We start from the raw sequence: 55,349 nt of genomic DNA, 5'->3' as shown, positions 1-55,349 counted from the left end.
AGGACCTGGCCCCGAACCGGCCGGGGGAGACCCTGATCGGCGAACTCGCCTACGGCGCCCCGGGCGGCCGGGCCCGCCACCGGATCCGCCAGGACCTCCTGGCGCGGCAACGGGTGGGGGCCGAACTCGACGCCCTGGAACGGGAGTCCCCCGACTGGCGGGCCCTGCACGACGTCCCGCTGCCCGGGCTCGGACTCCTGGACCACCTGCTCGTCGGCCCGTCCGGGGTGCTCGCCGTCCGCACCGTCCCGGGTCGCCGCCGGCGCGCCCACGTCGGAGACCTGCTGCTCACGGTGGGCCGCGCCGACCCGAGCCCGGACCCCCGCTGGATCCGCCGCGCCGCCGCCTGCGCGGCCCGGCTGTTGACCGCCCCGGTGACCCCCGTCCTGGCCCTGACCGACGCCTCCCGGGTGGAGGTGGCCCCGACCGTCCGGGACATCCTGATCCTCCAGCCGCCGACCGCCGCGACCACCCTGAGGGCGATCCCGCGCTCCCTCAAACTCCCGGACGTCGACGCCCTGTTCACGCTGGCCCGCACCCGCCCGACCTGGACCTGACCCGGACCCGGCCCGACCCGGGCCTGACCCGACCCGGACCCGGGCCTGACCCGGCATCGGAAGGCGCCAGGCTCAGGCCGAACTGCGCTTGCGGGGCGCCGCCTTCTTCGCCGCCGCGGCCGTCGTCTTCTTCGCGGAGGTCGCCGCCGACCTCGACGTCGCTTTCGAAGTCGACCCGGAGGCCGTCGACTTCGCGCCGGCGGACCCGCGGGAGGAGGCCTTGGCCGCGGTCGACTTCGAGGTCCCCGCCCCGGCGGAGCCGGCCCTGGTGCCCGCGCTCTTCGCGGCCGTCGTCTTCGTCGTCTTCGTGGCCGTCGTCTTCGCCGGAGTCGTCTTCGAGGCCGCCGACCGGCTGGTGCTCTTCTTCGGCGCGCCGGCCGCAGCCCCGGCCGTCCCGCGCGCGCCCGACGCCGTCGTCTTCTTGCCGCCCACCGCCTTGGGCGTCGAGGTCGAGGCCGTCTTCCTCGCCCCGCGGCGGATCGGCGTCACCTCCGCCTCGCGCTCCTCCCCGTCGTCCGGGGTCGGCTCGCCCCGCGAGGCCCGCGCCGCCCGCACGCTGCTCTCCAGCGCCGCCATCAGGTCGATCACCTTGCCGCCGGCCGGCTCCACCACCGCCTCCGCCGGCTCGAACGCCCCGCTCGACTTCGCCTCGATCATGGACTCCACGGCCTCGCGGTAGTCGTCGTGCAGCGAGGCCATCTCCACCTCGCCGAGCGTGGCCATCAGGGCGTCCGCCAGGTCCAGTTCGGCGTCCCGCACCGACACCGTCGCCTCCGGCGCCACCCCCTCCGGCTCGCGGATCTCGTCCGGCCACAGCAGTCCGTGCATCGCGATCACGTCACCGACGACCCGCAGCATCCCCAGCCGCTCCCGCCCGCGCAGCGCGAACTTCGCGATGGCCACCTTCCGGCTCCGCTTCAGCGCCTCCCGCAGCAGCGTGTACGGCTTCGCCGCCGTCGCCCCGTTCGCCGCGAGGTAGTACGCCGCGTCCATCTGGAGCGGATCGATCTCGTCCGCCGGGACGAAGGACACGATCTCGATCGTCTTCGCCGTGGCGATCGGCAGCCGCGCCAGGTCCTCGTCCGTGATCGGGATGATCGACCCGTCCGCCTCCTCGTACCCCTTGCCGATCTCGGCGCCGGGCACCTCCTCGCCGTCCAGCTCGCACACCTTGCGGTACCGGACGCGGCCCCCGTCCGTCACGTGGATCTGACGGAAGGAGATCGAGTGGCTCTCGGTGGCGTTCACGAGCTTGATCGGAATGCTGACCAAGCCGAAGGAGATCGCCCCGTTCCAAATGGATCGCACGGTTCCTCCTGATTCGTGGCAATCTCATCGTATGACGCCGATCACCACGGTGGAGGGGCGTCGCCTCGCCCTCAGCAACCTGGACAAGGTCCTGTACCCCCGGACCGGCTTCACCAAGGGCGAGGTCCTGCACTACTACGCGACCGTCGCGGACGCCCTCCTCGCCCACGTCCGCGACCGCCCGGTCTCCTTCCTGCGCTACCCGGACGGCCCGGACGGACAGCTGTTCTTCACCAAGAACCCGCCGCCCGGTACGCCCGACTGGGTGAGGCGGACCCCGGTGCCACGCTCCGACGACCCCCGGGCCGAACAGGTGGTCGTCGACGACCTCCCGAGCCTGATGTGGGCCGCGAACCTCGTCGTGGAGTTCCACACCCCCCAGTGGCGGGCCTCCGCCCCCGCCGTCGCCGACCGCATCGTCTTCGACCTCGATCCCGGCGAGCCCGCCGGCGTCGTCGAATGCCGCGACGCGGCCCTCTGGCTGCGCGAGCGCCTCGCCGCCGACGGCCTGGAGGCCCACGCCAAGACCTCCGGCTCCAAGGGACTCCACCTGGCCGTCGCCATCGAGCCGACCCCCTCCGAGCGGGTGTCGGCGTACGCGAAGGACCTCGCCCAGGAGGCCGAACGGGTGATGCCCGAGCTCGTCACGCACCGGATGGCCAAGGCGCTGCGCCCCGGCAAGGTCTTCGTCGACCACAGCCAGAACGCCGCCGCCAAGACCACCGCCGCCCCCTACACCCTGCGGGCCCGTGCCCTGCCGACCGTCTCCGCACCCGTCTCCTGGGCGGAGGTCACCGCCTGCCGGACCCCCTCCGACCTGGTGTTCCTCGCCGAGGACATTCCGCCCCGGCTCGCCGCCGACGGGGACCTCCTCGCCCCGCTGAACGACCCCGACCGGGCCGGGAGGCTGCCGTGACCACCACCGGCCCGGCGATCCGCGTCGCCCTCGCGGTCGCCGTGCGGAGCCTGCCGCGCGAGGCGGGTCTGGCGTACGAGCCCAAGTTCGACGGCCACCGCCTCGTCATCCGGCGCACCGCCGAGGACGTCGTCCTCCAGGCCCGCTCCGGGCGGATCGTCACCGGCGCCTTCCCCGACCTGGCCGCGGCCGCCCGCAGGCTGCCCGCCGGGACCGTGCTGGACGGCGAGGTGGTCGTCTGGCACGCCGGGCGCACCGACTTCGCCCTGGTCCAGCGCCGGGCCGCCGCGGCGACCACCACCCGGGCGGCCGTGCTCGCGCAGAGCCTGCCCGCCTCGTACGCGGCCTTCGACGTGCTCGAACTGGCCGGGGTGGACGTCCGCGGGCGCCCGTACGAACGCCGCCGGGCCCTCCTCGTCGACCTGCTGCTCCCGCTCGGCCCGCCGCTCCAGCCCGTCCCGATGACCACCGACCCCGAACTCGCCGAGACCTGGTACGAGACCCTGCCCGCCAGCGGCATCGAGGGCCTGGTCGTGAAGCGGCTCGACCAGGCGTACCCGACCGGGCGTCGCGTCTGGCGCAAGCTGCGCCACACCGACGTCCGCGACGCGGCGGTGGTCGGCTACACCGGGACCCCGCGCCGCCCGCTGGCGCTCGTCCTGGTGCCGGCCGGGACGGAGGACGACACCCCGCTGGTGTCGAGCCCGCTGTCGGCCGGGCTGCGGGCGGAGCTGGTGGCGGCTCTGGCGGCGCGCGAGTCCGCCGGCGATGAGGCGGGCGGGGAAGCGGCGGGCGGCCCCGCGGGCGGTTCCGCCCCGACGGCCACGATCGTCGCGATCGGCTTCGGGGAGCTGCCCTTCCGGCCGCTGGACCCGCCCCTGGCCGCCGAGATCCGCCAGGCCTCGACCCGCCACCCGCCGCCGGAGGTGCTCCGGCTTCGGACGGACCTCTGACGGATCTCTGACGGACCTCTGACACGCCCGCGGCCCGCGCCGGGGGCGCGGGCCGCGGGACGGCTTCGGTCGGGGTCCGTCAGGAGTGGGCGCCGCGTCCCGCGTCCGGGGGAGCGCCGGGCTGGGGGTGGGGGCCGGGGCCCTGGGGGTGCTCGTAGCCCGATTCGCGCTCGGCGCGGGCCTCGTCCTGGTGGCTGTGCGTGCGGGACCCGAAGTTCCCGTAACCCTGCATCTCGTGCGGCCGCAGTCCGCCCTCGGGGATCTCGACGTGCTCGCGCTCCTCGCGCACCTCGTACACCGCACCGCCTTCCGGCAGGTGCGGCTGGCTCTCGGCGGTGGGGGGCGGCGGCTCCTTCGCCCGCACGCGCTGGCCCAGCTTGAACCCCCCGAGGAGGAATCCGGCCACGATGATTCCGACCACCAGGAACCACGCGATGTCGGTCAGGATCCTGTCCAGCGCGATGTAGGTCAGGGTCGTGTTCATACGCCCCATTTTCCCGCACTTTGATGAGATATGCGCCACTCGGCCACCCCGAACCCCGCCCCGGCGGGCCGCCCCCGAACGGCCTCGGCCCCGCCCCCGCGGCGCACGACGGGCCGCGGACGCGGGGCCGACACCACCCCGAACGGAGCAACTACCTCAGCGGACCGTCCGAATCCCGCAGCCCCGGACCCTCCTTGCCACCGAGCACCCCGAGGATCTCCGCACAGATCGCGAGCGCCGTCTCCGCAGGCGTCTTCGCCCCCAGGTCCAGCCCGATCGGGCCGTGCACCCGGGCCAGCTCCGAACCCGTCACACCGGCCGCCACCAGCCCGTCGGTGCGCCGCGCCGTGGTCCGCCGCGAGCCGAGCGCCCCCACGTACGGCACCTCCAGCGCGAGCGCCGTCCGCAAGGTCGGCACGTCGAAGTCCTCCTCGTGGCTCAACATCACCAGGCAGGCCGCGTCCCGGTGCGCCCCGAGTACCTTCTCGGCCTCGACGGCGTCCTCCACGGCCACCGCCTCCCACCCCAGCAGCTCCGCCTGCCGCGCGATCACCCGCGCCAGCTCACCGCCGCCGCCGATGACCACGTACGGGGCCGACGGATACGCCTCCACGAGCACCAGCCCGGAACCCCCGTACAGCGCGTCCCGACCGGGCCGCCGCGTCCCGAGCAGCTCCCCGGCCCGCCGCGCGGCGTCGTCCGCCGCCGGCTCCCCGGCCCGTACGACCTCGCTCACGGCGGTGTCCGCACCCTCCCCGAGCCGGGTCACGAGCGCCACCCCGGCCCCCGAGCCGAGCAGCTCCCACCACTCCGCCGGAACCGCCGACAGCGGCTGGAGCAACACCTCCGCCTGACCCCCGCACGTCAGCCGCGCCTCCTCGGCCTCGGCCCGCCCCACGGACACCTCGCACACCCGCGCCCCGTCCCGGCCGGCCCCCTCCAAGGCCCCGGCCTCGGCGACGAGTTCGGCGTCGAAGACACCCCGGTACAGGGCCCCGACACACTCCCCGCCCGCGTCCACGAGCACGGCCCCGGCGGGATCCCGCGGCCCGAACCCCGACTCGGTCACCGGCCGCGCCAGGAACGCCACCCGCCCCTCGGCCACCCAACGCCGTGCCGTCTCCGCCAGCTCACGCATCCTCGTCGCCCCATCCCGGTCACGCTGTCTCCCCGCAAAGCGCCTGGTCAACGGCACGATGCGGCCTGACCTTCCACCCTACGCACGCCCCCGCCCCCCACCCACCCCCCAATCCCACAGACCCCGCCCCACCCCCCTCGTACGGACCACCGGAACCTGAGCCGCGCGAACCCTGCGCGCGGCAGCCGGGCAGGAGGCGGTTCGAACGCCCGACGATCACCCGCCTGGCAGGATGGACGCGCAAGGGAAGAGGCGGAGGGGGAGGCCCGTTGGGAAGCGCATTGCGTGTCGGTGAGGTACTGCGATCCGGCCGGAACAGGGATCCTTCGACGGTCCTCATCGACGGCCACCCGAACATCCACCACGTGACCGCCTCCCGGTCCCTCGCGCAGATCCAGCTGAGCAAGGGCATCAATCCGCTCGCCGCGATCAAGACGGCGAACGGCCGGGAGCGCCGTCCGGCCGTCCTGATCCGCTCCAGCCCGTGGAAGGCGGGATCTGCCGAGACTCCCTGGCACGACGACTTCGACCTGGCCAACGGGCGCATGAGCTACTACGGGGACCACCGGGTCGACCACACGGTCCCCTTGGGCGCCACCCCGGGCAACAAGGTGCTCCTCGGGGAACTGGACGGGCACCGGGCGTCGACCGCCGCGATGCGCGAACTGGCCGCTCCCCTACTGGTGTTCAAGGCCGTCTCACGCAACGGGACCGACAAGGGGTACGTCGAGTTCTGCGGCGTGGCGGTCATCGAGAACTGTGAGCGGGTCGAACAGCAACTCAGGGGACGAGCCTTCCCCAACCACCGTTACGAGCTCACCCTCCTGGACCTGAGCGCGGACGGCGACCGTGGCGGCAGTTCCGCGAGGAGGTGGGAGGGCTGCTCGCCGAGTTCGGCCTGCCCGAGTCGGCCGTGACCCCCGAGTACCCGTTCTGGTACCTGCGGAAGAGTCCGCTCTGGACCGTGCACGGCGTCACGCCCGAGCAGGTGCCCACGTCCCATGCCGCCGTGTTCGACCGGCTCAACCCCGAGGGCGGGTTGACCGAGCGGGTGGCCCGACTGCTGGCCGACCCGTTCGTCCGGTCCGAGGCGGTGGCCGTCCTGCGCGAGACCTACCTCGCCGACGTCGACCAGCACCACCTGCTCGCGCGGCTGGGCCTGGCCGGCCACGCCAGCGCGAGCGGCTTCCTGGAGGACGAGGACCCGGAAGCCGAGCCGGGCCCCGCCGCACGGCGCACGACCGGCGGCTCCGGCATCGTCCGCGACCGGGTCCTGGCGGCCAGGGTGAAGCAACTGCACGAGGACCGCTGTCAGATCTGCCGCCTCCAACTGCCGACGAGGTTCGGAACGTACAGCGAGGCCGCCCACATCCGGGGCCTCGGCCGACCCCACGACGGCCCCGACGAACTGTCCAACCTCCTTGTGCTGTGCCCCAACCACCACGTCCAGTTCGACGCCCTGGCCCTCTACGTCGACCCCGACGACGTGGTGCGCCGGACCACCGACAACAGCCGCGAGGGCGAACTCCACCGACACCCCGCCCACCCGATCCGCGAAGCCCACCTCCGCTACCACCGCGCCCTGTGCGGCAGGGACACCCTCGTGCAGCGCTGAGCCCTTCTCACGGTGGCCCCGGGAACGATGCTCAAGGACGAGCTCGATTCCGAAGACCCGGGAGGGCCGCGTCGCCGGCTCGACGCGGCCCTGCGCCGGCCTACGGAGGAGGGCGCCACGTTGCTCCCTCGGCAGCACGACACGGACCACACGCACATGCACCGTCGGAGCCTTGAACCTCCGGAAGGCGGAGCAGACCGCGCCGTCGCCCGGCACGGCCTGAAGTCACCGACTGCGCATACGCGAAGACCCCGTCTCAGCGAACTCGCTGACGGCGGGGTCTTTGGGCAACCTGCGAAGTGCCCCCGGCAGGATTCGAACCTGCGCACACGGCTCCGGAGGCCCCGTGCGTCTCACCTGTTTCACCAGGTCAGATGCCCAGGATGGTCATAGAGAGCCCCAGCGGTCCATGAATAGGCCGGGCGAGTTCACTTCTTCTTCCGCAGCTTCCGCATCTTCGCTTCAGCTTCCTTCTTCTTCCGCTGGGCCACACCGTAAGAGGTCCAGGCTCCTTGATGCTTCGAGCACTGCCCGCTTCCGATGATCGCCTTGCTTCGGCAGCGGCGACCGTCCTGCGTCGCCGCCCCGCACAGAGGTTGCGTCATCTCGTCCCCCCTCTGATTACCCTCACTGTCTGCACCACGACGATGGTGCAGGCGGTGGTACGTGCAGAGGGCGCACAGCGGGCCGAACGAAGCGCAGGGGCGCACACCCGCCCGTAGCGCGGAACGCCATGAACTTGGGAATCATCGTTCCTCGACACCGGAAATGCCATGTGAACTGCGGAAACGGGCGCCGGCCCGAGCCCTCCGGCCCGTTCCGACGCCCGCCAATGTCCGTGGTTCCCCGCCCTACCTGGCACGGGTCTGGCACGGGTTAGGACTGGTCGAGTTCGATCGTGAACACTCGATCGGCTCGGACGCGGAGGACGACGGGTGCGTCATCGCCGTTGAATGGGCCGTGGAAGTCGACGAACTCGCCGACAGTCGAGAACGACTGGGCTTCGACTTCCCGAACGTCTCCGTATCCTTTGTTGACCACATACTTGGGCATGGGATCAGCCCTTCGAGCTGCGCGGATCGCGGGCCGGTGCGACGGTGTTCTGTTCGCGTACCTGTCCATTGGTGCCCCGGATACGCAGTTCGCCACCACCGTCGTTGGCGAGGATCTCCTTGGCCCGTGCGATCGCAGCGGCCTGGGTAGGCAGGACGGCGCTGGCGCGTTCGGAGCCTGGCTTCGAGATGGACCAGCCGTCGTCGTGGGGTGATATGTCCCGCACGTTGGGCTTGCCTGACATGGTAGTTCCGTTTCCGAGGTCAGGCACTCGGCACCGCAGTCTTGGACGTTCCAAGCCAGGGCTGTAGGGTCCGATGGCGCGACCAACGCATCAGGCCCCATTGCCTGTGTCCGACCTCAAGTCGGGCCCGATGGGGCCTCTTTGGGTTGACCTGATAAGTGAAGCACCTCGGATGGCCCGTCAGCAACTATGCCGGGACTACATCTAGTAGGCACGGAGTGTCAGGGCCCTAGATCTAGTGGTCGCAGCATATTTTGACAGTAGGATACCGGCCACCGCTGACAACAGGGCGCGCGCAAAACGTAGTTGCCCCGCTACCTTCGGCCCCCAACTCCCATCCCGTCTGCCGTCGACCCACACGTATGTGGAGCGGGCGCGGGTCCTGGCGTCCAGGTGGAGCGCGTCACTGTACGAACGACCTGGACGCCAGGACCCGTGTCTGCTCGGCTTGCCTGGGTCGATGGCAGATGGGATGGGAGTTCCCCGCCCCAGCTACCCACGGCCTGCACCCGCCCGCGGCGCCCCCGCCGGAGGCATATCGGTGAGCGATGAAGCGTCGGCCCGCGGAGTTCGGCTCATGCCTTTGGGTCTATCCCACTCGCAGGGGCGGGCGTCGGCGGAGCGGAGCGCAGCCGGGTGCTTGATGAGGTAGAGAAATCTGTAACAGCTCCTGCTGCTCCGGCGGTCTTGCCGATCTGCCCACCGCCTGTTGGCATATACGTGGGGACGGCACGCAGGGGGCGGCTGATGAGCGAGCTGACGGTCCATCCGTGGAAGAGGCATGGCAGGGACCGGCTCTACGTGAACCTGCCGGACGGTGTGGCTGTGGCTTGGGCGGATCGAGCGACCAAGGTCGTGACGATCAAGATTCCGAAGTACCAGGACGAAGCTCTGGCACTCCTGCGGCTTCACCTTGGCGACGGGCTCGTCGTCAGTCCCACTCCGGCGCCTACTCGTGAGACCCGCCCCGCGGCGCCTCCCGGGCAGTCAGGGCAACCTGCCTCCGCACCCCCACCGCGCCGACCCGAACGGCCGGCGTCAGTCCCACCCCTCAGCCCGAGCGAGGACTTGGCAAGGAACCGGCCCGGCTCCCGGGTCGTCGGGATGATCGCAGAACGAGGGCCGTCGACGATGCAGCGTCTGAAGGCGAAGTTACTGCGGCAACCCTCCGAGTGGGACAGCTGGTACACCGGCCTGGAAGGCGAGCGGCGGGTGGGCCGTGAGCTGGAACGCCTCGTCCCGCTGGGCTGGCGGGTGCTTCACGGGATCGAAAAGGGCAACGGCGGTGACATCGACCACCTGATCATCGGTCCCGGCGGGGTGTTCACCGTCAACACCAAGCACCATCGGGGTGCCTCGGTCTGGGTGGGCGACTCCATGGCGAAGATCAACGGTGGGCCGCCCCGACCGTACGCCGCGGCAAGCCAGTCAGAGGCTGACTTCGTGCGGAAGGTTCTGGGGCGGTACTGCGCCTTCGAGGTTCCCGTCGAACCGGTCCTGGTCTTCGTCGGCATCGCGTCCCTGGATCGGGCAGCAACGCAGTACGCCGTCCGCGTCTACCAGGAGCGGGAGGTGGCCGCGCTGGGGCCGCTCGCCGGGGCGTTCACGCCTGAGCAGGTAGAGCACGTTTACGGCGTCGCTCGTCACCGACGCATCTGGCTCCGCGCCTGACCGGCAGCGTCCCGCAGGAGGCGACTCGTGAAGCCCTGCCGGCAGAGTCGTTCGTACGCCGCGTTCACGTCGTCCGGGATGTGCTGGCTGATCATGAATCCCTGCTCGGGTAGACCGACAGCCTTTGCAATGCTCCGACCAGCATGTCGATGACCAGCCGAGCGTCGCCGATCGAGTCGACGTACTCGTCCAGCGTCATCGGGCTGGAAGCGCTGATGATCTCCACTCCGAGCCAGAGCTTTCGCACCGTGGCGTACGCCCGGCGTTCCTCGTACGGCTTGCTGATCAGCAGGATGGAGGACACGTCGACGCCGACCTCTTGCAGCAGTTCGCGAGAGAAGGTGATGTTCTCGCCCGTGTTTCGGGCTCGCGGTTCGACAAGTACGGCAGAACTGGGGACGCCAAGTTCCAACGCCCGCTCGCGGTAGTGGACGGCCTCACCGCGGGGCATCCGATGGCGCGTTGTCGGGCTGGTGGCTCCCGTGAATACGAGCAGGGGAGCCATGCCGCGCTCGTAGAGTTCGACCGCCGTCTCGGCCACGCCCAAGTCGTGCTGCCGAGGCCAATCGCTACCGAGCACGGCTTCGGAGAGTGACCCATCTGGTGGTAGTCCCAGAGAAGTCGGGTGTCTGCCCAGTCCTGCGTAGAGATCAGTCCCGGCCTTCCCTCTCCTGCGCCGAGTCCGGTACTTGGAAGTCGTATTCCCAGGCGAAGCGCGAGGCAGCGTGCACCCCGAGGGCGAATTCGACCACGGTGCCGTCGGCCGTGTAGGTCGTCCGGTGCAGTTCGACTACCGGTTCGCCTTGCGGAAGCTGCAAGAGCCTCACTTCGTCGGCTGTAGGGGTGCGGGCGAAGATGCGCTCCTGCATGTGGTCGATCTCGTAGCCGGCGTCGTACAGAACACGGAATCCGCCGCCGCGCCTGCCGGACCGGGTGTCGGATCCACCAGCCGGGTTCCTTCGACGTGCTCGGGCCGGTAGTAGCTGGTGAGCGTGTGGGTCGGCTGGTCACCCTCCTTCACCAGTCGTGCGCGTGCGTACACCTGCGCGCCGGCCGGTAGCCCGTGTGCGGCCGCAGCCTCGGGCGGTGCCTCGACGAGACTGACCGACTGGGTCTGCTCGTTGCGACGGTACGCACGTCGTGACGATCCTCCGCGAACACCTCGACACTTTCGGGACCGCCGACGATGGCAGGCGGTTCTTCAGCGAGGGAGGGGGAATCGAAGATCTGCTGCGCGAGTACGAGTGATCGCGAGTGAGTGGCGATACGCTGCGAGGCCCCTGGACCTGTCCGGGCCCTTCGTCGTTCCCGGGGTGACCTGCGCCGATGGACCAAGATCCTGTCCACGAATAGTCCACAGCCGCTGACATACGGGTGCGCACGGCGGCAGTTGGCTGCACATACGCGAAGACCCCGTCTCCAGCATTCGCGCTGGTGGCGGGGTCTTCGGGCACTTCCTGCGAAGTGCCCCCGGCAGGATTCGAACCTGCGCACACGGCTCCGGAGGCCGTTGCTCTATCCCCTGAGCTACGGGGGCGTGTCGTTCGCTGTGCGGCGACGGGTTGAACACTACCAGCTTCCCCGGGGTGATCAGGAACGGATTCGGGTCGGAGGGGGAGGTCGGTCGCCCGGAGGGGGTGGAAGTGGCGAAAACCCGGACGCGGGGGCTTAGGGCGACCTACTCTCGAAGGGTGTCAGGCGCCCCGCGCCGGGTGCTTGTTGTCGACGACAACAAGGTCATCCGGCAGCTGATCAAGGTCAATCTCGAGCTGGAGGGCTTCGAGGTCGTGACCGCGAACGATGGTGCCGAGTGCCTGGAAGTCGTCCACCGGGTGTGTCCCGACGCGATCACCCTCGACGTGGTCATGCCCCGGCTCGACGGGTTCGGGGCCGCCGCGCGGTTGCGGGCCGATCCGCGGACGCGGCACCTGCCCGTGGCCATCGTCAGCGCGTGTACGCAGCACGAGGTCGAGGCGGGGATCGCCGCCGGGGTGGACGCGTTCGTCGCCAAGCCGTTCGAGCCCGCCGAGCTGGTCCGGGTCGTGCGGCGGCTCGTGGAGCGCAAGGACCGGTGGGAGAGGAAAGGGGCCCCCGCCGGACGCGGAAGGGGCTGAGGGCGAGGGATAGGGAGAGGGAGAGGAAGAAGGGGGAGTGCGGAGGGGGTAGGGGCAGGGGCTGCGCGGGGCACCTGTTCACATGGCGAAACCGGATGCGTGACCCGGAGCCTTCTCCCCTACGCTGGGTGCCGTGATCCCCGCCGACCTCTCTCGTGCCGTCGTACGCGCCGTACGCCGTGCCGTCGAGGACGGGGAGCTGTCCGGGCCCGTGCCCGCGCGGATCGTCGTCGAGCGGACGCGTCCCGGAGGGGTGGGGGAGTACGCCAGCCCCGCCGCCCTCCAGCTCGCGAAGGGGACGCCGCACCGCCCCGCCGACGTAGCCCGCGCGCTCGCCTCCCGGCTGGCCGTCGAGCCCGGCATCACCCGGGTGGAGGTCACCGGCCCCGGGTTCCTGAACTTCACCCTCGCCCCCCGCCCCGCCGCCGCCCTCGTGCGCGAGGTGCTCGACCGCGGCCCGTCGTACGGCTTCGCCACCGGGGCGTACGACTCCGCCGGCGCGGACGACCCCGCCGCCGGACCGCGCGAGCGCGTCGTCGCCGGGGCCGTCGCCCGGATCCGGGCGAGCCAGGCGCTGGAGACCGCGCCGCCCCACCCCGCCGCGCCGCACCCCGCCGCGCCGCACCCCGCCGCCCCCCGACCCGCCGCGCCCCCGCGCGTCGCCCCCCTCGCGCACCGCGACCTCGACGCCCCCGCGCGCTTCGGAGCCGACGCCGCCGCCTGGGCCATGCTCACCGTGCCGGCCCGCGAGACCCCCCACTTCGACCGGGGCCTGCTCGTCCAGGACGACTCCAACCCCTTCTTCCAGGTGCGGTACGCGCACACCCGGGCCCGCGCCCTGACCCGCGAGGCCGCCCGCCTCGGGTTCCGGGCGGAGGCGGGCGCGGAGCCGGGGGAGACCGGCGACGAAGGGCGCCGCCTGCTCGCGCTGCTCGCCGACCACCCCCTCGTCCTCGACGCCGCCGCCCACCACGGGGCGCCCGAACGGCTCGCGCGGCACCTGGTCGCCGTCGCCGACGCCCTCCTCGACTTCCAGTACCGGGTCCTGCCCACGGGTGACGAGAAACCCTCGGCCGCCCACCGCGCCCGGCTGGCCCTCGCCGAAGCCGCCGGGACGGTGCTGGCCGGCGGCCTGGCCCTCCTCGGCATGGACGCACCCGACTTCCTGTGAACCGTAAAGAGAGATACCGATGAGCCGTTCCGCCCATCCCGCCGGGCCCCGCCACGCCGACGTCCTGCCCGAGGGCCACTACGCGCCGCCGCCGGCCGACCTCAACGCCCTCGACGAAAAGGTCTGGGCGCGGACCGTGACGCGGAACGACGACGGGATCGTCACCGTCGGCGGCATCGAAGTGACCCGCCTCGCGCAGGAGTTCGGCACCCCGGCCTACTTCCTCGACGAGGAGGACTTCCGGGCCCGCTGCCGCGCCTGGGCGCACGCCTTCGGCAAGGACGCCGACGTCTTCTACGCCGGAAAGGCATTTCTTTCCAAGGCGATCGTGAAGTGGCTGAAGGAAGAGGGGCTGAATCTCGACGTCTGCTCCGGCGGGGAACTCACCACCGCCCTCGCCGCCGGAATGCCCGCCGACCGGATCGCCTTCCACGGCAACAACAAGTCGCAGGAAGAGATCCGCCGCGCGGTGACCGCGGGCGTCGGGCGGATCGTCCTCGACTCCTTCCAGGAGATCGCGCGCGTCGCGCACATCGCCCGCGAGCTGGGCGTGCGCCAGCCCGTGCAGATCCGCGTCACCGTCGGCGTCGAGGCGCACACCCACGAGTTCATCGCCACCGCCCACGAGGACCAGAAGTTCGGCATCGCCGTCGCCGACGGCTCCGCCGCCGAGGCCGTGCGCCGGGCGCTCGGGCACGAGAGCCTGGAGCTGCTCGGCGTCCACTCCCACATCGGCTCGCAGATCTTCGACATGGCCGGCTTCGAGGTGTCCGCCAAGCGGGTGGTCCGCCTGCTGGCCGCCGTCCGCGACGAGCACGGAGTCGAGCTCCCCGAGATCGACCTCGGCGGTGGCCTCGGCATCGCCTACACCTCCGCCGACGACCCGCGCGAGCCCCACGAGATCGCCAAGGCGCTCACCGAGATCGTCGCCCGCGAGTGCGAGAGCGCGGGCCTGAAGGCGCCGCGCATCTCCGTCGAGCCGGGCCGCGCCATCGTCGGCCCCACCGCCTTCACGCTCTACGAGGTCGGCACGATCAAGCCCCTCGAAGGGCTGCGGACGTACGTCTCCGTCGACGGCGGCATGTCCGACAACATCCGCACGGCCCTGTACGACGCCGAGTACGCCGTCACCCTCGTCTCCCGCGTCTCCGACGCCGAACCGATGCTCGTACGCGTCGTCGGCAAGCACTGCGAGAGCGGTGACATCGTGGTCAAGGACGCGTTCCTGCCGGCCGACCTGGCGCCGGGGGACCTCCTCGCCGTACCGGCCACCGGGGCCTACTGCCGCTCCATGGCCAGCAACTACAACCACGCGCTGCGACCGCCGGTCGTGGCCGTGCGCGACGGGCAGGCGCGGGTGATCGTCCGCCGTGAGACGGAGGAAGATCTCCTGCGCCTCGACCTGGGGTGATACCCATATTTCTGGAACAGGGGTTCCGGCCCTCAAAATAGGTGTCTCACTCAATGGACCGAGGATGGAAAGTCCTGTCCATTGAGTGAGACTGGTTGACACCTGGCGCGCAAAACCGCGCGCCGGGAGCGAAGAAGATCGAAAGGCGTAGGTCAAATGATGCGTACGCGTCCGCTGAAGGTGGCGCTGCTGGGCTGTGGAGTGGTCGGCTCAGAGGTGGCGCGCATCATGACGACGCACGCCGATGATCTGACAGCCAGGATCGGCGCCCCGGTCGAACTGGCCGGCGTGGCCGTGCGTCGCCCCTCCAAGGTCCGCGAGGGGATCGACCCGGCCCTGGTCACCACCGATGCGACCGCCCTGCTCAAACGGGGCGACATCGACGTCGTCATCGAGGTCATCGGCGGGATCGAGCCCGCCCGCACCCTGATCACCACCGCCTTCGAGAACGGCGCCTCCGTCGTCTCCGCGAACAAGGCGCTCCTCGCCCAGGACGGCGCGGCCCTGCACGCCGCCGCCGAGCAGCACGGGCTGGACCTCTACTACGAGGCCGCCGTGGCCGGCGCGATCCCGCTGGTCCGCCCGATGCGCGAGTCCCTCGCCGGCGACAAGATCAACCGGGTGATGGGCATCGTCAACGGCACGACGAACTTCATCCTCGACAAGATGGACTCGACCGGCGCCGGCTACCAGGAGGCGCTGGACGAGGCCACCGCCCTCGGTTACGCCGAGGCCGACCCGACCGCGGACGTCGAGGGCTACGACGCCGCCGCCAAGGCCGCCATCCTCGCCGGCATCGCCTTCCACACCCGCGTCCGCCTCGACGACGTCTACCGCGAGGGCATGACCGAGGTCAGCGCCGCCGACTTCGCCTCCGCCAAGCGCATGGGCTGCACCATCAAGCTCCTGGCGATCCTGGAGCGCGCCGCCGACGGCGAGTCCGTCACCGCGCGCGTCCACCCGGCGATGATCCCGCTGACCCACCCGCTGGCGTCCGTCCGCGAGGCGTACAACGCCGTCTTCGTCGAGGCGGAGGCCGCCGGGCGCCTGATGTTCTACGGGCCCGGCGCGGGCGGCTCGCCGACCGCGTCCGCGGTCCTCGGCGACCTCGTCGCCGTCTGCCGCAACAAGCTCGCCGAGGCAACGGGGCCCGGCGAGTCGGCGTACACCCAGCTGCCGGTCAGCCCCATGGGGGACGTCGTCACCCGCTACCACATCAGCCTCGATGTGGCGGACAAGCCGGGCGTCCTCGCCCAGGTGGCGACGACCTTCGCGGAGCACGGTGTCTCCATCGACACCGTCCGTCAGCAGGGCAAGGACGGCGAGGCCTCCCTCGTCGTCGTCACCCACCGCGCGCCCGACGCGGCCCTCTCCGGGACCGTCGAGGCGCTGCGGAAGCTGGACACCGTGCGCGGTGTCGCCAGCATCATGCGTGTTGAAGGGGAGTAAGGACCCATGAGCAGCAATCGCACCCACCAGTGGCGCGGCATCATCGAGGAGTACCGTCACCGTCTTCCGGTGACGGACACCACTCCCGTGGTCACGCTCCGCGAGGGCGGCACTCCCCTCGTCCCCGCCCAGGTGCTGTCCGAGCGCACGGGGTGTGAGGTCCACCTCAAGGTGGAGGGCGCCAACCCCACCGGTTCCTTCAAGGACCGCGGCATGACCATGGCCATCACCAAGGCCAAGGAGGACGGCGCCAAGGCCGTCATCTGCGCCTCCACGGGCAACACCTCCGCCTCCGCCGCCGCCTACGCGGTGCGCGCGGGCATGGTCTCCGCCGTCCTCGTGCCCCGCGGCAAGATCGCGCTCGGCAAGATGGGCCAGGCGCTGGTGCACGGCGCCAAGATCCTGCAGGTTGACGGCAACTTCGACGACTGCCTGGACCTGGCCCGCGCGCTGTCCGACAACTACCCGGTGGCGCTGGTCAATTCCGTCAACCCGGTGCGCATCGAGGGTCAGAAGACGGCCGCGTTCGAGATCGTCGACGCGCTCGGCGACGCCCCCGACATTCACGTGCTGCCCGTCGGCAACGCCGGCAACATCACCGCGTACTGGAAGGGCTTCAAGGAGTACAAGGCCGACGGCCTGGCCACCCGTACGCCCCGCGTGTGGGGTTTCCAGGCCTCCGGCTCCGCGCCGATCGTGCGCGGCGAGGTCGTCAAGGAGCCGCACACCATCGCCACCGCGATCCGCATCGGCAACCCGGCCTCCTGGGACTACGCGCTCGCCGCGCGCGAGGAGTCGGGCGGCTTCATCGACGAGGTGACGGACCGCCAGATCCTGGCCGCCTACCGTCTGTTGGCCGCGCAGGAGGGCGTCTTCGTCGAGCCCGCCTCGGCCGCGTCGGTGGCCGGTCTGCTGAAGGCGGCCGAGGCCGGTCTCGTCGACCCGGGCCAGCGGATCGTGTGCACCGTCACGGGCAACGGCCTCAAGGACCCCGACTGGGCGGTCGCCGGCGCTCCGCAGCCGGTCACCGTTCCGGTGGACGCCGAGGCCGCCGCCGTACGGCTCGGCCTGATCTGACCCGCGGGCCGTCCGCGGCCCCGCGCGCCACCCGTTGCCGGGTTCCGGAAGTGTCCGGAACCCGGCAACTCGGCCCGTACGACCTCAAAAGTCGACGGAATCCGATGTGAACCGGTGGGCCATCCGCGACACGCGTCGTGCGCCTCCTGTGCGCCCTATGTCGCGAGAGAACCTTCCTTCGATACGCTGTACTTACATCCGCCACCGCGCATATGACCGCGGTGCTGCCCCAAGGGCCTTCGGGTGTCGTACGTTCTCCAGTACATTCGCAGCGAAGATCCCGCACCGCCGCCAGATCTCGCACAGTCACAAGGAGTGTCATCGACCGATGGCAGGTCCCGCGTTCCGCGCCGCCGCCGTACGAGTGCGCGTCCCCGCCAGCAGTGCCAACCTCGGCCCCGGCTTCGATGCCTTCGGTCTGGCCCTGGGGCTCTACGACGACGTGGTCGTCCGCGTCGCCGACTCCGGCCTGAACGTCGACATCGCGGGTGAGGGCGCCGACACCCTCCCGCGCGACGAGAGCCACCTCCTCGTACGCTCCATGCGCACCGCCTTCGACCTGCTGGGCGGCCAGCCGCGCGGCCTGGAGGTCGTCTGCGCCAACCGCATCCCGCACGGTCGGGGCCTCGGCTCCTCCTCCGCCGCGATCTGCGCCGGCATCGTCGCCGCCCGCGCCGTGACCATAGGCGGGGAGGCCAAGCTCGACGACGCGGCCCTGCTGGAGCTCGCCACGGAGATCGAGGGTCACCCCGACAACGTCGCCGCCTGTCTGCTCGGCGGCTTCAGCCTGGCCTGGATGGACGGGGGCAGCGCCCGGGCGATCCGTATGGAGCCGGCGCGTTCCATCGTTCCGGTGGTCTTCGTCCCCTCCAACCCGGTCCTGACCGAGACCGCGCGGGGCCTGCTCCCGCGCACCGTGCCGCACGTGGACGCGGCCGTCAACGCGGGCCGTGCCGGTCTGCTCGTCGAGGCCCTGACCAGGCGCCCCGAGCTGCTGCTGCCCGCGACCGAGGACCGGCTGCACCAGGAGTACCGCATCCCGGCGATGCCCGAGAGCGTCGCGCTCGTGGCCCGACTGCGGGCGGACGGCATCCCCGCGGTCATCTCCGGCGCCGGCCCCACGGTCCTCGCGCTGGTCGACAACGACGCGGCCGACAAGGTCGCGCGGCTCGCGGGCGAGGGGTGGGCGGCGAACCGGCTCGCCCTCGACACCGCGGGCGCGAGCGTCCTTCCGCTGGGCACCCAGGGCGGGCAGTCCGTGTCGTGACGACACGGCCCCGTCCGGGCGGGCGGCCGGGCAGGCCGCCGGCCCGCGGAAGGGGCGATTGCCGGTGATTGAGAGGGGGAATGTCTGTTGGATCCGGTAGTGTTAATCTCAAGTGCGCATCCGAAGCCGCCATGGCTCGGTGCTCAGTGTCCCCATCCGGGACCACCTTTCTTCCGGGAGCCTCCCCGACTGCTTTGATCGCTGCCAGCAGTTTCGAGCACGCTCCGGAATCGGCGTGACATTCCCACGCTTCCAGCTCGGGGGCTTCTCGCCGGAACCACGCACGTTTCTTTCCGCCGTACATCTCCCGGCGGACCACCGCCCCGGCACGGTCCACACACCTAGGACCGTTGTCGGACAGCACAACCGGTCGCCGAGCCAGACAGGCCGACGTCCGCTCCAGGGAAGGACCCTTCGTGAGCGACACCACCGATCTGATGGGCGCTGCCGACACCAACGTCGACACCAGCGCTCCCGCCGCGGGCGCCGCACCCAAGCGACGCCGCTCCGGCACCGGCCTTGAGGGCATGGTCCTGGCCGAGCTGCAGCAGGTCGCGTCGGGCCTCGGTATCAGGGGCACCGCGCGCATGCGCAAGAGCCAGCTGATCGAGGTCATCAAGGAGGCGCAGGGCGGCAGCGCCCCCAAGGCCGCGGCCCCCGCCGCGGACGCCGCCGAGGCCAAGCCGAAGCGCCGCGCCACCAGCAAGGCCCGTACGGGCGAGGCCGCCGCGCCCGCCGAGAAGCCCGCCGTCCAGGCGCAGATCGAGATCCCGGGTCAGCCGGCCAGCGAGGACGCCCCGGTGGGCGAGCGTCGCCGCCGTCGCGCGACCGCTCCCTCGGGCAGCCCGGAGTCCTCGGCCCCCGCCGTCGTGCAGGTCGAGCAGAAGACCGAGACCGCCCCCGCCGCGCAGACCGAGGCCAAGGCGGAGGCCGCCACGGCGGTGTCCGCGCAGGGCCAGGCGCAGGAGGGCGGCGAGGGCCGTACCCGTCGCGACCGCCGTGACCGCGGCGAGCGGGGCGACCGCGCCGAGCGCGGTGACCGTCAGGGTCGTCGCGAGCGCGGTGCCAAGGCCGACGAGCAGGGTGGCCAGGCGGCTCAGGGCGGCCAGGCCGGCCAGGGCGGTCAGGGCGGTGGTCGTCAGGACCGCGCCGACCGTCAGGACCGCGCCGACCGTCAGCAGCAGGGCGGCCAGGGCGGCCAGGGCCGGCAGGGTCGTCAGGACAACGGCCCCCAGGACGACTTCGACGGCGAGGACGGCCGTCGCGGCCGTCGCGGCCGTTACCGCGACCGCCGCGGTCGTCGTGGCCGCGACGAGTTCGCGCCGAACGAGCCGCAGGTCGCCGACGACGACGTGCTGATCCCCGTCGCGGGCATCCTCGACATCCTCGACAACTACGCGTTCATCCGGACCTCGGGCTACCTGCCCGGCCCGAACGACGTGTACGTCTCCCTCGCCCAGGTCCGCAAGGCCGGTCTGCGCAAGGGCGACCACACCACCGGTGCGGTCCGTCAGCCCAAGGACGGCGAGCGCCGCGAGAAGTTCAACGCGCTCGTGCGCCTGGACTCCGTCAACGGTATGGCGCCCGAATCCGGCCGCGGCCGGCCGGAGTTCCAGAAGCTGACCCCGCTCTACCCGCAGGACCGGCTCCGTCTGGAGACCGACCCGGGCGTGCTGACCACCCGCATCATCGACCTCGTGTCGCCGATCGGAAAGGGGCAGCGCGGTCTGATCGTGGCCCCGCCGAAGACCGGCAAGACCATGATCATGCAGGCGATCGCCAACGCGATCACCACCAACAACCCCGAGTGCCACCTGATGGTCGTCCTGGTCGACGAGCGTCCGGAAGAGGTCACCGACATGCAGCGGTCGGTCAAGGGCGAGGTCATCTCCTCGACCTTCGACCGTCCGGCCGAGGACCACACCACCGTCGCCGAGCTGGCCATCGAGCGCGCCAAGCGTCTCGTCGAGCTGGGTCACGACGTGGTCGTCCTGCTCGACTCCATCACCCGTCTGGGCCGCGCGTACAACCTCGCGGCGCCCGCCTCCGGCCGCATCCTGTCCGGTGGTGTCGACTCGACCGCGCTGTACCCGCCGAAGCGCTTCTTCGGTGCCGCGCGCAACATCGAGGACGGCGGTTCGCTGACCATCCTGGCCACCGCGCTCGTCGACACCGGCTCGCGCATGGACGAGGTGATCTTCGAGGAGTTCAAGGGCACCGGCAACATGGAGCTCAAGCTCGACCGCAAGCTCGCCGACAAGCGCATCTTCCCGGCCGTCGACGTCGACCCGTCGGGCACCCGCAAGGAGGAGATCCTCCTCAACAGCGAGGAGCTCGCCATCGTCTGGAAGCTGCGCCGGGTGCTGCACGCGCTCGACTCGCAGCAGGCGATCGAGCTGCTGCTCGACAAGATGAAGCAGACGAAGTCGAACGCCGAGTTCCTGATGCAGATCGCCAAGACGACCCCGGCCGGCAAGAACGACGACTGACCGGACGTCGCACGCGACCGTCACCACGCGACCGCCCCCGCCGCACTCCGCGGCGGGGGCGGTCGTGCGTCGTGCGTCGCGCGTCGTGCTCACCTGCGACGTTCGACACATCGACGAGCGGCGCGCGGCCCTCGTGAGCCCCCGCGCGACCTCGTCGAAACCGCAGGTGAGCGGGCGATCACGCGCCGGTCGTCCGCGAGGGGGCGCCGGCCCGGCGAGTTTCCGCCCGCTCCGCGCGCCGTGGAACCCTGGAACCCGCTCGTCCGTCTGAGTGAAAGAGCAGCGGGTCACCGAACGGCAGGACTGAGGAGAGCATGAGCGAGGAAACCAGGGGCCGCGGCCGGCGTGCCGCCACCCGGCGCCGACGGAAACCGCCGCGCCGCCGGGGCCTCACCCTCGCCGCCTGGATCGCGGCGGGCGTGGTCCTGCTCGGCGGCCTCGGTCTCGGATGGGTCTACTTCAAGCTCAACGGCAACCTGAAGAGCGTCGACATCGACGGGGCCCTCGGCAAGGACCGCCCCGCCAACATCGACAACGGCTCGATGGACATCCTGGTCCTCGGCTCCGACTCCCGCGACGGGGCCAACCGCGCGTACGGCGCCGACGACGGCGGCTCGGCCCGCTCCGACACCGCGATGATCATCCACCTCTACGAGGGCCACAAGCAGGCCAGTGTGGTCTCCATACCGCGCGACACCATGCTCCCCAGACCCTCCTGCGACACCGGCAAGGGCAAGACCAACCCCGGCAGCAGGCGCGCGCAGTTCAACGAGGCCTTCACGATCGGCGGGGCGGCCTGCGCGGTCAAGACGGTCGAGACGATGTCGGGGATCCGCATGGACCACTACATCGAGGTCGACTTCACCGGCTTCAAGAAGATCATCGACAACCTCGGCGGGGTCCAGCTCACGACCACCAAGCCGATCAAGGACGACGGCAGCCACCTGGACCTGCCGGCCGGCTCCCACAAGCTGAACGGCGAGCAGTCCCTGGGCCTCGTCCGCACCCGCAAGAGCGTCGGTGACGGCGGGGACCTGGGCCGAATACAGCTCCAGCAGGCCTTCATCAAGGCGCTGATCAAGCAGGTCAAGGGCATCGGCGTCTTCGAGAGCCCCAAGAAGCTCTACGGCCTCGCGGACTCCGCCACCAGCGCGATCACCACCGACAAGGCGCTCGGCGACGTGAAGTCCCTCGCGGGCTTCGCCCAGGGCCTCCAGGGCATCAGCGCCGAGAACATGCACATGATCACCCTGCCGGTGGGACGGGACCCGCTCGACAAGGACCGCGTGGTGCCCCTGGCCAAGGACTCCAAGCTGGTCTGGGACGCCCTGCTGGCCGACCGCCCCATCCCCGCCGAGGCCACCCAGCACTCCTCCGGTGACAAGAGCACGGCCGGCTCGATCGTCCAGTGACCGGCGCCGGGGCGCCTCGTCCGGCCCGCCCCAGGCGCCCCGGAGCCGGCCGGAATAGATGCCGCGCCGTCCCCGTTGAGGTGAGCGTTCCCAAAATTTTGACAGGCGGCCCGGTCCTGGCAGACTGGTCTGTCGGCCCCGGTTCACGCAGTGCGCAATTCGGCTCCTGCGACCCGGCGCCCTCCCGAATCTAGGAGACACCTTGAAGCGCGATGTTCACCCCGAGTACGTCGAGACCCAGGTCAGCTGCACCTGTGGCGCGTCGTTCACCACCCGTAGCACCCTGACCGAGGGCACCATCCGTGCCGAGGTCTGCTCCGAGTGCCACCCGTTCTACACGGGCAAGCAGAAGATCCTCGACACCGGTGGCCGCGTGGCCCGCTTCGAGGCCCGCTTCGGCAAGGGTGCGGCCAAGAAGTAGCGCGACCCAGGCGCCGGTCACCGGCCGCCCCCTGACCACGCGGGGGCGGCCGGACCGGCGCCTTTGTCGTCGTGTCGCCCAGCCCAGCCCATTTTTGACTTTCACCACAGGAGCACCCGATGTTCGAGGCGGTCGAGGAACTGGTCGGCGAACACGCCGATCTCGAGAAGAAGCTCGCCGACCCGTCGGTCCACTCCGATCAGGCCAACGCCCGCAAGCTGAACAAGCGCTACGCGGAGCTGACCCCGATCATCGCCACCTTCCGCGCGTGGAAGCAGACGGCCGAGGACATCGAGACGGCCAAGGAGCTGGCCGCCGACGACCCCGACTTCGCCGCCGAGGTCAAGGAGCTGGGCGCCCAGCGCGAAGAGCTCACCGAGAAGCTCCGCCTGCTGCTCGTCCCGCGCGACCCCAGTGACGACAAGGACGTGCTCCTGGAGATCAAGGCGGGCGCCGGCGGTGACGAGTCCGCCCTGTTCGCCGGTGACCTGCTGCGCATGTACCTGCGCTACGCCGAGCGCGTGGGCTGGAAGACCGAGATCATCGACTCCACCGAGTCCGAGCTCGGCGGCTACAAGGACGTCCAGGTCTCCGTCCGCACCAAGGGCGGCAACGGTGCCACCGAGCCCGGCCAGGGCGTCTGGGCCCGCATGAAGTACGAGGGCGGCGTGCACCGCGTCCAGCGCGTGCCGGCCACCGAGTCCCAGGGCCGCATCCACACCTCCGCCGCCGGCGTGCTCGTCACCCCGGAGGCCGAGGAGGTCGAGGTCGAGATCAACGCGAACGACCTCCGCATCGACGTGTACCGCTCCTCGGGCCCCGGCGGCCAGTCCGTCAACACGACCGACTCCGCCGTGCGCATCACGCACATCCCCACCGGCGTCGTCGCCTCCTGCCAGAACGAGAAGAGCCAGCTCCAGAACAAGGAGCAGGCCATGCGCATCCTGCGCTCCCGCCTGCTGGCCGCCGCCCAGGAAGCCGCCGAGCAGGAGGCCTCCGACGTGCGTCGCAGCCAGGTGCGCAGCGTCGACCGGTCCGAGAAGATCCGTACGTACAACTTCCCGGAAAACCGGATCTCGGACCACCGCACCGGTTTCAAGGCGTACAACTTGGACCAGGTGCTCGACGGCGACCTCGACTCGGTCATCCAGGCCTGCGTCGACACGGACTCCGCGGCGAAGCTCGCGGCCGCGCACTGACCCTGCTCCACCCCCCCCGTACGACAGCAGCCCGGAGGACCAGCGTGAACTTGCTGCTTGCCGAGGTGGCCCAGGCCACCCAGCGGCTGGCCGCCGCCGGCGTGCCCTCTCCGCGTTTCGACGCGGAGGAGCTCGCGGCCTTCGTGCACGGCGTCAAACGGGGGGAACTGCACCACGTCAAGGACGCGGACTTCGACGCCCGCTACTGGGAGGCCGTCGCGCGCCGCGAGGCGCGCGAGCCGCTCCAGCACATCACCGGCCGCGCCTTCTTCCGCTACCTGGAGCTCCAGGTCGGTCCCGGGGTGTTCGTGCCCCGGCCCGAGACCGAGTCGGTCGTGGACTGGGCCATACAGGCCGTCCGGGCCATGGACGTGGTCGAGCCGCTGATCGTGGACCTGTGCACCGGCTCCGGCGCCATCGCGCTCGCCATGGCCCAGGAGGTGCCGCGCTCGCGCGTGCACGCCGTGGAGCTGTCCGAGGACGCGCTGCGGTGGACCCGCAAGAACGCCGAGGGCTCACGGGTCACCGTCCACCAGGGCGACGCGCTCAGCGCGCTGCCCGAGCTCGACGGACAGGTCGACCTGGTCATCTCCAACCCGCCGTACATCCCGCTCACCGAGTGGGAGTACGTCGCCCCGGAGGCCCGCGACCACGACCCCGAGATGGCGCTGTTCTCCGGCGAGGACGGGCTCGACACCATCCGCGGCATCGAGCGCACCGCCCACCGCCTGCTGCGGCCCGGCGGCATCGTCGTGATCGAGCACGCGGACACCCAGGGCGGCCAGGTGCCGTGGATCTTCGCGGACGAGCGGGGCTGGGCCGACGCCGCGGACCACCCCGACCTCAACAACCGCCCGCGCTTCGCGACGGCCCGCAAGGCCCTGCCGTGACCGCCCCCCTGACCGCCACCCCCCTGCTGCACGAGGAGTCCCGCTGATGGCCCGGCGATACGACTGCAACGACGCGACGGACCGCAAGACGGGTCTGCGCGAAGCGGCATCCGCAGTGCGCCGCGGCGAGCTCGTCGTGCTGCCCACCGACACCCTCTACGGGATCGGGGCGGACGCCTTCAGCGCCGAGGCCGTCGGTGACCTGCTCGCCGCCAAGGGCCGGGGCCGCAGCATGCCCACTCCCGTGCTGATCGGCTCCCCGAACACCCTCCACGGACTCGTCACGGACTTCTCCGAGCAGGCCTGGGAGCTCGTCGACGCCTTCTGGCCGGGCGGGCTGACCCTGGTCGCCAAGCACCAGCCGTCGCTCGCGTGGGACCTGGGCGAGACGCGCGGGACCGTCGCCGTCCGCATGCCCCTGCACCCCGTCGCGATCGAGCTGCTGACCGAGGTCGGCCCGATGGCCGTCTCCTCCGCCAACCTCTCCGGCCACCCCGCGCCCGAGGACTGCGACGCCGCGCGCGCCATGCTGGGCGACTCCGTCTCCGTCTACCTGGACGGCGGCCCGACCCCCAGCACCCTGCCGTCGTCGATCGTCGACGTCACCGGGAAGGTTCCCGTCCTGCTGCGCGCGGGCGCGCTGACCGCCGAGCAGCTGCGGGAGGTCGTACCCGACCTCGAGGTGGCCCCGTGAGCCCTCAGGGGCGTGGCATAGCCGGCGGGGGCCTTCCGGCCGCCGCCGGGGGAGAGTCCTTCCGCATACTCCACGTCAGCACCGGCAACGTGTGCCGCTCGCCCATCACCGAGCGGCTGACGCGCCACGCCCTGGCCCACCGGCTGGGAGGCCTCCCGGCCGGGGACCTCATCGTGGAGAGCGCCGGCACGTGGGGCCACGAGGGGGCGCCGATGGAGGCGAACGCCGCCGCCGTCCTCGCCGACTTCGGGGCCGACGCCTCCGGGTTCACCGGACGGGAACTGCTCGACGAGCACGTCATACGCGCCGACCTCGTGCTGACCGCCACGCGGGACCACCGGGCGCAGGTCATCTCGATGGGACACTCCGCGGGACTGCGCACCTTCACGCTGAAGGAGTTCACGCGGCTCGTGCGGGCGATAGACCCGGCGACGCTGCCGCCGCTGGACGAGGGCATGGCCGAACGGGCGCGGGCCCTCGTACGGGCCGCCGCGGCGCTGCGCGGGTGGCTGCTGGCGCCGAGCGCCGACGCCGACGAGGTGTACGACCCGTACGGGGCGCCGATCACCTTCTTCCGCTCCATCGGCGACGAGATCAACCAGGCGCTGGACCCGGTCGTCACCGCGCTGACCGGCGTCACCGCCTCCCGCTGAACCGCCGCGGGTCCGCCCGCCGCCGGGGCGGGCGCCTACCGCGCCGGCACCCCCAGGACCTCCGCGCGGCGGGCCCGCACGGCCGTACCGGGCGGGCCGGTGGGCGGGGGCCTACAGTGGCTGGTACCTGATGGGCAGCACCCTGGAGTCGCGCCATGAGCGTCATCACCCAGCCCACGGACCTGCTGCGGTGGCAGGATCCGCAGATGGCCGACGTGCTCGCCGGAGAGGCGCGGCGACAGGGCGAGACGCTCCAGATGAGCGCCGCCGAGAACTTCGCCTCGCCCGCCGTGCTCGCCGCCCTCGGCTCCGCCCTGGCCAACAAGTACGCCGAGGGGTATCCGGGCGCCCGCCACCACGGCGGATGCGAGTACGCCGATCTGGCCGAAGGCATCGCCGTGGAGCGTGCCAAGGCCCTCTTCGGCGTCGAGCACGCGAACGTCCAACCGCATTCCGGTTCCTCCGCCGTCCTCGCCGCCTACGCCGCCCTGCTGCGCCCCGGGGACACCGTGCTCGCCATGGGACTGCCCTTCGGCGGCCACCTCACCCACGGCTCGCCCGCCAACTTCTCCGGCCGCTGGTTCCACTTCGTGGGCTACGGGGTCGATCCCGGCACCGGGCTCATCGACTACGAGCAGGTGCGGCGCCTGGCGCGAACCCATCGGCCCAAGGCCATCGTCTGCGGCTCGATCTGCTACCCGCGCCACCCGGAGTACTCGGTGTTCCGCGCGATCGCCGACGAGGTCGGGGCCGCCCTCGTGGTGGACGCCGCCCACCCCATCGGGCTGGTCGCCGGCGGGGCCGCGCCGAGCCCCGTCCCGTACGCCGACCTGGTCTGCGCGACCACCCACAAGGTGCTGCGGGGCCCGCGGGGCGGGATGGTCCTGTGCGGCGCGGAGTACGCCGAGCGCGTCGACCGGGCGGTGTTCCCCTTCACCCAGGGCGGGGCCCAGATGCACACCATCGCCGCCAAGGCGGTGGCCTTCGGCGAGGCGGCCGGGCCCGGCTTCACCCGCTACGCGCACCGGGTCGTGGCCAACGCCCGCGCGCTGGCCAGGGCCCTGTCCGAGCGCGGCTTCGGGGTGACCACCGGCGGTACCGACACCCACCTCATCAGCGTCGACCCGGCCCCGCTGGGCGTCGACGGGCCCACCGCGCGCGGCCGGCTCGCCGCCGCCGGGATCGTCCTCGACACCTGCGCGCTGCCGTACGGGGACCAGCGCGGGATCCGGCTGGGCACCGCGGCCGTGACCACCCAGGGGATGGGGGAGGCGGAGATGGAGCGCGTCGCGGAACTGTTCGCGGTCGCGCTGCGCGGGGCGGGCGCGGGGACCCGTACGGAGGTCGCGGAGCTGACGCGGGGATTTCCCCCGTACGGGGGTTGAGGGGGCAGGCGAGGGGCAGCCGGAACCGGAACGGCCCCTCCGCGCGTCCTCGGACGAGGTGACATCGCGGCTAATGTGTGGGGCTGAGATGGCCGGCGATACATCTGGGGCAGCCCGTGCGTGAATATCTGCTGACGCTTTGCGTCACGGTCGCGGTGACCTACCTGCTGACCGGGCCCGTGCGGAAGTTCGCGATCGCGGCCGGGGCCATGCCGGAGATCCGCGCCCGCGACGTGCACCGCGAGCCGACACCGCGGCTCGGCGGGATCGCCATGTTCGGCGGCCTGTGCGCCGGTCTGTTGATCGCCGACCACCTGCGCAACCTCAACGGCGTCTTCGAGCTGTCGAACGAACCGCGCGCCCTGCTGTCGGGCGCGGCGCTGATCTGGCTCGTCGGGGTCCTGGACGACAAGTTCGAGATCGACGCCCTGATCAAGCTGGGCGCGCAGATGATCGCCGCCGGCGTGATGGTCATCCAGGGCCTGACCATCCTGTGGATCCCGGTGCCCGGCATCGGCACGATCTCCCTCACCCAGTGGCAGGGCAACCTGCTGACGGTGGCGCTCGTGGTGATCACGATCAACGCCGTGAACTTCGTCGACGGCCTCGACGGTCTCGCGGCCGGCATGGTGTGCATCGCCTCGGCGGCGTTCTTCCTCTACGCCTACCGCATCTGGTTCGGCTACGGCATCGAGGCGGCGGCGCCCGCGACCCTCTTCGCGGCCATCCTGATGGGCATGTGCCTGGGATTCCTGCCGCACAACATGCACCCCGCCCGGATCTTCATGGGGGATTCCGGCTCGATGCTGATCGGCCTCGTGCTGGCGGCCTCGGCCATCTCCATCACGGGTCAGGTGGACCCCGACACGATGGCGCTGTTCGCGGGTGGTGAGCGCAATGCCACGCACGCGATGCTGCCGGTCTTCATTCCGCTGCTGCTGCCGTTCACGATCATCGCGATCCCGGTCGCCGACCTGATCCTGGCCATCGTGCGGCGCACCTGGAACGGTCAGTCGCCCTTCGCGGCGGACCGCGGTCATCTGCACCACCGACTGCTGGAACTCGGGCATTCGCACAGCCGGGCCGTGCTGATCATGTATTTCTGGTCAGGGCTGATCGCATTCGGCGCGGTGGCCTATTCGGTGCACTCCGCCTCGATGTGGATCGTGCTCGGCATCGCGGCGCTGAGCGCGCTGGGTCTGGTCCTGCTCCTCCTGCCGAGGTTCACGCCGCGCGCCCCGCGGTGGGCCGAGGGTCTGGTCCCGCCCCGCTACCGGCACTCCGAGCGCGCCGCGGAGGCGGCCGTACGTCAGGACGAGGCGGCGGAGCCGGAGCCGGCGAGGCCGGTCGCGGCGGGAGTGGCGGGCGTCAACGGGGCGACCGCGGTAGGCCCCCGTTCGCGCCTCCCCGACCGGCGGAAGGCCGGATCGGCACGCTGACGCCGGGGTCGCATGTCCGACATGGATGCCCTTTAGCAGACAAGAAAGCGTCTTGTCCTGCACACACGCGCGGGGTACCTCTCATGTGTGACAGTCAGCACACCCGACAGGTAAAGCTCTCATCAAATAGTTTGTGATACCGTTCACTAAACCCGGTGACAGAGCCGAAGGACCGTAGTGCGACGGTCCATTGGCCCGAGGCTCTCGCTCGGACCGGGCTTACGCTCGTCCCCGTACGAGTTCCCGTACGAGTCCGTGCCCCCACCACCACGCGGAGCAAACCGCCATGCGGTCAGATGACGTCCGATCCCTCCTGCAAACCGCTGTACCCACAGCTGCCGCCGGCGCCATCGCCGCCGTGATCAGCGCGTTGGTCGTCGGCGGCAAGGGAGCCGTCGGAGCCGTCGTGGCCACCGTGGTCGTGATCCTCTTCATGGGCATCGGATTCGTCGTTCTGCAGCGCACGGCGAAATCACTGCCGCATCTGTTTCAGGCCATGGGGCTCATGCTCTACGCGGCCCAGATCCTGCTGCTCTTCGTCTTTCTCGCCGTGTTCAAGAACACGACACTGTTCAACCCCCGGGCGTTCGCCATCACGTTGGTCGCCACCACTCTTGTGTGGATCGGCGCACAGACGCGCGCTCACATGAAGGCCAAGATCCTCTACGTCGAGCCCGACTCGACCAAGGGCGAAAAGCCCGAAAACCCGGGATCGAAGTCGTGAGGGGTAGGGCCGGGATAAGTGCGCGTTCGAGATGCTGCTATCGTCCGGTTCCAACTGCGGCACTGCGGGCGCGGGCATCTGAGCTGACGCCTGTTCCATCGCGAGGCACGATGCCTGACTGCCGCCCCCACATCCGTTACACCAGTCCAGTGCCGAACCGCGGCTTCGCGCCGCGCCGACACAACGAGGTTGCCGTACCTATGCGCCACGCTGAAGGAGCCCGCGGTGAGTGCTGACCCGACGCAGGTCCTCGCCTTCGAGACCGACTGTCACATCTTCGACGGATGTGGCTTCCCCGGCCCGGGCCTGCACTCGTTCCTCTTCGAGCCGCTGTGGGGCGAAGCGGGCAGCAATGCCTACTTCAACAAGCCGATGCTGCTGGCCCTCCTGGGCTCCGTCATCATCGTGGCCTTCTTCTGGGCCGCTTTCGGCAAGGCGAAGATCGTTCCCGGCAAGCTCCAGATGATCGGCGAGGCGGGCTACGACTTCGTGCGCCGCGGCATCGTCTACGAGACCCTCGGCAAGAAGGAGGGCGAGAAGTACGTCCCCTTCATGGTCTCGCTGTTCTTCTTCGTCTGGATCCTGAACGTCTGGTCGATCGTTCCGGTGGCCCAGTTCCCGGTGACCTCGATCATCGCGTACCCGGCCGTCCTCGCACTGATCGTCTACGTCATCTGGATGTCGGTCACCTTCAAGCGCCACGGCTTCGTCGGCGGCCTGAAGAACCTCACCGGCTATGACAAGAGCCTCGGTGGCGTGCTGCCGCTGATCATGATCATCGAGTTCTTCTCGAACGTCCTGGTCCGCCCGTTCACCCACGCGGTCCGACTCTTCGCGAACATGTTCGCCGGTCACACCCTGCTGCTGCTCTTCACGATCGCCAGCTGGTACCTGCTGAACGGCATCGGCATCGCCTACGCCGGTGTGTCGTTCGTGATGGTGATCGTGATGACCGCCTTCGAGCTCTTCATCCAGGCCGTCCAGGCGTACGTCTTCGTCCTCCTGGCCTGCAGCTTCATCCAGGGCGCGCTGGCCGAGCACCACTGAGTCAGGCCCACCCCCGCTCAGCCCCCATTCGTCCGGTGGCCAACCCCCACCGGTCCGTGAAAGAGAAGGAAGAACTGGCATGTCCCAGACCCTTGCCGCCGTCACCGGCTCCCTCAGCTCCGTTGGTTACGGTCTCGCGGCCATCGGCCCCGGCGTCGGCGTCGGCATCATCTTCGGTAACGGCACCCAGGCCCTCGCCCGTCAGCCCGAGGCTGCCGGCCTGATCCGCGCCAACCAGATCCTCGGCTTCGCCTTCTGTGAGGCGCTCGCCCTCATCGGTCTGGTCATGCCGTTCGTCTACCCGAGCTCCTGATCCTCGGTTTCGACGAACAGCCCACTAGACGAAAGGCACTGATGTGAACCTCATGGTTCTCGCGGCTGAGATGGAGAACCCTCTCATCCCGCCGATCCCCGAGCTCGTCATCGGTCTGATCGCCTTCGTCATCGTCTTCGGCTTCCTCGCGAAGAAGCTCCTCCCGAACATCAACAAGGTTCTGGACGAGCGCCGCGAGGCCATCGAGGGCGGTATGGAGAAGGCCGAAGCGCTTCAGATCGAGGCCCAGAGCGTGCTGGAGCAGTACAAGGCCCAGCTCGCCGAGGCCCGGCACGAGGCCGCGCGCCTGCGCCAGGACGCGCTGGAGCAGGGCACTGCGCTCAAGGAAGAACTGCGCGCAGAGGGCCAGCGGCAGCGTGAGGAGATCATCGCTGCCGGTCACGCCCAGATCGCGGCAGACCGCAAGGCCGCCTCTCAGGCGCTGCGTCAGGACGTGGGCAAGCTCGCCACCGACCTGGCCGGAAAGCTCGTCGGCGAGTCCCTCGAGGACGCCGCCCGACAGAGCCGCACGATCGACCGCTTCCTCAGCGAGCTTGAGGAGAAGGCCGAGGCCGCCCGATGAACGGAGCGAGCCGCGAGGCGCTGGCCTCCGCGCGCGAGCGTCTCGACGCGCTGACGGACAACACGTCCGTCGACGCGACGAAGCTCGCCGGTGAGCTGGCAGCCGTCACCGCGCTGCTCGACCGTGAGGTCTCGCTGCGTCGGGTCATCACGGACCCGGCGCAGTCCGGCGAGGCCAAGGCCGAGCTGGTCGGTCGGCTGCTGTCCGGCCAGGTGAGCGGGGAGACCCTCGACCTGGTGTCCGGCATGGTGCGCTCCCGCTGGTCGCAGTCCCGCGACCTGGTGGACGCGCTGGAGGAGCTGGCCGCGACCGCCGACCTCACGTCGGCCCAGCGGAGCGGTGCGCTCGACAACGTCGAGGACGAGGTCTTCCGGTTCGGCCGGATCGTCGCCTCGAACGCCGGTCTGCGCAGCGCGCTGACCGACCGTGCGGCCACCGCCGCCGCCAAGAGCACGCTGCTCGGCACGCTGCTCGGCGGCAAGGCGAACGCCGTCACCGAGCGCCTGGTCATCCGTCTCGTCACGCACCCGCGTGGACGTAGCCTGGAAGCGGGACTCGAGTCCCTTTCCAAGCTCGCCGCCGAGCGCCGTGACCGCATGGTCGCCACCGTGACCACCGCGGTTCCGCTCAGCGACGCGCAGAAGCAGCGTCTCGGCGCGGTGCTGGCCAAGCTGTACGGCCGCCCGATGCACCTGAACCTCGACGTGGACCCCTCGGTCCTCGGCGGGATCTCGGTGCGGGTCGGCGACGAGGTCATCGACGGCACCATCGCGGAGCGCCTGTCCGAGGCGTCCCGCCGCATGGCCGGCTGACCTCAGCCACCAAAAGAACAAAAGCATTCCTAGCGGCCCGGTTGGGCCGTGCAGAACTTGCAGAAGATTCCTGGGGGTCGCCCCCAGACCCCTAAGAAGCTTCAGGCCCAACAAGGAGAGCAGGGAACCCAGATGGCGGAGCTCACGATCCGGCCGGAGGAGATCCGGGACGCACTGGAGAACTTTGTCCAGTCGTACCAGCCGGACGCGGCCTCGCGCGAGGAGGTCGGAACGGTCAGCGTTGCCGGCGACGGCATCGCGAAGGTGGAGGGCCTGCCCTCCGCCATGGCGAACGAGCTGCTGAAGTTCGAGGACGGCACCCTCGGTCTCGCCCTCAACCTCGAGGAGCGCGAGATCGGTGCGATCGTCCTCGGCGAGTTCAGCGGTATCGAGGAGGGCCAGCCGGTGCAGCGCACCGGTGAGGTTCTCTCCGTAGGTGTCGGCGAGGGCTACCTCGGCCGCGTCGTCGACCCGCTCGGCAACCCGATCGACGGCCTCGGCGAGATCGCGACCGAAGGCCGTCGCGCCCTCGAACTGCAGGCCCCGGGCGTCATGGTCCGTAAGTCCGTGCACGAGCCCATGCAGACCGGCTACAAGGCCGTCGACGCGATGGTGCCGATCGGCCGTGGCCAGCGTCAGCTGATCATCGGTGACCGTCAGACCGGCAAGACCGCCCTGGCCGTCGACACGATCATCAACCAGCGCGACAACTGGCGCTCGGGCGACGTGAACAAGCAGGTCCGCTGCATCTACGTCGCCATCGGCCAGAAGGGCTCGACCATCGCGTCCGTTCGCGGCGCCCTGGAAGAGGCCGGCGCGCTCGAGTACACGACGATCGTCGCCGCCCCGGCGTCCGACCCGGCCGGCTTCAAGTACCTGGCGCCGTACACCGGTTCCGCCATCGGCCAGCACTGGATGTACGCCGGCAAGCACGTCCTGATCATCTTCGACGACCTGTCGAAGCAGGCCGATGCCTACCGCGCCGTGTCGCTGCTGCTGCGCCGCCCGCCGGGCCGTGAGGCCTACCCGGGTGACGTCTTCTACCTGCACTCCCGTCTGCTGGAGCGTTGCGCGAAGCTCTCCGACGAGATGGGTGCCGGTTCGATGACCGGTCTGCCGATCGTCGAGACCAAGGCCAACGACGTGTCGGCGTTCATCCCGACCAACGTCATCTCCATCACCGACGGCCAGTGCTTCCTGGAGTCCGACCTGTTCAACGCGGGCCAGCGCCCGGCGCTGAACGTCGGTATCTCGGTCTCCCGCGTCGGTGGTTCCGCGCAGCACAAGGCCATGAAGCAGGTTTCGGGTCGTCTCCGCGTCGACCTGGCCCAGTACCGCGAGCTGGAGGCGTTCGCCGCCTTCGGTTCCGACCTGGACGCCGCGTCGAAGGCCTCGCTGGAGCGCGGCAAGCGCATGGTCGAGCTGCTGAAGCAGGGCCAGTACCAGCCGATGCCCGTCGAGGAGCAGGTCGTCTCCGTCTGGGCCGGCACCACCGGCAAGATGGACGACGTCCCGGTCGAGGACATCCGTCGCTTCGAGTCGGAGCTGCTGGAGCACCTGCGCCGCGAGCGCAAGGACCTCCTCACCTCCATCGCCGACGGCGGCAAGATGTCGGACGACACCCTCGGCTCGATCGCCGACGCCATCGCGGCCTTCAAGCGCCAGTTCGAGACCTCGGACGGCAAGCTCCTGGGCGAGGACGTGCCGGCCGTCAACGTCTCCAAGTGACGACGGAAGGGACCTGACTCATGGGAGCGCAGCTCCGGGTCTACAAGCGTCGCATCCGTGCCATCACGGCGACCAAGAAGATCACCAAGGCGATGGAGATGATCGCCGCCTCGCGCATCGTCAAGGCGCAGCGCAAGGTGGCGGCGTCGATGCCGTACGCGACCGAGCTCACCCGCGCGGTGACCGCGGTGGCGACCGGTTCGAACACCAAGCACGCCCTGACCACCGAGGTCGAGGCGCCGACCCGTGCCGCGATCGTGCTCATCACGAGCGACCGCGGTCTGGCCGGCGGCTACTCCTCGAACGCCATCAAGCAGGCGGACCGGCTCACCGAGCGGCTGCGCGCTGAGGGCAAGGAGGTCGACAGCTACATCGTCGGCCGTAAGGGTGTCGCCTACTACGGTTTCCGTGAGCGCAAGGTCACGGACTCGTGGACCGGCTTCACCGACAGCCCGGCCTACGCCGACGCCAAGCGCGTCGCGGCGCCGCTGATCGAGGCCATCCAGAAGGCCACGGCCGACGGTGGCGTCGACGAGCTGCACATCGTCTACACGGAATTCGTGTCGATGATGACGCAGAACGCGGTCGACGGCCGGATGCTGCCGCTCAGCCTCGACAAGGCTGCGGAGGAGGACGGTGCGAAGGGCGAGATCCTTCCGCTGTTCGAGTTCGAGCCGTCGGCGGAGGACGTCCTCGACGCCCTTCTGCCGCGCTACGTCGAGAGCCGGATCTACAACGCACTGCTGCAGTCGGCCGCTTCCGAGCACGCCGCCCGCCGCCGCGCGATGAAGTCGGCGACCGACAACGCCGGAGACCTCATCAAGAGCCTCTCCCGGCTTGCCAACGCGGCCCGCCAGGCCGAAATCACCCAGGAAATCAGCGAGATCGTCGGTGGCGCCAGCGCCATGGCCGACGCGACCGCGGGGAGTGACAAGTAATGACGACCTCTGTTGAGACGGCCGCCGCCACGGGCCGCGTCGCCCGGGTCATCGGCCCGGTCGTCGACGTGGAGTTCCCCGTCGACGCGATGCCCGACATCTACAACGCGCTGAAGGTCCAGGTCGCCGACCCGGCCGAGGACGGCGCGCTCAAGACGCTGACCCTCGAGGTCGCCCAGCACCTGGGTGACGGCATGGTCCGCACGATCTCGATGCAGCCCACCGACGGTCTGGTCCGCCAGGCCCCGGTGACCGACACGGGCGAGGGCATCACCGTCCCGGTCGGCGACTTCACCAAGGGCAAGGTGTTCAACACCCTGGGCGAGGTGCTCAACTACCCCGAGGCGAACGCCGAGGTCACCGAGCGCTGGCCCATCCACCGCAAGGCCCCGAGCTTCGACGAGCTCGAGTCCAAGACGGAGATGTTCGAGACCGGCGTCAAGGTCATCGACCTTCTCACCCCGTACGTCAAGGGTGGAAAGATCGGTCTGTTCGGTGGTGCCGGTGTCGGCAAGACCGTTCTGATCCAGGAAATGATCTACCGCGTCGCCAACAACCACGACGGTGTGTCGGTCTTCGCGGGCGTCGGTGAGCGCACCCGTGAGGGCAACGACCTCATCGAGGAAATGGGCGACTCGGGCGTCATCGACAAGACGGCGCTCGTCTTCGGCCAGATGGACGAGCCCCCGGGCACCCGTCTGCGCGTCGCCCTGGCCGGTCTGACCATGGCGGAGTACTTCCGCGATGTGCAGAAGCAGGACGTGCTGTTCTTCATCGACAACATCTTCCGGTACACCCAGGCCGGTTCCGAGGTGTCGACCCTGCTCGGCCGCATGCCCTCCGCGGTGGGTTACCAGCCGAACCTGGCCGACGAGATGGGTCTCCTCCAGGAGCGCATCACCTCGACCCGTGGTCACTCGATCACCTCCATGCAGGCGATCTACGTCCCCGCCGACGACCTCACCGACCCGGCGCCGGCGACCACCTTCGCCCACCTCGACGCGACGACGGTTCTCTCCCGTCCGATCTCCGAGAAGGGCATCTACCCGGCCGTGGACCCGCTGGACTCGACGTCCCGCATCCTCGACCCGCGGTACATCGCGGCGGACCACTACGCGGCCGCCATGCGTGTCAAGGGGATCCTCCAGAAGTACAAGGACCTCCAGGACATCATCGCGATCCTCGGTATCGACGAGCTGGGCGAGGAGGACAAGCTCGTTGTCCACCGTGCCCGTCGTGTCGAGCGCTTCCTGTCGCAGAACACCCACGTCGCCAAGCAGTTCACCGGCGTGGACGGTTCGGACGTTCCGCTCGACGAGTCGATCACCGCGTTCAACGCCATCTGCGACGGTGACTACGACCACTTCCCCGAGCAGGCGTTCTTCATGTGCGGTGGCATCGAGGACCTGAAGGCCAACGCCAAGGAGCTGGGCGTCTCCTGATCCGGCGCGCTCCGCGAGGAGCGCATCCGGTTCGCACGTTTCACGGAGAGGGGCGGGTGCGTCCCGTCCCTCTCCTCACGCCCATTAGAATTTGACCCAACACCCGGCCGACCCGCCGGGTGGTGACCCGAGGAGCCACCTTGGCTGCTGAGCTGCACGTCGAGCTGGTCGCGGCGGACCGCAATGTCTGGTCCGGCGAGGCCACCCTTGTTGTCGCCCGCACCACGTCCGGCGACATCGGCGTCATGCCCGGTCACCAGCCGCTTCTCGGTGTGCTGGAATCGGGCCCGGTGACCATCCGCACGAGCGAGGGCAACACTGTCGTCGCCGCGGTGCACGGCGGTTTCATCTCGTTCGCGGACAACAAGCTGTCCCTGCTGGCCGAGATCGCCGAGCTCGCTGACGAGATCGATGTCCAGCGTGCGGAGCGGGCACTGGAGCGCGCGAAGGCGGAGGCCGACTCGGCCTCCGAGCGTCGCGCCGATGTCCGGCTGCGCGCGGTCGCGGGGCACTGAGTCCCGTACCGAAGAGTTTGACACCTCAGCCGCGGTCCGTTCTGGAATTTTCCAGACCGGGTCGCGGCTGTGGCGATGTAGGTCCGCGACCGGACTCGTCCGGCGACGGGGACGGTCGTTTGTGGTTTTCGATGAGCGAGGAGGTCGGTGAAGATGCTCCTCGCTCTGCTTGTGAGCGGCCTGGTCGTAGCCCTGGTGGTGATCGGGCTGTTCGTGTTCGGGTTGCGCCGCAGACTGATCCAGCGTTCCGGCGGCACCTTCGACTGCAGCCTGCGCTGGGGCGTGTCCGAAGAGCCGGACGTCTCGGGCAAGGGCTGGGTCTACGGGGTGGCCCGCTACAGCGGTGACCGCATCGAGTGGTTCCGCGTGTTCTCGTACTCCCCGCGCCCGCGCCGGCTGCTGGAGCGTTCCTCCATCGAGGTGATCGCCCGCCGCGCGCCCGAGGGCGAGGAGGAGCTGGCCCTGCTGTCCGACGCCGTCGTGCTCGGCTGTTCCCACCAGGGGACGCGCCTTGAGCTGGCGATGAGCGAGGACGCGCTGACCGGGTTCCTGGCCTGGCTGGAGGCGGCGCCTCCGGGGCAGCGGGTGAACGTCGCCTGAGTCGCCCCGGTCGGCCCCGGAGCGGGTCGGGTACGGGTGGCGCACGGGTCGCGTACGGACGTGATGAAGCCGGGGAGACGGGGGCGGACCCGTCTCCCCGGCTTCGTCTTGTCACCGGGGCGGTGCGCGGGGTTACTGCAGCCCGGTGTGGATCGCGTTGGCGAGCTCACCGTTGGTGGTGTCGCCGCTGAACTCCCAGAAGAAGGCTCCCCGCAGGCCCTGGGTCTTGGTCCAGTTCATCTTTCCGGTGATGGTGGCGGGGGTGTCGTAGCTCCACCAGTTGCTGCCGCACTTGGCGTAGGCGGTGCCGGCGACGGTTCCGGTGGAGGGGCAGCTCGCCTTGAGGACCTTGTAGTCCTCGATGCCCTGCTCGTAGGTGCCCTGGGCGGGACCGGTGGCGGTTCCGCCGGGGCCGGCCTGGGTGACGCCCGTCCAGCCGCGGCCGTAGAAGCCGATGCCGAGGTTGAGCTTGGATCCGGGGATGCCCTTGCCCTTGAGCTTGGTGATGGCGGCCTCGGAGTTGAAGCCGGCGATCGGGATGCCGCTGTACGAGGTCAGCGGGGAGTGCGGGGCGGTGGGGCCCTTGGCGTCCCAGGCGCCGAAGAAGTCGTACGTCATGACGTTGTAGAAGTCGGTGTACGGGGCGGCGCCGGCGTAGTCGGCGAGGTCCAGCTTGCCGCCGTTGGAGCCGTCGGCGGAGATCGCGGCGGTCACCAGGTTGGAGGCGCCGAACTTGGCGCGCATGGCCTGCATCATGTTCTTGAAGGAGGCGGCGCCGGAGGTGTCGCAGCTCAGGCCGCAGGCGTTGGGGTACTCCCAGTCCAGGTCGATGCCGTCGAAGACGTCGGCCCAGCGCGGGTCCTCGACGAGGTCGTAGCAGGACTGGGCGAAGGCGGTCGGGTTCTGGACGGCCTGGCCGAAGCCGCCGGACCAGGTCCAGCCGCCGAAGGACCACAGCACCTTGATGTGGGGGTACTGGGCCTTGAGCTTGCGCAGCTGGTTGAAGTTGCCGCGCAGCGGCTGGTCCCAGGTGTCGGCCTTGCCGTCGACGCTCTGGTCGGCGCCGTAGGCCTTGTCGTAGTCGGCGTAGGCGTCACCGATGGTGCACTTGCCGCCCTGGACGTTGCCGAACGCGTAGTTGATGTGGGTGATCTTCGCGGCGGAGCCGGAGGTGACCAGGTTCTTCACGTGGTAGTTGCGTCCGTAGACGCCCCAGTTCGTGAAGTAGCCCAGCTTGACCTTGGTGCCGGCGCCCGGGTCGGGGCCGGGGTCCGTGCCGCCGCCGGGGGTGGTGACGGAGAGGGCGCCGGAGGAGGGGCCGGTCTGGTCGGCGGTGTCCCGGGCGGTGACCGTGTAGCTGTAGGTGGTGCCCTTGGTCAGGCCGGTGTCGCCGTAGGTGGTGCCGGTGACGGTGGTGATCTTGTTGCCGTCGCGGTAGACGTCGTAGTTCTTGACGCCCTTGTCGTCGGTGGCGGCCGCCCAGGACAGGGTCACCGCGTTCTCGCCGAGCCCACTGGCCGTGGGGGTGCCGGGGGCCGAGGGCGGGTTGTCGGTGGGGGTGCTGCCGCCGTCGCAGGAGCCGCCGTTGATCTTGCAGCCGCTCGGTGCGCCGGATCCGGAGCCGTTGAAGCCGAAGCTCGCGCTCTGGCCGGGGGAGAGGGTGCCGTTCCAGCCGAGGTTCTTGGCCGTCCAGTGGGTGCCGGAGTTGGTGACGGTGGCGTCCCAGGCCGAGGTCACCCGGGTGTCGGCCGGGTAGTCCCACTCCACGGTCCACGAGGTGATGGTGGTGGTGCCGGTGTTCTTCACCGTCCACTTGCCCTCGAAGCCGGATCCCCAGTCGGAGACCTTGGTGAAGGTCGCGCTCGCGGCGCCGGCCGCCTGAGCGGGGGCGGCGAGACCGACCATCGCGGCGGCCGGCAGGGCGAGGGCGGCCACCGTGGCGGCCAGCCTTCTGAAGAGTCGGACACGTCGTGGGGGTGCTGTGCTCAAGGGTGCTCCTCCGTAGGTCCGTAGCCGCCGGTGGGGCCGACCGCTACATGGGGGTGGGACCTGCGCCGCCCGTGAGCACGCTCCGACACGATCTGTCATGGCACGCTCACCACAGTGATGCGGTGAGACTAGAAAGGTCTGGACCAACCGTCAAGAGGTCCAGACCTCATCTCCAGCGACCGTCTAGATGCCCAACTCCTGTGCCAGGACCGCCGCTTGGACCCGACTGCGCAACTCCAGCTTGCCCAACAGCCGACTGACGTGCGTCTTCGCCGTCGCCTCCGCCATCTCCAGCCGCACCGCGATCTCCGCGTTCGACAACCCCTGGCCGAGCGCCGCCAGCACCTCCCGCTCCCGCGGGGTCAACGAGGCCACGGCCGCCTCCGTCCCCGGGGCCACGGGACGGCGCGCGGCCTGAGGCGTGGCGAACTCGGCGATCAGCCGTCGGGTCACCGCGGGCGCGATCAACCCCTCGCCGCGCGCCACCGTCCGCACCGCGGCCACCAGCTCCGAGGCCTCCGCGTCCTTCAGCAGGAAGCCCGACGCCCCCGCCCGCAGGGCGCCGAAGACGTACTCGTCCAGATCGAAGGTGGTCAGCACGAGCACGTCCGCCAACCCCTCCGCGACCACCTCGCGGGTGGCGGACACCCCGTCCAACCGGGGCATCTGCACGTCCATGAGGACCAGATCCGGCCGCAGTTCACGGGCCAGGCGCACCGCCTCCTCGCCGTCCGCGGCCTCGCCCACCACCTCGATGTCGCCCGCGCTGCGCAGGATCAGCACCAGGCCCGCCCGTACCGCGCTCTGGTCCTCGGCCACCAGGACCCTGATACCGGCCTGCCGGTTCATCCCGCCACCACCTTCTCCTCGGCGGGCAGCGTCGCCCGCACCTGCCAAACCGTTCCCGCGGCGCCCGCCGTGAAGTGCCCGCCCAGCAGCTCCGCCCGCTCGCGCATGCCGACCAGTCCCGCCCCCGAACCGGGCGCCCGCGGACCGGGCCGCTCACCGTACGGCGAGTCCACCCGTACGGTCAGCACCCCGTCCGCCCGCGTCACGCGCACCCGCACGGTGCCCGGCACCGCGTGCTTGAGGGCGTTGGTCAGCGACTCCTGGACGATCCGGTACGCCGCCAGCTCCACCGGCGCCGGCAGCGGCTCCCCGGGCGGCCTGCGGTCCTCCAGCACGAAGTCCAGCCCGCTGCCCGCCCCGTTCGTCCGGGCCTTTCCGATCAGGCTGTCGAGACCGTCCAGCGAGGGCACGGCGACGGCCTCCTGTTCGGCCCCGGCGTCCCGGAGCAGTCCGATCAGCCGACGCATCTCGGCCAGTCCCTGCACGCTGTTCTCGCGGATCACCCCGAGCGCCTCGCGGCTGGTGGCGGGGGAGTCGATGGACAGCGCCGCGGTGGAGTGGATGGCGATGGCCGACAGGTGGTTGGCCACCATGTCGTGCAGCTCCCGGGCCATCCGCGCCCGTTCGGCCACCACCGCCTGAGCCCGGTCCATCTCGGCCAGCAGCGCCGTCTGCTCCGCCCGCAACCGGGCGGCCTCGGCGGCCTCGCGGTGGTTGCGCAGGGTGGCGCCCGTCAGGGCCGGGCCGAAGCACACCACGCCGGTGACGAAGCCGATCAGCAGCGCCTGCGGGGTGCGCAGCCAGGCCACGCTCGCGATCGTGACGACGACGGTGATCAACCCGGTGGTCAGCGGCAGCCGCCGGGCCATGGCGGGTTTGCCGTAGACCACGGCCGCGTACATCAGGTCGGTGAAGATCACGACGGTGCCCAGGCTGCCCACCGTGAACTGGTCGGCGACGATCCCGACCGTTCCCACGGTCAGGGTCAGCCGCGGCATGCTGCGCCGCAGCAGCTCCATCCCCCCGAGGACCGCGAGCGGGACGAGGGCCACCCAGTCGGGGAAGAAGGCGCGGTTGCCGTTGCCGTGGACGCCGAGGGACCACAGCAGGAGCCCGCCGGTCACGCTGACCACGGCGAGGAAGACGTCGTCGCGGTGCGGACGCGGGATCGGGAGGGTCACGGTCCCATCCAACACGGTGCGCGGCGGTGCGACGTCCCCGCCGGGGCGGAGGTCACGGCGGGGCGCACTACATCGAAGGGTGCAGCCGAGGTTCCTCTCCCACGACGACGCGGCGGGCCCGCACGGACGGGAGTCTGGGGAGGAAGAGAGAACCGGACCCCGAAAGGACGGAGAATCCCGTGCTCGTCGCGCTGATCATCACCTGCGAGATCGCCTTCTGGGTGCTGCTGGCCGGCGGACTCGCGCTGCGCTACCTGGCGAAGATGCCGAGGCTCGGCGCGGTCGTGCTGCTGTGCGAGCCCGCGCTGGAGCTGGTGCTGCTCGTGGTCACCACCCTGGACCTCAGGAACGGTGGCGAGCCGAGTTGGAAGCACGGCCTCGCGGCCCTGTACATCGGCTACACCGTGGCCTTCGGCCACTACACCGTGAAGTGGCTCGACCGGCACGCCGCCCACCGGCTGGCCGGGGGGCCGAAGCCGCCCGGCCCGAAGTACGGCAAGGAGCGGATCGTCCACGAGTGGAAGCTGTGGACCCGGACGGTGCTCGGCGCGGCCGTCGCCATCGGCCTCCTCCAGGCCGCCGTCTGGTACGTCGGCGACGCGGCCGACACCTCCTCGTTGCAGGCGTGGCAGTTCGCCGCGCTGCGCGTGGTCGGCATCCAGGCCCTCATCGCCGCCACGTACTCGATCTGGCCGCGCAAGGCGCCGAAGGAGACCGAAGCGGAGGCCGGCGCGGAGGCCGGCGCGGAGGCCGGCGCGAGGAGCGGCGCGGACGCCGAGGCCGCGGTGAAGGCCCCGGTGGAGGCCCCGGTGGAGGCCCCGATCCGCAAGGACCGGGTGGACGCGCCCTAGCGGTACGGCGGGTCGGTCCGCTCGGCGGGAATTGGATCTTCATCGACGGGGTTGGTGGGGGACGAGCCGTTATAGGAGGGGTCATGAGAGCGATTCAGGTGTACGAAGTGGGCGGTCCCGAGGTGCTGCGGGAGGCCGAGGTGGAACAGCCGCGGCCGGGGCCGGGCGAGGCGGTCGTGGAGGTGGCCGCGTCCGGGGTCAACTTCCTCGACGTCTACCACCGCGAAGGCCGGTACAGCCTCCCGCTGCCCTTCACCCCGGGCACCGAGGGCGCCGGCACGGTCGTCGAAGTGGGACCCGGCGTCACCGACGTCGCGGTGGGGGACCGGGTCGGTTGGGTGGAGATCCCCGGTTCGTACGCCGAGCGGGCCGTCGTGGACTCCTCCCGGCTGGTGCCGCTGCCCGACGACATCGACTTCGAGACGGCCGCCGCCGTGCTCCTCCAAGGCATGACCGCGCACTATCTCGTCAAGGACGCCTACCCGGTCCAGCGGGGCGACACGGTGCTCGTGCACGCGGCCGCCGGTGGCATGGGGCTGCTGCTGACCCAGCTCGTCACCCATCTCGGCGGCAGGGTGATCGGCACGACGTCGACCCCGGCGAAGGCCGAGGCGGCGAAGCGTGCCGGTGCCGCCGAGGTGATCGTCTCCTCGGAGGTCGACGATCTCGCCGCCGAGGTGAGGCGGCTGGGCGGCGGTCAGGGACTGCCGGTCGTCTTCGACGGCGTCGGCGCGCACACCTTCGACGCGAGCCTCGCGAGCCTGCGCCCCCGCGGCCGGCTCGTGCTCTTCGGCGCGGCGAGCGGCGCCGTGCCGCCGTTCGATCCGATGCGGCTCGCCCAGGGCGGTTCGCTGACCCTGATCCGGCCCAGCCTCGGGGACTTCGTCGCCGATCGCTCCGAACTGCTGCGCCGGGCCGCCGACGTGTTCGAGTGGGTGCGCTCCAAGGCGCTGGAGGTCACCGTGACGGGCCGCTACGCGTTGTCCGAGGCCGCCCGGGCCCACAGCGATCTGGAGGCTCGGCGTACGACCGGCAAGCTGCTCCTGGTACCCGACGCGGCCGCCGTCGGACGCGGTGAGGAGACGCGGAGCTGATCGCGGCCGGCGAGGTCGGGGATCTCGGAGACCGACATGTCGGGGCGTGGCCGCCCGTCACGCCCGACAGGTCCTAGCGCTCGCCGCCCGGGACCCACAGGACGTCGCCGACCTCCTTGTTGGCCGTGCGGGCCAGGATGAACAGGAGGTCGGAGAGCCGGTTGAGGTAGGTGGCCGTCAGCGGGTTCATCGACTCGCCGTGCTCCTCCAGCGCGGCCCACGTGGAGCGCTCGGCCCGCCGGACCACCGTGCAGGCCTGGTGCAGCAGGGCCGCGCCGGGGGTGCCGCCGGGGAGGATGAAGCTGCGCAGCTTCTCCAGCTCCTCGTTGAAGGCGTCGCAGTCCGCTTCCAGCCGGTCCACGTAGAACTGCTCCACGCGCAGCGGCGGGTACTCGGGTTCCTCCACCACCGGGGTGCACAGGTCCGCGCCCACGTCGAAGAGGTCGTTCTGTACGCGGACCAGGACCTTCACGACCGGCTCGGGGAGCGAGCCCAGCGCGATGGCCGTGCCGATGGCGGCGTTGGCCTCGTTGGCGTCGGCGTACGCGGAGATGCGCAGGTCGGTCTTCCGGGTACGGCTCATGTCGCCCAGGGCGGTCGTGCCCTTGTCGCCGGTGCGGGTGTAGATGCGCGTGAGGTTCACCATGCGGCCAGCGTAGACGCCGGGAAGTGAACTGCGCGGCTGCGGACGGGTCCTGGGTCCGTCCGGTGTGATGTCCGTCATCTGAGACGTGACGCGTGTTACTTCGCGGTCACACCGCCCCTCACGGGCGCTAGTCTCCGCCGGAGAGGCTACGAGACCGGGCCTTGTCGAGACTGGGCCTGACAAAGAACGTGGGGTGTGCAGTGGCTGGGAAGCTCGCCGTCATCGGTGCCGGACTGATGGGTTCCGGAATCGCTCAGGTCTCCGCTCAGGCGGGGTGGGACGTCGTTCTGAGGGATGTCACCGACGCCGCGCTGACCCGTGGCACGGACGGCATCAAGGCCTCGTATGACAAGTTCGTCTCCAAGGACAGGATGACGGCGGAGGACGCGGAGGCGGCGCTCGGCCGCATCACCACGACCACCGACCTCGGCGCGGTCGCCGACGTGGACATCGTCGTCGAGGCCGTCTTCGAGAAGCTCGAGGTCAAGCACGAGATCTTCCGCGCCCTCGACGAGCTGGTGCGCGAGGACGCGGTCCTCGCCTCCAACACCTCCGCCATCCCGATCACCAAGATCGCGGCCGTGACGAAGCGTCCGGAGCGGGTCGTCGGCGCGCACTTCTTCTCGCCCGTCCCGATGATGCAGCTCTGCGAGCTGGTGCGCGGATACAAGACGAGCGACGAAACCCTCGCCACCACGCGGGCGTTCGCCGAGTCCGTCGGCAAGACCTGCATCGTCGTCAACCGCGACGTCGCCGGCTTCGTGACGACCCGTCTGATCTCCGCCCTGGTCGTCGAGGCCGCGAAGCTCTACGAATCGGGCGTCGCCACCGCCGAGGACATCGACATCGCCTGCAAGCTGGGCTTCGGTCACGCCATGGGGCCGCTGGCCACCGCCGACCTCACCGGCGTCGACATCCTGCTGCACGCGACGAGCAACATCTACACCGAGTCCCAGGACGAGAAGTTCGCGCCGCCGGAGCTGATGCGCCGCATGGTCGACGCCGGGGACCTCGGCCGCAAGAGCGGCCAGGGCTTCTACCAGCACTGAGAACGAACGTTCGGGTCCCAACACCCTACGGGGTGAATTAGGTATCGGTTCGCTCACGGTCGGCAACTTCACTGCCCGCGAGGCAGTCAGATGCAGTGAGAGTTGCCGACCACGGACCAGTCGGACCACACGCACGCAGTACAGCCGGGGAGCACACATGCACATCAGGGGCGACCACGCCGAACTCGCGGTCGGGGGTCGCCTCGACGTGCGCAGCGCGGCGGACGCCCGTACGGCCTTGCACAGCGCCCTCGACGACGGCCACGGCGACCTCGTGCTCGACCTGACCGGGCTCGACTCCTGGGACGCGACCGGACTCGGCGTGATCATGGGCGCCCACCGGCGGGCCGGGCGCACCGGGCGGCGCCTGGTCCTGCGCGGGGTGCCCGACCGGATGCAGCGCCTCCTGGTGGCGACCCGGCTGCACCGCATCCTCGCGATCGAGGGCGGGCTGGAAGCGGAGTCCCTGCCCCGGGTGTGACCCGGGGCGCCGGACGGCGGGCCGGGCGAAGTGCCGGGCCGGAGCCGGCGCGGGCCCGGGGCCGGGTCCGGGGCCGGGGCTGGGCCAAAATGGGCTGCGGGTCCGGGACCGGCTGCGCTTACATGGCCGCATGGTGTCCACCGACCGACTGGCCGCCTTCGCCGCCATGTCCCTCCTGCTGATCGTGATCCCCGGCCCCAGCGTGCTCTTCGTCGTCGGGCGTGCGCTCGCACAGGGCCGCAGGGTCGCGCTGACCACCGTCGCCGGCAACACGCTCGGGTCCTACGTCCTGGTCGTGGCCGTCGCCCTCGGCGTCGGCACCGTCGTCGAACGGTCCGTCCTCGTCTTCACCGCGCTGAAGCTGGCCGGCGCCGCGTACCTCGTGTACCTGGGCGTCAAGGCCGTACGACAGCGCGGATCCCTGCGGGCGGCCCTCGACGGCCGTGAGGCGCCCCCGGCGGGCGGCACCCTGCGGACCCTCGCCGAGGGCTTCGCCGTCGGCGTCGCCAACCCGAAGACCATCGTGTTCTACGCCGCCGTGCTGCCCCAGTTCGTCGACCGCGCCCAGGGCCACGTGATCCTCCAGATGCTCGTGCTCGGGCTGGTCTTCAACGTCCTCGCCCTGGTCTGCGACAGCGTCTGGGGAGTGGCCGCCGCCACCGCCCGCGGCTGGTTCGCCCGGTCGCCCCGACGACTCTCCCTGGTCGGCGGGATCGGCGGACTCGGCATGATCGGACTCGGCGTCACCGTCGCCGCGACCGGCCGCGAGGGCTGACCGGACGCCCCGGAACGTATCCGGAGAAAACCGGACGGTACGGGGTCGAAGGCACCCCCTGAGCTTTCCGCGCCACCTTCCACGGTCTAGGCTCCGGGCGGAAACCGGACCAGAAGCGACAGCGACGTGCGAGCGAGCGAGGGCCGGGCACAGGACGGCGACGGCGCGCACGACGCGATCGGGGGACTTGGTCATGGACCGTACGCAGGGGCAGCCCGACCAGGGGGAGCGGCAGGCAGGCCGGCCGCTCCCCACGACGCGGGCCGAGGCGCCCGCCGGCCCGCCCGCCGGTCACGCCGGCGACCGGCCCCCGGCCGCCCCCGGACCCCTGCGGATGGTGACCCTGACCGCCGGGGAGTTCACCCTCACCGTCAACCCCCTCGACGGCAGCGAGATCGAACCCCTGCGGCCCGGCACCGAACGCGCCGCGGACCGTCCCGCCAAGCGCGACGCCGCCGCCCGCGCCGAGCGGGAGGCCCTCGCGGGACCGCCCGCGCTGCCCGGGGCGCCCCTGCCCGCACGCCCGCCGCGCTCGCGCACCGACGAGGAGGAACGGCTCGTACGCCTCCTCGGCCGGGGTCGCTCCGTACGCCTCACCGGACCGTCCGGCTCCGGCCGCTCCACCCTCCTGGGCGCCGTCGCCGACGCCTGCGCGGGCCTCGCGCCCGACGGTGTCGTCCGGATCAGCGGCCACGGGCTGCACCAGCCCACCGACGTCCTGCACGCCCTGTACACCGCCGTGTACGACTGCGCCGAGCGCCGCCCCGACCGCACGCGGCTCCTCGCACGGGTCCGCGACATCGGCGCGATCGTGCTCCTCGACGACCTGGAACTGGGCGGCCCCGCCCTCGACGAGCTGCTGCGCGCCACCCCCGAGTGCGCCTTCCTCCTGGTCGCCGGCCCCGACACCAAGCCGCCGGCCGACGACACCCGCCTCGACGAGGTCTTCCTCGGCGGGCTCGACCCGGCCGAGTGCCTCCTGCTGCTGGAGACGGCCACCGGACGCGCCCTGACCGACGCGGAACAGGCCTGGGCGGCGGACCTGCGCTTCGCCTCCGAGGGCCTGCCGCTGCGCTTCGTCCAGGCCGCCGCCCTGCTGCGCCAACGCGACGAGCTGAACCGGATCGCCGAGCCGGACGACGACGAGGAGCCGGGCGTCTTCGAGGAGCGACCCCGCGACGTCGGCCCCGTACCGCTGCCCACGCTCGCCGAAGCCGCCGCCCCCGCCGTGCTGCTCGCCTCCCGGGTCAGCGAATCGGCCCGCGCCGCCCTGCGCATCGCCTGCGCCCTGGGCGGGGAACTCCCGCACCACGCGCACCTGCCCGCTCTGGTGGGGGACACGCACGCCGACGCCGCCGTCGCCGAACTCCTGGGCTGCGGACTGATCACCCCCGTCGGGTCGCGCCACCGGCTCGCCGAGGGGGTCGCGCGGCAGCTGGAGGAGGCCGGCTACGGGGAGACCGCGGCCGAGGAGGCCCGTACGGCGGCCCGCCACTACGCCTGGTGGACCGGGCACGCCTCCGTGACCCCGGAGCGGGTCGCCGCCGAGGCGGACGCGGTCCTGGCCGCGCTGGCCGGGGCCGACGTGGTGGCCGCCGTCCTGCTGGCCCGCACGGCGGCGCCGGCCCTCGCCGCCTCCCTGCACTGGGAGGCTTGGGAACGGGCGCTGCGCGCGGGGGCCGAGGCCGCCCGCAAGGCCGGGGAGGTCGCCGAGCAGGCGTACTTCCACCACGAACTCGGGGTGCTCGCCCTGTGCGAGGGACGCCTGGACCGGGCCCGCGCCGAGCTGGAGGCCTCGATCGGGCTGCGCGGGGCCCTCGCGGACAAGCGCGGCACGGTCGCGGGCCGCCGCGCGCTGGCGCTCGTCACCGACCGCGAGGCGCTCGGGGTGGAGGTCTCGCCGCCGCTGCGGCTGGAGGCGCCGGTCTCCGTGACGAAGCCCGCGAAGGCCGGGGCGCCCGGGGCATCCGCCCAGCCCGGAACGCCCGCCCAGCCCGGGGCGCCCGTTCAGGCCGTGACGCCGGCCCAGCCCTGGTCGTCCGTTCAGGCCGGAACGCCCGGCAAGTCCGGGCCGGCCGGGCACACCGCCGTCCCCGCCCTGTCCGCGCCGCCCGCCCTTCCCGCCCTGCCGGCCGCACCCGTATCGGCATCCGCGGCCGCACCCGTATCCGCAGCCGCGCCCGCGGCCCCGGTGTCGCCCGTCGCACCGCGCTCCGAGGCCGTCACCCAGGTCAACCCGCTGATCGCCGCCGCCGTACCCCCGACCGCGCACGCGACCACCCTCTCGCAGGTCTTCGAGGACGCCTTCCCGAACCTCCCCGAGACCCCCGCACCCGTCCCCGCCCCGGCCCCGCACCACCCCGCCCCGGAACCGGCCGGTCGCCGTCGGACGGTGCTGATGGCCGCCGCCGGGGCCCTCTCGGTGGTGGCGCTCGGCACGGTCGTGGGCCTGTCGGTGGCCTCGGGCGACGCCGAGACGCCGAAGTCCCCGCCGGCCGCCTCGACCCCGCCGCCGGACACCGCCGACACCCCGCAGGTCCCGCAGGTGCCGGGGGGCAGCGGGAACGATCCTGCGCCGGACCCCGCCGCCCCCTCGGCCGACGCGCCCGCCGGACCGTCCGCCGACACCGGAGCGGGCCGGGCCCCGCGACCGACCGGCCCGGCCGGGCCGGGCCCCACGTCGGGCCCCCAGCGCCCGCCGGCGACGCGGCCCGCGCCGCCCGGACCGGGCAGCCCCAAGCCCCCGGCCCCCGTCACCTCGCCGCCCGCCTCGACGAGCCCGCGGCCCCCGACCACGGTGCCGCCGGTGACCCCGCCCGTGACGGGGCCGACGACGCCGGACCCGGGCACCCCGAGCACCTCGGCGGCGGCCTCCCGCCCCGCGGCCACTTCGTCGCCGTCCTCCGCGTCCTCCGCGTCCGCCCTGTCGTCGCCGACGATCTGAGCGGGCCCGGGTACGCACGAGCCCGCGAGACGCCCAGGGCGCCTCGCGGGCTCGGAGGGGAACGGGTCAGAACAGGCGGAGCTTGTCGTCCTCGATGCCGCGCAGGGCGTCGTAGTCGAGCACCACGCAGTCCATGCCCCGGTCGTTGGCCAGGACCCGCGCCTGTGGCTTGATCTCCTGCGCCGCGAACACGCCACGGACCGGCGCCAGATGCGGGTCGCGGTTCAGCAGTTCCAGGTACCGGGTGAGCTGTTCGACGCCGTCGATCTCACCGCGACGCTTGATCTCCACCGCCACCGTCGCGCCCGAGGCGTCCCGGCACAGGATGTCCACGGGGCCGATCGCCGTCATGTACTCGCGCCGGATCAGGGTGTAGCCCTCGCCCAACGTGTCGATGCGGTCCGCGAGCAGCTCCTGGAGGTGCGCCTCGACACCGTCCTTGATGAGCCCCGGGTCGGTGCCCAGCTCGTGGGAGGAGTCGTGGAGGACTTCCTCCATGGTGATGATGAGCTTCTCGCCCGCCTTGTTGACGACGGTCCAGACGTTCGCCTCGTCCCCGCTCCCCTCCTTGAGGGTGCACGGAGGCGACATCCAGTTGAGCGGTTTGTACGCCCGGTCGTCCGCGTGGATCGAGACACTGCCGTCGGCCTTCACGAGGATCAGACGGGGTGCCGAGGGCAGATGGGCGGTGAGCCGGCCCGCGTAGTCGACGGAGCAGCGGGCGATGACGAGACGCATGGTCGGCAACGCTACTCGACGGGAAGCCCTCCACGCGATTCGCCCCTGAAAGCCCCGTTCGCCGATGGCGCGTTGTATGCGCATTCTCCTGGTGCGGCACCCGGTGGGCGCCTACCGTGGTGAGCGGGAGGTTGCCGAGCGTGCACACTGCGTCGCGGCCTCCTTCCCTGCCCGTAAGACTCCGGCAACCCAAACGCCGGGGTCACGAGAGGAGAACCCATGTCGCTCGACGTCTCACCGGCCCTACTCGAACAGGCCGAGCGAGGCGAGGTCGACGAAGCCGCTTTCGTCGACTGCGTCCGGACCTCCCTGCCCTACGCATGGGAGATGATCAGCTCGTTGGCGGGCCGGCTCGAGGTTGAGGGCGGAGAGTTCGCCGACAACCAGACGCCGCCGCCGGACGAGCAGGCGCGCGGGCAACTGCTGCGCGCGCTCGCGAGTGACGCGATACGCGGTGCGCTCCAGCGGCACTTCGGGGTGCGCCTGGCCTTCCAGAACTGCCACCGCGTGGCGGTCTTCCCGCTGGATCCCTCGGTGGACGACCGGCTCGCCAAGTTCACCTCGATCCGCGGCCAGCTGCTCAACCAGTCGCCGGAACTGCGCGACTGCTAGCGGGACCCGTACTTCGCTGCCGCTCCGTGTCGCGGGAGGTGCGACCGACATCGGAGCGGCAGCCCCAGGCCCCTGCCCGGCCGCCCTCAGCCCAGCAGCGGCAGCACCTCCGAGCCGAGGCGCCGTACGTTCTCCTCCGTCGCCGCCAGGTCGCCGGAGCCCTCCGTCAGCAGGGCGAACCGGGTGATCCCCGTGCGCTCCGACGTCGCCGCCAGCCGCTCCGCCGCCAGCTCCGGGGTACCGACCGGGTGCAGGTCGCACAGCAACTCCGTGTAGGCCACCGGGTCGCGCATCGCGCGCGCCCGGCCGTCCACCGTCACGTGGGCGCCCAGCCCGAGGCGGAACCAGCCCGGCATCGCCTTCAACAGGGTCTCGCGGGCGTCCACCGTCCGGTCGGAGAGCTGACAGACCCCGGCCGACACGTGCCCGGCCGACCGTACGAGCTCCGGATCGTGCCCCGCCGCGAGCGCGGTCGCCCGCCACAGCGCGACCTGCTCCGCCTTCTCCTCGTCCCCGCAGTGCATGCCCAGCAACATCGGCAACCCCCGCACCGCGGCCGTCCGCACCGAGGACGGCGAGGTACAGGCGACGATCACTTCCGGCCCGGTTCCGTCGCCGTCCAGCGCCTGCTCGGGACGCGGTACGACGGCCACCTCCCGGAAGGAGTGCCGCTGCCCGTCCGCGTCCACGCGCGGCTCCGTCAGCCAGCGCCGCAACAGGTCGAGGTCCTCGGGGAAGCCGCTCTCGTACGCCCCCACCCCGGACCCGAACACCTCCAGGTCCACCCACGGACCGCCCCGGCCCACCCCGAGGCTGAACCTCCCCCCGGAGGTGATGTGCAGCAGCGCGGCCTGTTCCCCCAGGGTCACCGGGTGGGTGTTCGGCAGCACGCTCACCGCCGTGCCCACCCGCAGCCGCCGGGTGCGCCCCAGCAGCAGCGCGGCCAGGGTCACCGCCGACGGACAGACCCCGTACGGCACGAAGTGGTGCTCGGCGAGCCAGGCCGAGTCCAGCCCCGCCTCCTCGGCCACCTCGGCCGTCCGCACCGCACGGTGCAACGCCTCCCCCTGCCCCTGGCCCGGGAACTGGGCCGCCAGTACAAACGCTCCTACGCGCATCGCCCTTAGCCTCCTCGCGGCTGACGCGGCCTCCCCCAGGTGGACCGACTCGCTGATGGCATCAACGTCTGCCGGCAACAACGTCTGACACGTGCCAAAGGCACGGCCTGACAGGAAAGTTATTGAGATTGTCGGGCCAGTTCCCGTACGGGGTCGGCCTTCTCCGGACACCCTGCGGGTACCCGACCTCGCTGCGCGTAGTCTGGGAGAAAGTCACTGTCCGCCGCCCCTTCGTGAGGTATACGTGTCACCGCGCCACAACCGCCCCAGGGGCGGCGAGACCCCGGACGAACGACCCGGCGCCGGCCTCGACCGGTTCGGCCTGGAGCGGACCGAGGAGTACCTCGGCGAGGAATGGAAGGTCCGGCACGTCGCGGGCGCGGCCGCCGCAGGCAAGCGCTACCGCTGCCCGGGCTGCGACCAGGAGATTCCCTCCGGCACCCCGCACCTGGTGGCCTGGCCCGAGTACGGCGGCGTCGACGACCGACGGCACTGGCACAAGGCCTGCTGGAACGCGAAGGACCGCCGCACCTCCAAGGTGCAGCGGTCCCGCAACGCTCCGAAGTACTGACGGCCCCCGCGCTCAGACGTCCCGGCGGCCCACCACGACGTACGAGGCCGCGACCGCGCCCGCCGTGACCGCCGTGAGCAGCAGGACCTGGGAGAAGTCGCTGGGCATCGGGGTGATGCCGCTGTCCTGGATCCCGAAGAGCTGGAACAGGGCCACCGGGGCGTTGTACCGCAGCACCGTCGTCCCCAGCGCCTCGGTGGCGGGCCAGGCGGTCGCTATCCCGCCGAGCACCGGCGGCAGGGTGACCACGCCGAGCATCACGGCGATCCCGCCGGCCGAATGCCGTACGAGGGCCCCGACCGCCAGCGAGAGCACGCCGAGCAGGGTGACGTAGAAGGAACCGGCCACCGCGCCCACCCACTCGCTCCAGCCGTGCGCCCCGGCCTGGGGGCCGTTGTGCACGAGGGCGGCGGAGAACCCGACGAAGGCGACCGACGCGAGGACGGTGCAGAACGCGAGGGCGCCGAAGACCAGGTACTTCGCGGTGAGCACCCGCAGGCGCTCGGGGGCGGCGGTGAAGGTGGTGCGGATCAGGCCGGTGCCGTACTCCGAGGAGATCGTCAGCACCCCGAGCACGATCACCGCGACCTGGCCGATCATCAACCCGAAGAGTGCCGGACCGGTGAACGACATGGCCGTGTAGTCGATTGTCCGGGTCTGGACCACGGCGATGGTGCCGATGCCGACGACGAGCGCCACGAGGGAGCCGAGCGTCCACAGGGTGGAGCGCACGGAGATCATCTTCGTCCACTCCGAGGCCACGGCGTGGCCCAGGTGCGGCCGAGGGGTGGGCAGCGACGAGCTGTAGGTCCCCGGGGTGGGCGTGGTGCCGGTCATCGGGTGTCCTCGTCGTCGTGCTCGGCGCCGGTTCCGCCGGCGGCCTTCGCGGTGGTGCGGGCGGGGGCCTTCGCGTCCGCGTCGGCGGGGCCTTCCGGAGCGAGCTCGCCGGGGGTCTGCGGCATCAGGAAGGGCCGCGCGCCCGTCGTCCCGGGCGGCGGGGGAGCGAAGAAGCTCGCCGCCGTCTCTCCCGAGACCCCGTCGGCCGGCTCCTCCTCCCACTCCGGCAGCGCCATCGGCTCGGGCTCCCACAGCTCGGCGCGGGGATCGTCGGTGGAGGTGTACTCGACGGAGGACTGGGTCATCCGCATGTACGCCTCCTCCAGCGAGGCCCGGTGCGGGGACAGCTCCCACAGTCGTACGCCGGCCCCGTGGGCCACGTCGCTGATCCGGGGGAGCTCCAGCCCGGTCACCCGCAGGGCGCCGTCGGGCTCCTGGAGCACCCGCCCGCCCGCCTTCGTCAGGGCGGTGCCCAGCGCGGCCCGGCCGCCGGGGAGGTCGTCGGCGGCGCGCACCCGCGCGAATCCGGCCGAGTTGTGGGTGATGAAGTCCTGGGTGCTCATCTCGGCGAGCAGTCGGCCGCGACCGATCACGATCAGGTGATCGGCGGTGAGGGCCATCTCGCTCATGAGGTGGGAGGAGACGAACACGGTCCGGCCCTCGGCGGCGAGCCCCCGCATGAGGTTGCGGACCCAGAGGATGCCCTCGGGGTCGAGGCCGTTGACCGGCTCGTCGAAGAGCAGCACCTGCGGGTCGCCCAGCAGGGCGGCGGCGATGCCCAGGCGCTGGCCCATGCCGAGGGAGAAGCCCTTGGTGCGCTGCCCGGCCACCTCCTGGAGGCCGACGACGCGCAGGACCTCGTCCACCCGCCGCTCGGGGATCCCGGAGAGCTGGGCGATGGACAGCAGGTGGGTGCGGGCCCGCCGGCCGCCGTGCACGGCCTTGGCGTCGAGCAGGGCGCCGACGTGCCGCTGGGCGTTCGGCAGGTCCCGGAAGGGCAGGCCGTTGATCGTGACGTGGCCGGAAGTGGGCCGGTCCAGGCCGAGGATCATGCGCATGGTGGTGGACTTGCCGGAGCCGTTGGGCCCCAGGAAGCCGGTCACGTGACCCGGCTTGACCTGGAACGACAGCCCGTCGACGGCGGTCTTCGCGCCGAAGCGCTTGGTCAGGCCGACTGCCTCGATCATCGTGCTGCCCCTTGCCAGGCCCGGACGGCTCTCGTCCGCGTAAGCCTTAAGAGGATATCGAGTCGCGCATGGTTCCCTCCCGGACCGGATCCCTGAGGTCTCCCTGAGATCCGACCCGGGGATGTCCCGTAGTACGTCGGACGTCCTCCTCGGGAGGGACGGACGAGGTACCGGGGGACGGGGAGGCGGGTCAGGCGTCGCGCTTCTTCAGGACGAGGTAACCGCCGAGGACGGCGGCCAGCACCCACAGGGCCATGATCCCGAGTCCGCCCCAGGGGCCGTAGGGGGCCTCCTCGCTTCCCATGGCGTTCGGCACGACCTGCATGATCTTCGACCCGGCGGCGGAGGGCAGGTACTGGCCGTACTCGCGCGTCGCCGCGATGATGTTCAGGACGTTCGTGATGATCAGGAAGAACGGGATCAGGATGCTGATCGCGGCGACCGAGCTGCGCAGCATGGCGGCGACGCCCATGGAGAACAGGGCGAGCAGCGCCATGTACACGCCGGCGCCGACCACGGCGCGCAGGACGTTCTCCTCGCCGATGCCGATGCTGTGGTCGCCGAGGACGGCCTGGCCCATGAAGAAGGAAAGGAAGCTCGTCGCGAGGCCGACGACCAGCGCCAGCGCGGTCGCGACCGTGAGCTTGCCGAAGAGGAAGCCCGCCCGGCCGGGCACGGCGGCCAGCGAGGTGCGGATCATGCCGGTGCTGTACTC

Annotated in this window: 53 protein-coding genes, 1 tRNA gene and 2 pseudogenes (2 of these 56 only partly in view); 39 read left to right on the top strand and 17 right to left on the bottom strand. The window is 71.2% G+C overall.

The features are described from left to right. Positions 1 to 557: the 3' portion of a nuclease-related domain-containing protein gene (locus ACZ6ZI_RS15145; RefSeq protein ID WP_469520263.1), read on the top strand. It extends 244 nt beyond the left edge of the window; 557 of the gene's 801 nt are visible here — the last part of the coding sequence; the start codon falls outside the window, past its left edge; the stop codon is at positions 555 to 557. A 72-nt stretch (positions 558 to 629) separates the two neighbouring features. Here ACZ6ZI_RS15145 and ku read toward each other — a convergent pair whose 3' ends face one another. After that, on the bottom strand, positions 630 to 1,865 hold the full coding sequence (gene ku / locus ACZ6ZI_RS15140; RefSeq protein ID WP_469520260.1) for a non-homologous end joining protein Ku: 1,236 nt from the start codon (positions 1,863 to 1,865) through the stop codon (positions 630 to 632). A gap of 31 nt (positions 1,866 to 1,896) precedes the next feature. Between ku and ligD the strand changes: the two genes are divergently transcribed. Further along, a complete protein-coding gene (ligD, locus tag ACZ6ZI_RS15135; protein WP_469520257.1) occupies positions 1,897 to 2,781 on the top strand; it encodes a non-homologous end-joining DNA ligase in 885 nt (294 codons plus the stop codon). After that, positions 2,778 to 3,734, top strand: a complete 957-nt coding sequence (locus tag ACZ6ZI_RS15130) for an ATP-dependent DNA ligase (protein ID WP_469520254.1) — start codon at positions 2,778 to 2,780, stop codon at positions 3,732 to 3,734. The genes ligD and ACZ6ZI_RS15130 overlap by 4 nt, the downstream gene beginning before the upstream one ends. A gap of 79 nt (positions 3,735 to 3,813) precedes the next feature. Here ACZ6ZI_RS15130 and ACZ6ZI_RS15125 read toward each other — a convergent pair whose 3' ends face one another. Beyond that, the gene (locus ACZ6ZI_RS15125; protein WP_363053290.1) at positions 3,814 to 4,218 is read right to left on the bottom strand and encodes a DUF6479 family protein; all 405 of its coding nucleotides are present in this window, start codon (positions 4,216 to 4,218) and stop codon (positions 3,814 to 3,816) included. A gap of 151 nt (positions 4,219 to 4,369) precedes the next feature. After that, positions 4,370 to 5,356 carry an XdhC family protein gene (locus ACZ6ZI_RS15120; RefSeq protein ID WP_363053291.1) on the bottom strand — a complete coding sequence of 329 codons (987 nt, stop codon included), beginning with the start codon at positions 5,354 to 5,356 and terminating at the stop codon, positions 4,370 to 4,372. A 365-nt stretch (positions 5,357 to 5,721) separates the two neighbouring features. Between ACZ6ZI_RS15120 and ACZ6ZI_RS15115 the strand changes: the two genes are divergently transcribed. Together ACZ6ZI_RS15115 and ACZ6ZI_RS15110 are read left to right on the top strand one after the other, a co-directional pair. Further along, positions 5,722 to 6,273 carry a hypothetical protein gene (locus ACZ6ZI_RS15115; protein ID WP_469520248.1) on the top strand — a complete coding sequence of 184 codons (552 nt, stop codon included), beginning with the start codon at positions 5,722 to 5,724 and terminating at the stop codon, positions 6,271 to 6,273. Further along, on the top strand, positions 6,228 to 6,971 hold the full coding sequence (locus ACZ6ZI_RS15110; protein ID WP_469520245.1) for an HNH endonuclease: 744 nt from the start codon (positions 6,228 to 6,230) through the stop codon (positions 6,969 to 6,971). The genes ACZ6ZI_RS15115 and ACZ6ZI_RS15110 overlap by 46 nt, the downstream gene beginning before the upstream one ends. Positions 6,972 to 7,847: 876 nt before the next feature. On the opposite strand, the gene ACZ6ZI_RS15105 is transcribed toward ACZ6ZI_RS15110, so the two are convergent. Beyond that, a complete protein-coding gene (locus tag ACZ6ZI_RS15105) occupies positions 7,848 to 8,024 on the bottom strand; it encodes a hypothetical protein (protein WP_469520242.1) in 177 nt (58 codons plus the stop codon). 4 nt (positions 8,025 to 8,028) lie between these two features. After that, the gene (locus ACZ6ZI_RS15100; protein ID WP_469520239.1) at positions 8,029 to 8,268 is read right to left on the bottom strand and encodes a DUF2188 domain-containing protein; all 240 of its coding nucleotides are present in this window, start codon (positions 8,266 to 8,268) and stop codon (positions 8,029 to 8,031) included. Between the two features lie 1,131 nt (positions 8,269 to 9,399). Here ACZ6ZI_RS15100 and ACZ6ZI_RS15095 point away from each other — a divergent pair. After that, positions 9,400 to 9,939, top strand: coding sequence for a nuclease-related domain-containing protein (locus ACZ6ZI_RS15095; RefSeq protein ID WP_469520236.1), 540 nt, complete (start codon positions 9,400 to 9,402; stop codon positions 9,937 to 9,939). On the opposite strand, the pseudogene ACZ6ZI_RS15090 reads toward ACZ6ZI_RS15095, so the two are convergent. The 3 genes and pseudogenes from ACZ6ZI_RS15090 to ACZ6ZI_RS15080 form a co-directional block, all read right to left on the bottom strand. Then, a pseudogene (locus ACZ6ZI_RS15090) lies at positions 9,912 to 10,593 on the bottom strand (YdcF family protein). The gene ACZ6ZI_RS15095 and the pseudogene ACZ6ZI_RS15090 overlap by 28 nt on opposite strands. Further along, positions 10,590 to 11,086, bottom strand: a pseudogene (locus ACZ6ZI_RS15085) (UTRA domain-containing protein); the annotation flags it as partial. The pseudogenes ACZ6ZI_RS15085 and ACZ6ZI_RS15090, both read right to left, overlap by 4 nt. A 318-nt stretch (positions 11,087 to 11,404) precedes the next feature. Then, positions 11,405 to 11,476: transfer RNA gene (locus ACZ6ZI_RS15080), tRNA-Arg, on the bottom strand. A 106-nt stretch (positions 11,477 to 11,582) separates the two neighbouring features. Between ACZ6ZI_RS15080 and ACZ6ZI_RS15075 the strand changes: the two genes are divergently transcribed. The 25 genes from ACZ6ZI_RS15075 to ACZ6ZI_RS14955 all read left to right on the top strand — a co-directional run bounded on the left by ACZ6ZI_RS15075 (position 11,583) and on the right by ACZ6ZI_RS14955 (position 37,712). Next, the gene (locus tag ACZ6ZI_RS15075) at positions 11,583 to 12,053 is read left to right on the top strand and encodes a response regulator (protein WP_469520594.1); all 471 of its coding nucleotides are present in this window, start codon (positions 11,583 to 11,585) and stop codon (positions 12,051 to 12,053) included. A gap of 133 nt (positions 12,054 to 12,186) precedes the next feature. After that, positions 12,187 to 13,224 carry an ArgS-related anticodon-binding protein NrtL gene (gene nrtL, locus ACZ6ZI_RS15070; RefSeq protein WP_469520234.1) on the top strand — a complete coding sequence of 346 codons (1,038 nt, stop codon included), beginning with the start codon at positions 12,187 to 12,189 and terminating at the stop codon, positions 13,222 to 13,224. Between the two features lie 19 nt (positions 13,225 to 13,243). Then, complete coding sequence (lysA, locus tag ACZ6ZI_RS15065) at positions 13,244 to 14,635, top strand: diaminopimelate decarboxylase (protein WP_363053298.1); 1,392 nt, start codon at positions 13,244 to 13,246, stop codon at positions 14,633 to 14,635. 159 nt (positions 14,636 to 14,794) lie between these two features. After that, entirely contained in the window at positions 14,795 to 16,084 is a 1,290-nt protein-coding gene (locus tag ACZ6ZI_RS15060; RefSeq protein ID WP_363053432.1) for a homoserine dehydrogenase, read from the top strand. A 6-nt stretch (positions 16,085 to 16,090) separates the two neighbouring features. Beyond that, positions 16,091 to 17,161, top strand: coding sequence for a threonine synthase (gene thrC / locus ACZ6ZI_RS15055; protein ID WP_469520232.1), 1,071 nt, complete (start codon positions 16,091 to 16,093; stop codon positions 17,159 to 17,161). A gap of 328 nt (positions 17,162 to 17,489) precedes the next feature. Then, complete coding sequence (gene thrB, locus ACZ6ZI_RS15050) at positions 17,490 to 18,428, top strand: homoserine kinase (RefSeq protein ID WP_469520229.1); 939 nt, start codon at positions 17,490 to 17,492, stop codon at positions 18,426 to 18,428. A 416-nt stretch (positions 18,429 to 18,844) separates the two neighbouring features. After that, positions 18,845 to 20,917 carry a transcription termination factor Rho gene (rho, locus tag ACZ6ZI_RS15045; RefSeq protein WP_469520226.1) on the top strand — a complete coding sequence of 691 codons (2,073 nt, stop codon included), beginning with the start codon at positions 18,845 to 18,847 and terminating at the stop codon, positions 20,915 to 20,917. A gap of 314 nt (positions 20,918 to 21,231) precedes the next feature. Then, entirely contained in the window at positions 21,232 to 22,329 is a 1,098-nt protein-coding gene (locus ACZ6ZI_RS15040) for an LCP family protein (RefSeq protein ID WP_469520223.1), read from the top strand. Between the two features lie 202 nt (positions 22,330 to 22,531). After that, complete coding sequence (gene rpmE / locus ACZ6ZI_RS15035) at positions 22,532 to 22,750, top strand: 50S ribosomal protein L31 (RefSeq protein WP_007266580.1); 219 nt, start codon at positions 22,532 to 22,534, stop codon at positions 22,748 to 22,750. A 119-nt stretch (positions 22,751 to 22,869) separates the two neighbouring features. Next, entirely contained in the window at positions 22,870 to 23,949 is a 1,080-nt protein-coding gene (prfA, locus tag ACZ6ZI_RS15030) for a peptide chain release factor 1 (RefSeq protein WP_469520221.1), read from the top strand. Positions 23,950 to 23,993: 44 nt separating this feature from the next. Next, on the top strand, positions 23,994 to 24,839 hold the full coding sequence (prmC, locus tag ACZ6ZI_RS15025; protein WP_249767811.1) for a peptide chain release factor N(5)-glutamine methyltransferase: 846 nt from the start codon (positions 23,994 to 23,996) through the stop codon (positions 24,837 to 24,839). Between the two features lie 46 nt (positions 24,840 to 24,885). Next, entirely contained in the window at positions 24,886 to 25,533 is a 648-nt protein-coding gene (locus tag ACZ6ZI_RS15020; protein ID WP_363053304.1) for an L-threonylcarbamoyladenylate synthase, read from the top strand. Further along, positions 25,530 to 26,186, top strand: a complete 657-nt coding sequence (locus ACZ6ZI_RS15015; protein ID WP_469520218.1) for an arsenate reductase/protein-tyrosine-phosphatase family protein — start codon at positions 25,530 to 25,532, stop codon at positions 26,184 to 26,186. The genes ACZ6ZI_RS15020 and ACZ6ZI_RS15015 overlap by 4 nt, the downstream gene beginning before the upstream one ends. 155 nt (positions 26,187 to 26,341) lie before the next feature. After that, positions 26,342 to 27,571, top strand: a complete 1,230-nt coding sequence (locus ACZ6ZI_RS15010) for a serine hydroxymethyltransferase (RefSeq protein WP_469520214.1) — start codon at positions 26,342 to 26,344, stop codon at positions 27,569 to 27,571. A gap of 104 nt (positions 27,572 to 27,675) precedes the next feature. After that, entirely contained in the window at positions 27,676 to 29,010 is a 1,335-nt protein-coding gene (locus ACZ6ZI_RS15005; RefSeq protein ID WP_363053433.1) for an MraY family glycosyltransferase, read from the top strand. A 286-nt stretch (positions 29,011 to 29,296) separates the two neighbouring features. After that, a complete protein-coding gene (locus tag ACZ6ZI_RS15000; protein ID WP_363053307.1) occupies positions 29,297 to 29,734 on the top strand; it encodes a hypothetical protein in 438 nt (145 codons plus the stop codon). Positions 29,735 to 29,944: 210 nt separating this feature from the next. Then, positions 29,945 to 30,781 carry a F0F1 ATP synthase subunit A gene (gene atpB, locus ACZ6ZI_RS14995; RefSeq protein ID WP_363053434.1) on the top strand — a complete coding sequence of 279 codons (837 nt, stop codon included), beginning with the start codon at positions 29,945 to 29,947 and terminating at the stop codon, positions 30,779 to 30,781. 79 nt (positions 30,782 to 30,860) lie between these two features. Further along, entirely contained in the window at positions 30,861 to 31,094 is a 234-nt protein-coding gene (atpE, locus tag ACZ6ZI_RS14990) for an ATP synthase F0 subunit C (RefSeq protein ID WP_007266589.1), read from the top strand. Positions 31,095 to 31,146: 52 nt separating this feature from the next. Next, on the top strand, positions 31,147 to 31,677 hold the full coding sequence (locus ACZ6ZI_RS14985) for a F0F1 ATP synthase subunit B (RefSeq protein ID WP_363053308.1): 531 nt from the start codon (positions 31,147 to 31,149) through the stop codon (positions 31,675 to 31,677). Further along, complete coding sequence (locus tag ACZ6ZI_RS14980; RefSeq protein ID WP_469520210.1) at positions 31,674 to 32,489, top strand: F0F1 ATP synthase subunit delta; 816 nt, start codon at positions 31,674 to 31,676, stop codon at positions 32,487 to 32,489. The genes ACZ6ZI_RS14985 and ACZ6ZI_RS14980 overlap by 4 nt, the downstream gene beginning before the upstream one ends. Before the next feature lie 132 nt (positions 32,490 to 32,621). Then, positions 32,622 to 34,217 carry a F0F1 ATP synthase subunit alpha gene (gene atpA, locus ACZ6ZI_RS14975; protein WP_363053310.1) on the top strand — a complete coding sequence of 532 codons (1,596 nt, stop codon included), beginning with the start codon at positions 32,622 to 32,624 and terminating at the stop codon, positions 34,215 to 34,217. Positions 34,218 to 34,237: 20 nt separating this feature from the next. Further along, the gene (locus ACZ6ZI_RS14970) at positions 34,238 to 35,155 is read left to right on the top strand and encodes a F0F1 ATP synthase subunit gamma (protein WP_363053311.1); all 918 of its coding nucleotides are present in this window, start codon (positions 34,238 to 34,240) and stop codon (positions 35,153 to 35,155) included. After that, positions 35,155 to 36,597, top strand: a complete 1,443-nt coding sequence (atpD, locus tag ACZ6ZI_RS14965; RefSeq protein ID WP_361598909.1) for a F0F1 ATP synthase subunit beta — start codon at positions 35,155 to 35,157, stop codon at positions 36,595 to 36,597. The genes ACZ6ZI_RS14970 and atpD overlap by 1 nt, the downstream gene beginning before the upstream one ends. Positions 36,598 to 36,737: 140 nt before the next feature. Continuing rightward, positions 36,738 to 37,112: a F0F1 ATP synthase subunit epsilon gene (locus tag ACZ6ZI_RS14960; protein ID WP_363053312.1), complete on the top strand. Its 375-nt coding sequence runs from the start codon at positions 36,738 to 36,740 to the stop codon at positions 37,110 to 37,112. A 153-nt stretch (positions 37,113 to 37,265) separates the two neighbouring features. Beyond that, positions 37,266 to 37,712, top strand: a complete 447-nt coding sequence (locus tag ACZ6ZI_RS14955) for a DUF2550 domain-containing protein (RefSeq protein WP_469520203.1) — start codon at positions 37,266 to 37,268, stop codon at positions 37,710 to 37,712. 132 nt (positions 37,713 to 37,844) lie between these two features. Here ACZ6ZI_RS14955 and ACZ6ZI_RS14950 read toward each other — a convergent pair whose 3' ends face one another. The 3 genes from ACZ6ZI_RS14950 to ACZ6ZI_RS14940 form a co-directional block, all read right to left on the bottom strand. After that, complete coding sequence (locus tag ACZ6ZI_RS14950; RefSeq protein WP_469520200.1) at positions 37,845 to 39,701, bottom strand: glycosyl hydrolase family 18 protein; 1,857 nt, start codon at positions 39,699 to 39,701, stop codon at positions 37,845 to 37,847. 183 nt (positions 39,702 to 39,884) lie between these two features. After that, positions 39,885 to 40,550 (bottom strand): response regulator, encoded by a 666-nt coding sequence (locus ACZ6ZI_RS14945; RefSeq protein ID WP_469520195.1) that lies wholly within the window; start codon positions 40,548 to 40,550, stop codon positions 39,885 to 39,887. Next, positions 40,547 to 41,731: a sensor histidine kinase gene (locus tag ACZ6ZI_RS14940; protein WP_469520193.1), complete on the bottom strand. Its 1,185-nt coding sequence runs from the start codon at positions 41,729 to 41,731 to the stop codon at positions 40,547 to 40,549. The genes ACZ6ZI_RS14945 and ACZ6ZI_RS14940 overlap by 4 nt, the downstream gene beginning before the upstream one ends. 179 nt (positions 41,732 to 41,910) lie before the next feature. Here ACZ6ZI_RS14940 and ACZ6ZI_RS14935 point away from each other — a divergent pair, with 179 nt between their 5' ends. Together ACZ6ZI_RS14935 and ACZ6ZI_RS14930 are read left to right on the top strand one after the other, a co-directional pair. After that, the gene (locus tag ACZ6ZI_RS14935) at positions 41,911 to 42,582 is read left to right on the top strand and encodes a hypothetical protein (protein WP_469520190.1); all 672 of its coding nucleotides are present in this window, start codon (positions 41,911 to 41,913) and stop codon (positions 42,580 to 42,582) included. A gap of 83 nt (positions 42,583 to 42,665) precedes the next feature. Continuing rightward, a complete protein-coding gene (locus ACZ6ZI_RS14930) occupies positions 42,666 to 43,676 on the top strand; it encodes a quinone oxidoreductase family protein (protein WP_469520186.1) in 1,011 nt (336 codons plus the stop codon). 73 nt (positions 43,677 to 43,749) lie between these two features. Here the strand turns inward: ACZ6ZI_RS14930 and ACZ6ZI_RS14925 are convergent, their stop codons facing one another. Further along, positions 43,750 to 44,322 (bottom strand): cob(I)yrinic acid a,c-diamide adenosyltransferase, encoded by a 573-nt coding sequence (locus tag ACZ6ZI_RS14925; RefSeq protein ID WP_363053317.1) that lies wholly within the window; start codon positions 44,320 to 44,322, stop codon positions 43,750 to 43,752. A gap of 200 nt (positions 44,323 to 44,522) precedes the next feature. Between ACZ6ZI_RS14925 and ACZ6ZI_RS14920 the strand changes: the two genes are divergently transcribed. The 4 genes from ACZ6ZI_RS14920 to ACZ6ZI_RS14905 all read left to right on the top strand — a co-directional run bounded on the left by ACZ6ZI_RS14920 (position 44,523) and on the right by ACZ6ZI_RS14905 (position 49,571). Next, on the top strand, positions 44,523 to 45,371 hold the full coding sequence (locus ACZ6ZI_RS14920; RefSeq protein ID WP_469520184.1) for a 3-hydroxyacyl-CoA dehydrogenase family protein: 849 nt from the start codon (positions 44,523 to 44,525) through the stop codon (positions 45,369 to 45,371). 157 nt (positions 45,372 to 45,528) lie between these two features. Next, entirely contained in the window at positions 45,529 to 45,852 is a 324-nt protein-coding gene (locus ACZ6ZI_RS14915; RefSeq protein ID WP_363053319.1) for an STAS domain-containing protein, read from the top strand. A gap of 130 nt (positions 45,853 to 45,982) precedes the next feature. Further along, positions 45,983 to 46,627 (top strand): LysE family translocator, encoded by a 645-nt coding sequence (locus ACZ6ZI_RS14910; protein ID WP_363053320.1) that lies wholly within the window; start codon positions 45,983 to 45,985, stop codon positions 46,625 to 46,627. Positions 46,628 to 46,820: 193 nt separating this feature from the next. Beyond that, positions 46,821 to 49,571 (top strand): ATP-binding protein, encoded by a 2,751-nt coding sequence (locus tag ACZ6ZI_RS14905; RefSeq protein ID WP_469520181.1) that lies wholly within the window; start codon positions 46,821 to 46,823, stop codon positions 49,569 to 49,571. Positions 49,572 to 49,637: 66 nt separating this feature from the next. On the opposite strand, the gene nucS is transcribed toward ACZ6ZI_RS14905, so the two are convergent. Further along, on the bottom strand, positions 49,638 to 50,309 hold the full coding sequence (gene nucS, locus ACZ6ZI_RS14900) for an endonuclease NucS (RefSeq protein WP_363053322.1): 672 nt from the start codon (positions 50,307 to 50,309) through the stop codon (positions 49,638 to 49,640). A gap of 219 nt (positions 50,310 to 50,528) precedes the next feature. Between nucS and ACZ6ZI_RS14895 the strand changes: the two genes are divergently transcribed. Continuing rightward, entirely contained in the window at positions 50,529 to 50,921 is a 393-nt protein-coding gene (locus ACZ6ZI_RS14895) for an SCO5389 family protein (protein WP_363053323.1), read from the top strand. An 86-nt stretch (positions 50,922 to 51,007) separates the two neighbouring features. On the opposite strand, the gene ACZ6ZI_RS14890 is transcribed toward ACZ6ZI_RS14895, so the two are convergent. Continuing rightward, positions 51,008 to 52,039: an LLM class flavin-dependent oxidoreductase gene (locus tag ACZ6ZI_RS14890; RefSeq protein WP_469520177.1), complete on the bottom strand. Its 1,032-nt coding sequence runs from the start codon at positions 52,037 to 52,039 to the stop codon at positions 51,008 to 51,010. 244 nt (positions 52,040 to 52,283) lie between these two features. On the opposite strand from ACZ6ZI_RS14890, the gene ACZ6ZI_RS14885 reads away from it, so the two are divergent. Then, positions 52,284 to 52,610 carry an ATP/GTP-binding protein gene (locus ACZ6ZI_RS14885; protein ID WP_469520174.1) on the top strand — a complete coding sequence of 109 codons (327 nt, stop codon included), beginning with the start codon at positions 52,284 to 52,286 and terminating at the stop codon, positions 52,608 to 52,610. 12 nt (positions 52,611 to 52,622) lie between these two features. On the opposite strand, the gene ACZ6ZI_RS14880 is transcribed toward ACZ6ZI_RS14885, so the two are convergent. From ACZ6ZI_RS14880 to ACZ6ZI_RS14870, 3 genes are all read right to left on the bottom strand, one after another. Then, positions 52,623 to 53,447 (bottom strand): ABC transporter permease, encoded by an 825-nt coding sequence (locus ACZ6ZI_RS14880; RefSeq protein ID WP_469520172.1) that lies wholly within the window; start codon positions 53,445 to 53,447, stop codon positions 52,623 to 52,625. After that, positions 53,444 to 54,634 carry an ABC transporter ATP-binding protein gene (locus ACZ6ZI_RS14875; RefSeq protein ID WP_469520169.1) on the bottom strand — a complete coding sequence of 397 codons (1,191 nt, stop codon included), beginning with the start codon at positions 54,632 to 54,634 and terminating at the stop codon, positions 53,444 to 53,446. The genes ACZ6ZI_RS14880 and ACZ6ZI_RS14875 overlap by 4 nt, the downstream gene beginning before the upstream one ends. A gap of 190 nt (positions 54,635 to 54,824) precedes the next feature. After that, positions 54,825 to 55,349, bottom strand: partial view of an ABC transporter permease gene (locus tag ACZ6ZI_RS14870; protein ID WP_469520588.1) — the 3' portion only. Its footprint extends 255 nt past the window's final position; 525 of the gene's 780 nt are visible here — the last part of the coding sequence; its start codon lies off the right edge, out of view; its stop codon occupies positions 54,825 to 54,827.

It is taken from the genome of Streptomyces sp. NPDC103540, from assembly GCF_055584445.1.
This window is presented reverse-complemented; position numbering and strand designations above follow the sequence as displayed.

What these genes read in the sequence shown, in the direction of transcription:
- ACZ6ZI_RS15060 (WP_363053432.1), top strand. Translation starts at nt 14,795, where the DNA reads ATGCGTACGCGTCCGCTGAAGGTGGCGCTGCTGGGCTGTGGAGTGGTC.
- ACZ6ZI_RS15010 (WP_469520214.1), top strand. Translation starts at nt 26,342, where the DNA reads ATGAGCGTCATCACCCAGCCCACGGACCTGCTGCGGTGGCAGGATCCG.
- ACZ6ZI_RS15095 (WP_469520236.1), top strand. Translation starts at nt 9,400, where the DNA reads ATGCAGCGTCTGAAGGCGAAGTTACTGCGGCAACCCTCCGAGTGGGAC.
- ACZ6ZI_RS14930 (WP_469520186.1), top strand. Translation starts at nt 42,666, where the DNA reads ATGAGAGCGATTCAGGTGTACGAAGTGGGCGGTCCCGAGGTGCTGCGG.
- ACZ6ZI_RS14910 (WP_363053320.1), top strand. Translation starts at nt 45,983, where the DNA reads ATGGTGTCCACCGACCGACTGGCCGCCTTCGCCGCCATGTCCCTCCTG.
- ACZ6ZI_RS14945 (WP_469520195.1), bottom strand. Translation starts at nt 40,550, where the DNA reads ATGAACCGGCAGGCCGGTATCAGGGTCCTGGTGGCCGAGGACCAGAGC.
- ACZ6ZI_RS15100 (WP_469520239.1), bottom strand. Translation starts at nt 8,268, where the DNA reads ATGTCAGGCAAGCCCAACGTGCGGGACATATCACCCCACGACGACGGC.
- nucS (WP_363053322.1), bottom strand. Translation starts at nt 50,309, where the DNA reads ATGCGTCTCGTCATCGCCCGCTGCTCCGTCGACTACGCGGGCCGGCTC.
- prfA (WP_469520221.1), top strand. Translation starts at nt 22,870, where the DNA reads ATGTTCGAGGCGGTCGAGGAACTGGTCGGCGAACACGCCGATCTCGAG.
- atpE (WP_007266589.1), top strand. Translation starts at nt 30,861, where the DNA reads ATGTCCCAGACCCTTGCCGCCGTCACCGGCTCCCTCAGCTCCGTTGGT.
- ACZ6ZI_RS14915 (WP_363053319.1), top strand. Translation starts at nt 45,529, where the DNA reads ATGCACATCAGGGGCGACCACGCCGAACTCGCGGTCGGGGGTCGCCTC.
- lysA (WP_363053298.1), top strand. Translation starts at nt 13,244, where the DNA reads ATGAGCCGTTCCGCCCATCCCGCCGGGCCCCGCCACGCCGACGTCCTG.
- ACZ6ZI_RS14880 (WP_469520172.1), bottom strand. Translation starts at nt 53,447, where the DNA reads ATGACCGGCACCACGCCCACCCCGGGGACCTACAGCTCGTCGCTGCCC.
- ACZ6ZI_RS14985 (WP_363053308.1), top strand. Translation starts at nt 31,147, where the DNA reads ATGGTTCTCGCGGCTGAGATGGAGAACCCTCTCATCCCGCCGATCCCC.
- atpA (WP_363053310.1), top strand. Translation starts at nt 32,622, where the DNA reads ATGGCGGAGCTCACGATCCGGCCGGAGGAGATCCGGGACGCACTGGAG.
- thrB (WP_469520229.1), top strand. Translation starts at nt 17,490, where the DNA reads ATGGCAGGTCCCGCGTTCCGCGCCGCCGCCGTACGAGTGCGCGTCCCC.
- atpD (WP_361598909.1), top strand. Translation starts at nt 35,155, where the DNA reads ATGACGACCTCTGTTGAGACGGCCGCCGCCACGGGCCGCGTCGCCCGG.
- ACZ6ZI_RS15000 (WP_363053307.1), top strand. Translation starts at nt 29,297, where the DNA reads ATGCGGTCAGATGACGTCCGATCCCTCCTGCAAACCGCTGTACCCACA.
- ligD (WP_469520257.1), top strand. Translation starts at nt 1,897, where the DNA reads ATGACGCCGATCACCACGGTGGAGGGGCGTCGCCTCGCCCTCAGCAAC.
- ACZ6ZI_RS15125 (WP_363053290.1), bottom strand. Translation starts at nt 4,218, where the DNA reads ATGAACACGACCCTGACCTACATCGCGCTGGACAGGATCCTGACCGAC.
- ACZ6ZI_RS14980 (WP_469520210.1), top strand. Translation starts at nt 31,674, where the DNA reads ATGAACGGAGCGAGCCGCGAGGCGCTGGCCTCCGCGCGCGAGCGTCTC.
- ACZ6ZI_RS15020 (WP_363053304.1), top strand. Translation starts at nt 24,886, where the DNA reads ATGGCCCGGCGATACGACTGCAACGACGCGACGGACCGCAAGACGGGT.
- ACZ6ZI_RS15105 (WP_469520242.1), bottom strand. Translation starts at nt 8,024, where the DNA reads ATGCCCAAGTATGTGGTCAACAAAGGATACGGAGACGTTCGGGAAGTC.
- ACZ6ZI_RS14955 (WP_469520203.1), top strand. Translation starts at nt 37,266, where the DNA reads ATGCTCCTCGCTCTGCTTGTGAGCGGCCTGGTCGTAGCCCTGGTGGTG.
- ACZ6ZI_RS14970 (WP_363053311.1), top strand. Translation starts at nt 34,238, where the DNA reads ATGGGAGCGCAGCTCCGGGTCTACAAGCGTCGCATCCGTGCCATCACG.
- ACZ6ZI_RS14875 (WP_469520169.1), bottom strand. Translation starts at nt 54,634, where the DNA reads ATGATCGAGGCAGTCGGCCTGACCAAGCGCTTCGGCGCGAAGACCGCC.
- ACZ6ZI_RS15120 (WP_363053291.1), bottom strand. Translation starts at nt 5,356, where the DNA reads ATGCGTGAGCTGGCGGAGACGGCACGGCGTTGGGTGGCCGAGGGGCGG.
- ACZ6ZI_RS14905 (WP_469520181.1), top strand. Translation starts at nt 46,821, where the DNA reads ATGGACCGTACGCAGGGGCAGCCCGACCAGGGGGAGCGGCAGGCAGGC.
- ACZ6ZI_RS14895 (WP_363053323.1), top strand. Translation starts at nt 50,529, where the DNA reads ATGTCGCTCGACGTCTCACCGGCCCTACTCGAACAGGCCGAGCGAGGC.
- ACZ6ZI_RS14890 (WP_469520177.1), bottom strand. Translation starts at nt 52,039, where the DNA reads ATGCGCGTAGGAGCGTTTGTACTGGCGGCCCAGTTCCCGGGCCAGGGG.
- ACZ6ZI_RS14925 (WP_363053317.1), bottom strand. Translation starts at nt 44,322, where the DNA reads ATGGTGAACCTCACGCGCATCTACACCCGCACCGGCGACAAGGGCACG.
- ACZ6ZI_RS15040 (WP_469520223.1), top strand. Translation starts at nt 21,232, where the DNA reads ATGAGCGAGGAAACCAGGGGCCGCGGCCGGCGTGCCGCCACCCGGCGC.
- thrC (WP_469520232.1), top strand. Translation starts at nt 16,091, where the DNA reads ATGAGCAGCAATCGCACCCACCAGTGGCGCGGCATCATCGAGGAGTAC.